Annotated in this window: 47 protein-coding genes and 6 pseudogenes (1 of these 53 only partly in view); 34 read left to right on the plus strand and 19 right to left on the minus strand. The window is 73.5% G+C overall.

What is annotated here, in order from left to right; all coding sequences use genetic code 11:
* Positions 1-57 precede the first annotated feature (57 nt).
* The 10 genes from ACZ4VF_RS22045 (at position 58) to ACZ4VF_RS22090 (ending at position 11291) form a co-directional block, all read left to right on the plus strand.
* A complete protein-coding gene (locus tag ACZ4VF_RS22045) occupies positions 58-1794 on the plus strand; it encodes a non-ribosomal peptide synthetase (RefSeq protein WP_467928002.1) in 1737 nt (578 codons plus the stop codon).
* Entirely contained in the window at positions 1794-2546 is a 753-nt protein-coding gene (locus tag ACZ4VF_RS22050; protein ID WP_467927917.1) for a thioesterase II family protein, read from the plus strand. Before ACZ4VF_RS22045 ends, ACZ4VF_RS22050 begins: the two co-directional genes overlap by 1 nt.
* Positions 2536-3732, plus strand: a complete 1197-nt coding sequence (locus ACZ4VF_RS22055; protein WP_467927919.1) for a cytochrome P450 — start codon at positions 2536-2538, stop codon at positions 3730-3732. The genes ACZ4VF_RS22050 and ACZ4VF_RS22055 overlap by 11 nt, the downstream gene beginning before the upstream one ends.
* Before the next feature lie 63 nt (positions 3733-3795).
* The gene (locus tag ACZ4VF_RS22060) at positions 3796-4110 is read left to right on the plus strand and encodes a YciI family protein (RefSeq protein ID WP_467927920.1); all 315 of its coding nucleotides are present in this window, start codon (positions 3796-3798) and stop codon (positions 4108-4110) included.
* Positions 4107-5294, plus strand: a complete 1188-nt coding sequence (locus tag ACZ4VF_RS22065; RefSeq protein WP_467927922.1) for an acyl-CoA dehydrogenase family protein — start codon at positions 4107-4109, stop codon at positions 5292-5294. Before ACZ4VF_RS22060 ends, ACZ4VF_RS22065 begins: the two co-directional genes overlap by 4 nt.
* Entirely contained in the window at positions 5287-6087 is an 801-nt protein-coding gene (locus tag ACZ4VF_RS22070) for an SDR family NAD(P)-dependent oxidoreductase (protein ID WP_467927924.1), read from the plus strand. Before ACZ4VF_RS22065 ends, ACZ4VF_RS22070 begins: the two co-directional genes overlap by 8 nt.
* 15 nt (positions 6088-6102) lie before the next feature.
* Positions 6103-7368, plus strand: a complete 1266-nt coding sequence (locus ACZ4VF_RS22075) for an ATP-grasp domain-containing protein (protein ID WP_467927925.1) — start codon at positions 6103-6105, stop codon at positions 7366-7368.
* A complete protein-coding gene (locus ACZ4VF_RS22080; RefSeq protein ID WP_467927926.1) occupies positions 7365-8603 on the plus strand; it encodes an ATP-grasp domain-containing protein in 1239 nt (412 codons plus the stop codon). The genes ACZ4VF_RS22075 and ACZ4VF_RS22080 overlap by 4 nt, the downstream gene beginning before the upstream one ends.
* A gap of 5 nt (positions 8604-8608) precedes the next feature.
* Positions 8609-9967: an MFS transporter gene (locus ACZ4VF_RS22085; protein ID WP_467927928.1), complete on the plus strand. Its 1359-nt coding sequence runs from the start codon at positions 8609-8611 to the stop codon at positions 9965-9967.
* Position 9968: 1 nt separating this feature from the next.
* Entirely contained in the window at positions 9969-11291 is a 1323-nt protein-coding gene (locus ACZ4VF_RS22090; RefSeq protein WP_467927929.1) for a cation:proton antiporter, read from the plus strand.
* Positions 11292-11311: 20 nt separating this feature from the next.
* On the opposite strand, the gene ACZ4VF_RS22095 is transcribed toward ACZ4VF_RS22090, so the two are convergent.
* Positions 11312-12763: a WGR domain-containing protein gene (locus ACZ4VF_RS22095; RefSeq protein WP_467927930.1), complete on the minus strand. Its 1452-nt coding sequence runs from the start codon at positions 12761-12763 to the stop codon at positions 11312-11314.
* Between the two features lie 303 nt (positions 12764-13066).
* The gene (locus ACZ4VF_RS22100; protein ID WP_467927932.1) at positions 13067-13708 is read right to left on the minus strand and encodes a TetR family transcriptional regulator; all 642 of its coding nucleotides are present in this window, start codon (positions 13706-13708) and stop codon (positions 13067-13069) included.
* A 162-nt stretch (positions 13709-13870) separates the two neighbouring features.
* Here ACZ4VF_RS22100 and ACZ4VF_RS22105 point away from each other — a divergent pair, with 162 nt between their 5' ends.
* On the plus strand, positions 13871-14656 hold the full coding sequence (locus tag ACZ4VF_RS22105; RefSeq protein WP_467927933.1) for an SDR family NAD(P)-dependent oxidoreductase: 786 nt from the start codon (positions 13871-13873) through the stop codon (positions 14654-14656).
* A gap of 219 nt (positions 14657-14875) precedes the next feature.
* On the opposite strand, the pseudogene ACZ4VF_RS22110 reads toward ACZ4VF_RS22105, so the two are convergent.
* Positions 14876-16494 (minus strand): annotated as a pseudogene (locus tag ACZ4VF_RS22110) (ABC-F family ATP-binding cassette domain-containing protein).
* Between the two features lie 243 nt (positions 16495-16737).
* Positions 16738-17442 (minus strand): SDR family oxidoreductase, encoded by a 705-nt coding sequence (locus ACZ4VF_RS22115; protein WP_467927935.1) that lies wholly within the window; start codon positions 17440-17442, stop codon positions 16738-16740.
* A gap of 164 nt (positions 17443-17606) precedes the next feature.
* Here ACZ4VF_RS22115 and ACZ4VF_RS22120 point away from each other — a divergent pair, with 164 nt between their 5' ends.
* From ACZ4VF_RS22120 to ACZ4VF_RS22140, 5 genes are all read left to right on the plus strand, one after another.
* Positions 17607-18716: a 4Fe-4S binding protein gene (locus tag ACZ4VF_RS22120; protein WP_467927936.1), complete on the plus strand. Its 1110-nt coding sequence runs from the start codon at positions 17607-17609 to the stop codon at positions 18714-18716.
* A 401-nt stretch (positions 18717-19117) separates the two neighbouring features.
* Complete coding sequence (locus ACZ4VF_RS22125) at positions 19118-19915, plus strand: SAM-dependent methyltransferase (protein WP_467927938.1); 798 nt, start codon at positions 19118-19120, stop codon at positions 19913-19915.
* A gap of 465 nt (positions 19916-20380) precedes the next feature.
* On the plus strand, positions 20381-21001 hold the full coding sequence (locus ACZ4VF_RS22130; protein ID WP_467927939.1) for an L-threonylcarbamoyladenylate synthase: 621 nt from the start codon (positions 20381-20383) through the stop codon (positions 20999-21001).
* Positions 21002-21118: 117 nt separating this feature from the next.
* On the plus strand, positions 21119-21874 hold the full coding sequence (locus tag ACZ4VF_RS22135; RefSeq protein ID WP_467928004.1) for a dienelactone hydrolase family protein: 756 nt from the start codon (positions 21119-21121) through the stop codon (positions 21872-21874).
* A gap of 149 nt (positions 21875-22023) precedes the next feature.
* On the plus strand, positions 22024-23223 hold the full coding sequence (locus ACZ4VF_RS22140; protein WP_467927940.1) for a glycoside hydrolase family 64 protein: 1200 nt from the start codon (positions 22024-22026) through the stop codon (positions 23221-23223).
* Positions 23224-23282: 59 nt separating this feature from the next.
* On the opposite strand, the gene ACZ4VF_RS22145 is transcribed toward ACZ4VF_RS22140, so the two are convergent.
* Together ACZ4VF_RS22145 and ACZ4VF_RS22150 are read right to left on the minus strand one after the other, a co-directional pair.
* Complete coding sequence (locus ACZ4VF_RS22145; RefSeq protein ID WP_467927942.1) at positions 23283-25682, minus strand: M4 family metallopeptidase; 2400 nt, start codon at positions 25680-25682, stop codon at positions 23283-23285.
* Between the two features lie 279 nt (positions 25683-25961).
* Positions 25962-26109, minus strand: a pseudogene (locus tag ACZ4VF_RS22150) (SAM-dependent methyltransferase); the annotation flags it as partial.
* A 162-nt stretch (positions 26110-26271) separates the two neighbouring features.
* On the opposite strand from ACZ4VF_RS22150, the pseudogene ACZ4VF_RS22155 reads away from it, so the two are divergent.
* Positions 26272-26328: pseudogene (locus tag ACZ4VF_RS22155) on the plus strand (hypothetical protein); the annotation flags it as partial.
* A gap of 337 nt (positions 26329-26665) precedes the next feature.
* Here the strand turns inward: ACZ4VF_RS22155 and ACZ4VF_RS22160 are convergent.
* Positions 26666-26824, minus strand: a pseudogene (locus ACZ4VF_RS22160) (cystathionine gamma-lyase); the annotation flags it as partial.
* Positions 26825-26996: 172 nt separating this feature from the next.
* Between ACZ4VF_RS22160 and ACZ4VF_RS22165 the strand changes: the two are divergent.
* A complete protein-coding gene (locus tag ACZ4VF_RS22165) occupies positions 26997-28499 on the plus strand; it encodes a metallophosphoesterase family protein (protein ID WP_467927943.1) in 1503 nt (500 codons plus the stop codon).
* A 66-nt stretch (positions 28500-28565) separates the two neighbouring features.
* Complete coding sequence (locus tag ACZ4VF_RS22170) at positions 28566-29594, plus strand: LLM class flavin-dependent oxidoreductase (RefSeq protein WP_467927945.1); 1029 nt, start codon at positions 28566-28568, stop codon at positions 29592-29594.
* Positions 29595-29640: 46 nt separating this feature from the next.
* Here ACZ4VF_RS22170 and ACZ4VF_RS22175 read toward each other — a convergent pair whose 3' ends face one another.
* Positions 29641-31215: a glycoside hydrolase family 32 protein gene (locus ACZ4VF_RS22175; RefSeq protein WP_467927946.1), complete on the minus strand. Its 1575-nt coding sequence runs from the start codon at positions 31213-31215 to the stop codon at positions 29641-29643.
* 150 nt (positions 31216-31365) lie between these two features.
* Here ACZ4VF_RS22175 and ACZ4VF_RS22180 point away from each other — a divergent pair, with 150 nt between their 5' ends.
* The 4 genes from ACZ4VF_RS22180 to ACZ4VF_RS22195 are packed head-to-tail and all read left to right on the plus strand — an operon-like array spanning position 31366 to position 36003.
* Positions 31366-32775, plus strand: a complete 1410-nt coding sequence (locus tag ACZ4VF_RS22180; RefSeq protein ID WP_467927947.1) for an extracellular solute-binding protein — start codon at positions 31366-31368, stop codon at positions 32773-32775.
* Positions 32772-33728, plus strand: a complete 957-nt coding sequence (locus ACZ4VF_RS22185) for a carbohydrate ABC transporter permease (protein ID WP_467927948.1) — start codon at positions 32772-32774, stop codon at positions 33726-33728. The genes ACZ4VF_RS22180 and ACZ4VF_RS22185 overlap by 4 nt, the downstream gene beginning before the upstream one ends.
* A 14-nt stretch (positions 33729-33742) precedes the next feature.
* Complete coding sequence (locus ACZ4VF_RS22190) at positions 33743-34597, plus strand: carbohydrate ABC transporter permease (protein WP_467927950.1); 855 nt, start codon at positions 33743-33745, stop codon at positions 34595-34597.
* A complete protein-coding gene (locus tag ACZ4VF_RS22195) occupies positions 34594-36003 on the plus strand; it encodes a glycoside hydrolase family 32 protein (RefSeq protein WP_467927951.1) in 1410 nt (469 codons plus the stop codon). Before ACZ4VF_RS22190 ends, ACZ4VF_RS22195 begins: the two co-directional genes overlap by 4 nt.
* Here the strand turns inward: ACZ4VF_RS22195 and ACZ4VF_RS22200 are convergent.
* Positions 35966-37030: a LacI family DNA-binding transcriptional regulator gene (locus tag ACZ4VF_RS22200; RefSeq protein WP_467928005.1), complete on the minus strand. Its 1065-nt coding sequence runs from the start codon at positions 37028-37030 to the stop codon at positions 35966-35968. The two genes, ACZ4VF_RS22195 and ACZ4VF_RS22200, sit on opposite strands and share 38 nt — an antisense overlap.
* Before the next feature lie 181 nt (positions 37031-37211).
* Between ACZ4VF_RS22200 and ACZ4VF_RS22205 the strand changes: the two genes are divergently transcribed.
* Positions 37212-37823 (plus strand): DNA polymerase ligase N-terminal domain-containing protein, encoded by a 612-nt coding sequence (locus tag ACZ4VF_RS22205; RefSeq protein WP_467927952.1) that lies wholly within the window; start codon positions 37212-37214, stop codon positions 37821-37823.
* A 226-nt stretch (positions 37824-38049) separates the two neighbouring features.
* Here the strand turns inward: ACZ4VF_RS22205 and ACZ4VF_RS22210 are convergent, their stop codons facing one another.
* The 5 genes and pseudogenes from ACZ4VF_RS22210 to ACZ4VF_RS22230 form a co-directional block, all read right to left on the minus strand.
* Positions 38050-40110, minus strand: a complete 2061-nt coding sequence (locus ACZ4VF_RS22210) for an ATP-binding SpoIIE family protein phosphatase (RefSeq protein WP_467928006.1) — start codon at positions 40108-40110, stop codon at positions 38050-38052.
* Positions 40111-40461: 351 nt separating this feature from the next.
* Positions 40462-40836: pseudogene (locus ACZ4VF_RS22215) on the minus strand (PAS domain-containing protein); the annotation flags it as partial.
* Positions 40837-40858: 22 nt separating this feature from the next.
* Positions 40859-41326 carry a peroxiredoxin gene (locus ACZ4VF_RS22220; protein WP_467927954.1) on the minus strand — a complete coding sequence of 156 codons (468 nt, stop codon included), beginning with the start codon at positions 41324-41326 and terminating at the stop codon, positions 40859-40861.
* Positions 41323-41703 (minus strand): DoxX family protein, encoded by a 381-nt coding sequence (locus ACZ4VF_RS22225; RefSeq protein WP_467928008.1) that lies wholly within the window; start codon positions 41701-41703, stop codon positions 41323-41325. The genes ACZ4VF_RS22220 and ACZ4VF_RS22225 overlap by 4 nt, the downstream gene beginning before the upstream one ends.
* A 135-nt stretch (positions 41704-41838) precedes the next feature.
* A pseudogene (locus ACZ4VF_RS22230) lies at positions 41839-42057 on the minus strand (GntR family transcriptional regulator); the annotation flags it as partial.
* Positions 42058-42166: 109 nt separating this feature from the next.
* Here ACZ4VF_RS22230 and ACZ4VF_RS22235 point away from each other — a divergent pair.
* A complete protein-coding gene (locus tag ACZ4VF_RS22235) occupies positions 42167-42925 on the plus strand; it encodes an IclR family transcriptional regulator (protein ID WP_467927955.1) in 759 nt (252 codons plus the stop codon).
* A gap of 99 nt (positions 42926-43024) precedes the next feature.
* Complete coding sequence (locus tag ACZ4VF_RS22240) at positions 43025-44263, plus strand: PP2C family protein-serine/threonine phosphatase (protein ID WP_467927956.1); 1239 nt, start codon at positions 43025-43027, stop codon at positions 44261-44263.
* On the opposite strand, the gene ACZ4VF_RS22245 is transcribed toward ACZ4VF_RS22240, so the two are convergent.
* Complete coding sequence (locus ACZ4VF_RS22245) at positions 44203-44628, minus strand: ATP-binding protein (RefSeq protein ID WP_467927957.1); 426 nt, start codon at positions 44626-44628, stop codon at positions 44203-44205. The two genes, ACZ4VF_RS22240 and ACZ4VF_RS22245, sit on opposite strands and share 61 nt — an antisense overlap.
* Before the next feature lie 185 nt (positions 44629-44813).
* On the opposite strand from ACZ4VF_RS22245, the gene ACZ4VF_RS22250 reads away from it, so the two are divergent.
* From ACZ4VF_RS22250 to hemC, 4 genes are all read left to right on the plus strand, one after another.
* Positions 44814-45581, plus strand: a complete 768-nt coding sequence (locus ACZ4VF_RS22250; RefSeq protein ID WP_467927959.1) for an IclR family transcriptional regulator — start codon at positions 44814-44816, stop codon at positions 45579-45581.
* A gap of 43 nt (positions 45582-45624) precedes the next feature.
* A complete protein-coding gene (gene glpK, locus ACZ4VF_RS22255; RefSeq protein ID WP_467927960.1) occupies positions 45625-47139 on the plus strand; it encodes a glycerol kinase GlpK in 1515 nt (504 codons plus the stop codon).
* 855 nt (positions 47140-47994) lie between these two features.
* The gene (locus ACZ4VF_RS22260) at positions 47995-48975 is read left to right on the plus strand and encodes an ATP-dependent DNA ligase (protein WP_467928009.1); all 981 of its coding nucleotides are present in this window, start codon (positions 47995-47997) and stop codon (positions 48973-48975) included.
* A gap of 19 nt (positions 48976-48994) precedes the next feature.
* Complete coding sequence (gene hemC, locus ACZ4VF_RS22265; protein ID WP_467927961.1) at positions 48995-49936, plus strand: hydroxymethylbilane synthase; 942 nt, start codon at positions 48995-48997, stop codon at positions 49934-49936.
* Positions 49937-49951: 15 nt separating this feature from the next.
* Here the strand turns inward: hemC and ACZ4VF_RS22270 are convergent, their stop codons facing one another.
* Positions 49952-50476: a hypothetical protein gene (locus ACZ4VF_RS22270; RefSeq protein WP_467927962.1), complete on the minus strand. Its 525-nt coding sequence runs from the start codon at positions 50474-50476 to the stop codon at positions 49952-49954.
* A 425-nt stretch (positions 50477-50901) separates the two neighbouring features.
* On the opposite strand from ACZ4VF_RS22270, the gene ACZ4VF_RS22275 reads away from it, so the two are divergent.
* A complete protein-coding gene (locus tag ACZ4VF_RS22275; RefSeq protein ID WP_467927964.1) occupies positions 50902-51693 on the plus strand; it encodes an RNA polymerase sigma factor SigF in 792 nt (263 codons plus the stop codon).
* Between the two features lie 25 nt (positions 51694-51718).
* Here the strand turns inward: ACZ4VF_RS22275 and ACZ4VF_RS22280 are convergent, their stop codons facing one another.
* Positions 51719-52033, minus strand: coding sequence for an ANTAR domain-containing protein (locus tag ACZ4VF_RS22280; protein WP_467927965.1), 315 nt, complete (start codon positions 52031-52033; stop codon positions 51719-51721).
* A 126-nt stretch (positions 52034-52159) separates the two neighbouring features.
* Here ACZ4VF_RS22280 and ACZ4VF_RS22285 point away from each other — a divergent pair, with 126 nt between their 5' ends.
* Positions 52160-52969: a VOC family protein gene (locus ACZ4VF_RS22285; RefSeq protein ID WP_467927967.1), complete on the plus strand. Its 810-nt coding sequence runs from the start codon at positions 52160-52162 to the stop codon at positions 52967-52969.
* A 33-nt stretch (positions 52970-53002) separates the two neighbouring features.
* On the opposite strand, the gene glgX is transcribed toward ACZ4VF_RS22285, so the two are convergent.
* Positions 53003-55165, minus strand: coding sequence for a glycogen debranching protein GlgX (glgX, locus tag ACZ4VF_RS22290; protein ID WP_467928010.1), 2163 nt, complete (start codon positions 55163-55165; stop codon positions 53003-53005).
* A gap of 23 nt (positions 55166-55188) precedes the next feature.
* Entirely contained in the window at positions 55189-55701 is a 513-nt protein-coding gene (locus ACZ4VF_RS22295) for a pep a2 (protein WP_467927968.1), read from the minus strand.
* Between the two features lie 303 nt (positions 55702-56004).
* Between ACZ4VF_RS22295 and ACZ4VF_RS22300 the strand changes: the two genes are divergently transcribed.
* Both ACZ4VF_RS22300 and ACZ4VF_RS22305 read left to right on the plus strand, forming a co-directional pair.
* A complete protein-coding gene (locus ACZ4VF_RS22300; protein ID WP_208030277.1) occupies positions 56005-56304 on the plus strand; it encodes a DUF5133 domain-containing protein in 300 nt (99 codons plus the stop codon).
* 106 nt (positions 56305-56410) lie between these two features.
* Positions 56411-57671 carry the 5' portion of an alpha-1,4-glucan--maltose-1-phosphate maltosyltransferase gene (locus tag ACZ4VF_RS22305; RefSeq protein WP_467927970.1) on the plus strand. The gene runs 731 nt beyond the window's last position, so the window shows 1261 of its 1992 coding nt (coding positions 1-1261); it begins with the start codon at positions 56411-56413; the stop codon falls past the right edge of the window.

Below are 57671 nucleotides of genomic sequence, written 5' to 3' on the forward strand. Positions count from 1 at the left end.
GGAGGGAACGTGAATCGAGCGGACCACGGGGGCAGGCCGCTTCCCCTGCTCGAAGCAGTGGAGGCATGGGCTGCGAGAACACCGGAGGCCACGGCGGTGTCCGCACCGGACGGCGATCTCACCTTCCGGCGGCTGAGCGACGAGGTGCGTGCCCTGGCCGCCGCCCTCCGGGACGGCGGCGCCGGCCCCGGCACCGCGGTCGGCGTCAGCCACGGCCGGTCGTACCGGCAGGTCGTCGGCGTGCTGGCGGTGCTGACGGCGGGGGCCGCCCTGGTGCCCCTGGACGACCGCAACCCCGCCGACCGGCTGAGTTACATCCTCAAGGACGCCGACGTCCGGATGCTGCTGGGCGGGCTCCCCGCCGGAGCCTCGGTCCCGCGCCTGCGCCACGTCACGGAGCCGGACACGCCCCCGGACACGGCCGCGTCCGCCGGGGAGGCCCCGCTCCCCGCGGCCGGCCCCGACGACACCGCCTACGTCGTCTACACCTCGGGCACGACGGGATGGCCCAAGGGCGTCGAGGTCACCTACCGGAACCTGGACACCTTCCTCCGGGCGCTCACCGAACTCGCACTGCCCTCCGGCGGAACGGGGATCAACGCCGTCTCCCCGGCCTTCGACGGGTGGCTGTGGTGCGTCCTGCTCCACCTCCTCCACGGACAGGGCACGGCGATCATCGACCTGCACCACGAGGCCGCGGGCGACCTCGCGGAGCAGATCTCCGCGGCACGGCCGCGCACCGTCTGCCTGACCCCCTCTCTGCTCGCCACCTGCACGGACGCGCTGGACGGCGTGGAGACGCTGGTCCTGGCCGGTGAACCGTGCCCGCCCGGCCTGGTCCGGCGGCTGCCCGACGGCCTGCGCGTGCTCAACGTCTACGGCCCCACGGAGACGACGATCGCCGCGACCTGGGCGGACAGCGCCCGGGGGGACGACGTCACCACGATCGGCCGCCCCCTGACCGGCTACCACGTCCACATCCTGGCCGAGGACGGCAGCCCCACACCGCCCGGGGAGGTGGGCGAGCTGTACATCGGCGGGCCCGGCGTGGCCCGCGGCTACCGCAACCGCCCGGACCTCACCGAGCGGTCCTTCGTCGAGGACCCGTGCTCCGGGGCCGGGGGGCGGATGTACCGGACGGGCGACCTGGTGAGCCGGCTGCCGGACGGGCAACTGCGCCACGTGGGCCGGGCCGACGAACAGATCAAGATCCGCGGCTTCCGGGTGGAGCTCCCCGAGGTGGAACGGACGGCGGGCGAGCTGCCCGGGGTGCGCGCCTGCGCCGCCTTCCGCACCGCCACGGGCGACAACCTCGGTCTGGCCGTCCTCGGCGGCCCGGAGACGGCCGCGCCGGACTGGCCGGCACGGGTCGTCGACCACTGCGCCACCCGGCTCCCCGCCGCCGTGGTCCCCACGGTGGTGATCACCGTCGAGGCGCTGCCGACGACGCCGTCCGGCAAGGTGGACCGGGCCGCGCTGGCGCGGGCGGCCGACGAGATCGCCGCCCGCCCCGGCGGACGCGCCGCGCGGACACCGCGCGAACGACAGGTGCAGGCCGCCTGGGAGGACGTACTCGGCCGGTCCGTGCCGGACGTGGACGCGGACTTCTTCGCGCTCGGCGGTCACTCGCTGCTGGCTGCCCGCACCGTGTCCGAGCTGCGGCGCAGCACCGGTCTGCGGATCTCGGTACGTGATCTGCTGGCCTCCCCGACCATCGCCGGACTGGCCGCCGCGCTCGACCGGATCGCGGCGGAGTCCGGCGCCGGCGGCGGGACGACGGCGGTGAACGACTGATGGGCGGGTCGTGGCTGCGCCCGTGGCATCCGGCGCCCCGGCGGGCCCCCGCGCTGCTGTGTCTGGCGCCGGCGGGGGCGGGCTGCGGCCAGTACCGTCCCTGGCAGGAGCTGCTCGGTGACGACGTGTCGGTCATCGGGGTGGCCCTGCCCGGGCGGGAGTCCCGCTGGTCGGATCCGATGCCCGGCACGCTGGACGAGGCGGTGCGGGAGATCACCGCGGAGGCCGACGCGTTGCTCGCGCCCGGCCAGCCCTGCACGGTGTTCGGGCAGAGCTTCGGCGGGCTGCTCGGCTTCGAGGTCGTACGCCGTCTGACGGCGGACCACGGCAGGACCCCCGTGGCCCTCGTGGTGGCGGCCTGCCGGGCACCCCGGCTGTGGGTCGGGGCGGGCAACGGTCTGCTCGCCGCCGACGACGAGCTGGAGAAGCTGCTGGCGGCCCGCGACCTCGACCCCGACCTGCTGGACCCCGGCACCCGGGAACTGATGCTGGAGACCCTGCGCGCCGACGTGGAACTGTCGCTCACCTACCGGGATCCGGGCAGCGTGGTCCTCCCCGTCCCCGTCGAGGCCTGGGGCGGCCGGGACGACACCACCGTCACCGCCGCCCATCTCGCCCCATGGGCCGTCCACACGGACGACTTCCGCCGGCGGGAGTTCCCCGGCGGCCACTACTTCTGCGCCGAACGCACCGACGACGTCACCGCCTTGCTGGGGACGCTCGCCCGAGAAGGGGACCGCCATGCGAGTTGACCTCCTCGACCCCGATCTCTTCGCCGCCAACGCCTTCTGGCCGACGCTGCGGCACCTGCGGCAGCAGGCCCCGGTCCACTGGCACGACCACCCGGACGGCGGCGGCTTCTGGGTGGTGACCCGCTACGACGACATCGTCGCCGTCTACACGGACCACGACTCCTTCAGCTCCCGCTACGGCATGCGGCTGGACAGCAACCCCGAGGCGGTGTCCGCCGTGGCCCAGCGCATGCTGATCGTCTCCGACGCGCCGGACCACACCCGCCTGAAGCGGGTCCTGGCCGGCGCCTTCGCACCCAACGAGATGCCCCGGTTCGAAGCGCTCGTCCGCCAGGTGGTCCGCGAGACCGTCACCGAGGCCCTGGACCGCGTGGCATTCGACTTCATCGACATCGCCAAACAGGTGCCCAACCGGGTGGTCTGCGCGTTCATGGGCGTCCCCCGCGCCGACTGGGAGTGGCTCGGGGACATCGCCACCGAGGCCTTCGAGGGAGCCGACGAACAGACCCGGTCCGGGGCGCACAGCGAGATCTTCCTGTACTTCGCCGAGCTGCTCGACGAACGCCGGAAGTCCCCCGGCGAGGACTTCCTGAGCCGGATCGCGGCGGACGGCGCGCTGTCCGAGGAGACCGGTGGGCAACGGCCCCTCACCGACGAGGAGATCGTCTTCAACTGCAACGGGGTGCTGGCCGGCGCGAACGAGACGACACGCTATTCGGCGGCCGGCGGCGTCCTGGCGTTCGTGGAGAACCCGGGACAGTGGGAGCTCCTGCGCTCCTCGTCGGGACCGGAGGCGATCCCGGCGGCCGTCGAGGAGATCCTGCGCTGGACCGTGCCCGGTGTGCACGCGCTGCGGACCGCGCTGCGTCCCGCCCGTGTCGGCGGCGTCGACATCGCCCCCGGCGACCGGGTCACCGTGTGGAACGCGTCCGCCAACCGCGACGAGTCCGTGTTCGCCGACCCCGACGCCTTCCTCGTCCGGCGCACCCCCAACCGGCACATCACCTTCGGCGCCGGACGGCACCTGTGCCTCGGCGCCCGCCTGGCACGGCTCGAACTCGGCGTTCTCTTCGAGGAGTTGGCGTCCCGGGTCAAGGAGTTCCGGCTCACCGGGGAAGCCCTGTTCAACGCCTCGAACTTCACCTGGGGCGTGCGCAGCCTGCCGGTCGCCGTCACTCCGGCGTGACGCCGTGCCCCGCCGCACCACGGCTTCCGGAGCCTCCTGTCTTCCGCCAACGTAAGGACGGTCATGTCACCCGAGCTCTTCGTGCTCATCGTGCATCACGTCGGGGATCCCGCCGAGGTCGAGAAGCACACCCCCGGGCACATCGCCTACCTGGAGAAACACCACGCAGCGGGCGTCTTCGTGCTGTCCGGCCAGACCCGGCCCGAGGAGTACGGCGGGGTGATCCTCGCCCGCGGCGTCACCCGCGCCGAACTCGACGCCGTCATCGCCGAGGACCCCTTCGTCCGGTCGGGTGTGTCGGAGTACACCGTGTTCACGATGGGTGCCCGGCGCGCCCACCCGGACGTGCTCGCGGTCGTACGGGGAGAGCTCCGGTGACGGGCGCGCCGGACGGGGGCGGTGCGCGGTCGCTGGTGGACGCGGCGCGGCCGGTCGCGCGGCTCGCCGCCGCGCGGGCGGCGGACGCGGACCGGGAGGCGGCGCTCTCCGCGGAGGTGGTCTCCGCGGTCGTCGAGGCGGGCTTCGCCCGGCACTTCGTCCCGCGGGCGCACGGCGGCGCGGAGGGCACGTTCCGCGCGTTCCTGCGGGCCTCGGCGGTGCTGGGCGAGGCGTGCGGCTCCACGGCGTGGTTCGCCTCCCTCGCCGCCACCATGGGACGCGTCACCGCCTGGCTGCCGCGGGAGGGGCGCGAGCGGATCTGGCGGGACGGGCCCGACACCCTCATCGCCGGCTCTCTGCTGCCGCAGGGCACCTTCGAGAAGGTCCGGGGCGGCTGGCGGATCCGGGGCCGGTGGCCCTACGTCAGCTCGTGCACCGCGGCCGGCTGGGCCCTCCTCCTCGCCCGTCCCGACGGGGGCGAGGTCACCGACGCCCGGTTCTTCGCGCTGCCCCGGGAGGCGTACACGGTGGAGGAGACCTGGGCGAGCCTGGGGATGCGCGCCACCGGCAGCCACACCGTGGTGGTGCGGGAGGCCGTCGTCCCGGAGGAACTGTCGTTCCCGCGCGCCGGGTTGAACAACGGGACGGCCGGCCCGCACGGGACCCTCTACTCGGTTCCGCTGCGGGCCGTGACCGGTCTGTCGTTCGCCGCTCCGGCGCTCGGCACGGCCCGGGGCGCGGCGCGCGTGTGGACCGAGCGCATACGCGGCCGGCTCGCCGCGACCGGAGGCGGCACCCCCGCTCTGGAGCGGGCCGGCTACGACCTCGCGCTGTCGCGGTCCGTGGACGACATCGAGATGGCCGCGCTGCTGCTGGAGCGTGTCGCCGGCTCCGCCGACGAGACCGGGGCGCGCTCCGCCGGCGACCTGTGGGCGGCGGCCCAGGCACGCGGCACGGCGAAGGCGGCCGAACTGCTGCTCAGCTCGGTGGACCGGCTCCTGCGGGCGGCCGGCACCGAGTGCCTGGCCGTGGAGGACGAACTGCAACGGCGGTGGCGCGACCTGCGGACGGTGGCCAGCCACGGCACGCTGCGCTACGCCACGAAGGCCGCCGCCTACGCGGCATGCATCTGGTCGTCCGGTCTGCCGGACGACCCCGGAATCCGAAGGAGCAACCATGCCTGACATCGCTCTGGTCACGGGGGCCAGCCGGGGCATCGGCCGCGCCATCGCGGTGCGGCTCGCCAAGTCCGGGTACGACCTCGCGCTCGTCGCACGGTCCGAGGGGCCGCTCCGGGAGACGGCCGCGCTCGTGGAGGGGTTCGGCCGCCGTGCCCTGACGGCCGCGGCGGACATCACCCGGCGCGGTGACGTCGAGGCGGTCCGGGCCACGGTCCTCGACGCGTTCGGGCACGTGGACGTGCTCGTCAACAACGCGGGCTACGCCGGCCGGCCGCAGCCCTTCGCGGAGTGGGACCCCGACGACTGGTGGCGGGTGATCGAGACGAACCTGCGGGGACCCGCGCTGCTGTGCCGGGCCCTACTGCCGGAGATGCTCGCCCGCCGCAGCGGCTACATCGTCAACATCAACTCGCTGCAGGGGTCGAAGGTGTCCGGCGCCGGCTCGGCCTACGGCGTCTCCAAGGCCGGCCTGATGCGTCTCACCGACGCCGTCGCCGACGAGGTCCGCGGCTCCGGGGTGACCCTGTTCGACCTGAGTCCGGGGCTGGTGCGCACCGAGATGACCTCCGGCCGGCCCGACCTCGACGCGCTGCCCGAGAGCGCCTGGTCGCCGCCGGAGGCCGCCGCCGAGAAGGTGGCACAGCTCCTCTCCGGCCGCTACGACGCCCTGCACGGCCGCTTCGTCCACCTCACGGACGATCTCGACGACCTGGTGGGGCGGATCGCGGGCGACGCGCGGCTGCTGCGCATGCGGCCCCCCGCCGACCCGGTCCCCGACGACGACAAGACCGCCTAGGGGCCCGGAACTCCAGTGAGCGCATCGATACTGATCGTGGGACTGCCCTGGAGCCGGGACGAGCTGGCACTCGCCGTGCGGGCGGCGCACGCACTCGGCAGCCGGCCGGTCGTGGCCGACACCGAGCGGGCGCTCGGCGCGGTCCGGCCGCCCGAGGGCTGCACCTTCCTGCCGGTGGAGGAGCTGAGCGTGTCCGCCGTCGTCGCCGCCTGCGGTGACGCCCGGCCCGACCACGTCGTCTCCATCACCGAACTGACCACCGTGCTCGCCGCGCAGGTCCGCGAGGCCCTCGGTCTGCCGGGCACCCCGGCGGAGACGGAGGCCGCCGTCACGGACAAGTTCCGCACCCGTTCGCTCCTGCGGGCCGCCGGACTGACCGCCGTGGACTGCCGCGAGACGTCGCTGCGGGACCTGCCCGGGGTGCTCGCGTCGGCGGACCTCCCGGTCGTGGTGAAGCCCGTGGCCTTCACCGGCAGCCACGGCGTACGGCACATCGCCGCCCCGTCGGACCTGGCCGCCCTGACGGACTCCTACGACCCCGGCGCGGCCGCCGCGTCCGGGCGGGACCGCCTGATCGTGGAGTCGGTGATCCCGGGCGACGAGATCAGCGCCGAGGGGGTCTGTGTGAACGGCGAGGTCCGCCTCCTCGCTCTGACCGACAAGTTCAACACCGGTGTCCCCCACTACTACGAGGTCGGCCATGTCATGCCGAGCCGGCACACCGAGGAATGGCACGGCCGGGTGCTGACCTACCTCCAGGACGTCGTCTCGGTGCTGAAGATCCGGACCTCGGCGCTGCACGCGGAGCTGAAGCTGCACGACGGCCGGGTGGAACTGGTCGAACTGCACACCCGGTTCGGCGGCGGAAGCATCGTGCACCTGCTGGCCGAGGCGTACGGGATCCGCGCCTACGACATCTGGTTCGCGGCCCTGCTGCGCGGCGAGACGCCCGACGTCCCGCGGGCCCGGGGCACCGCCGGGGTGGCGTTCTTCGGCGGCTGGGCGGGGGCCCCGTTCCGCTGGAACTCGTACGACTTCCCCCATGCCGGCGCCGTCATGGAGCTGACTCTCGACGCACGGGCCCGGCCGAAGGTACGGCAGCACGAGGGCATCCGCCTCGGTTACTGGCGCACGGGCCGGGCCGTCTTCCACGCGACCGGCGCGGACGGCCACGCGCGGGTGGCGGAGAACGTGGCCTTCGTGCGCGACCAGTTCCTGAGCCTCGACCCGGCCGTCCGCCCGCACGGCGGTCCGACGCACCACGAAGGGACCCACCGGTGACGCACGTTCTCATGGTCGGCTTCGGCTCCGTCTTCCTGGACGCGGTGGAAGGGGCCGTCCCCGACGACAGCATCGTGGTGCTGGAGGAGCCCGACAACATCCGGCACCGCGGCCTGGCCGGGGAGGCGGAGCGCCGGGCCTGCCTGCGCGACGTGGTCCCGGCCGCCTACCAGCAGGGCGGCGACTGCCTCGACATCGCGACGGAACTGCACCGGAACCGGCCGTTCGAGGCGGTGGTGCCGGCCCTGGAGTACGCCGTGCCCGCCGCCGCGGCGATCGCGGAGAAGCTGGGCCTGCCGGGCGCGACGTCCCGGGCGGCCGGCATCCTCCGCGACAAGCTGCTGCTGCGGGACGTCACCGGCAGGGCCGGGATGCCGGCGCCCCGCTGGCGGGAGATCCACGGACCGCGCGACATCGTCGAGTTCGCCGAGGGCGGCCCCGTGGTGGTCAAGCCCGCCGACCGCCAGGCGAGCGTCGGTGTCCAGCTGCTCGACCACTGCGACCTTTCCGAGGCCGAACGGGCCTGGCGGACGCTGCTGGAGGCCGCCGAGCCCGGCCATGCGCCGGACCGTCCGACGGACCGGCGCTTCCTCGCCGAGGAACGGGTGTACGGCACCGAGTACAGCGTCGAGGTCCTGGTGCGCGAGGGGCACATCGAGTTCTTCAACGTGACCGAGAAGTCGGTGATCGGCGGCCGGCATCCGGTGGAGTCCGGCCATGTCCTGCCGGCCCCGGTCGGTGCCGGGACGGAGCGGGACATGCGCACCGCGATGCGCCGGCTCATCGACGCGACCGGGTTCGGGTCCGGGATCCTGCACGCGGAATGGATCATGACGGGGAGCGAGCTGGTTTTGGTCGAGTGCGCCGGCAGGTGCCCCGGCGACCGCCTGACCGATCTGCTCGACCTGGCCTACGCGACCGGGATCCGGCCGGCCCTGATCGAGATCCTGGCGGGCCGGCGCCCGCGCCTTCCGCAGCGGGCGGCGGGAGCGGCCGCCATCCGGTTCATGTCCGCGCCGCCCGGCGAGGTGGTGTCCGTGGAGGGTGTGGCGGAGGCCCGCCGGCGTCCGGGTGTGCACAGTCTCCAGGTGACGGTCGGCGAGGGCGACCGGATACGTCCGTGGTCGTCCTCCTGGGACCGGTACGGCTACGCGCTGGCCACCGGCCGGACCCCGGAGGAGGCGAACAGCCGGGCCGTCGCCGCCGCCGCCTCGGTCCGCGTGCGGACCCGGTGACGGCCATGGCGAACGGGAACACCTCGGCCGAGCAGACCGGAGCGGGGGACGCGGCCGGAGCGGGGAACGGGGCCCGCGTGGCGGACGGCCGGGCCGCGCCGGCGCCGTGGACGCGGCTCGGGCGGCGGCTGACGGCCCTGTGGCCCTCCGGCCGCGCCGAACGCGGCCTCGTCGCGATGGCCCTCGCCGACGCCACCGGGACCGGAGCGTTCCTTTCCGTCTCCGTGGTCTTCCTCACCCGCGCCGTCGGGCTGTCCGCCTCCCAGGTCGCCGCCGGCCTCAGCCTGGCGGCCGGTGTGGGGCTGGTGACGACCGTGCCTGTGGCGATGGTCGCCGACCGCTTCGGGCCCAGACGTCTGCTGGTGCTGGTCACCCTGTGGCGGGCGGCGTGCTTCCTCGTCTACCCCTTCGTCCCCGGCTTCACGTCCTTCGCGGTGCTCATGGTGCTCATGGGCCTGGTCGACAAGGCGGCCGCGCCGCTCGGGCAGGTGCTGGTCGGCATGGCCGTGCCCGAGGACGCCCGGGTGCGCACCATGGCGGTCATGGGAGCCGTCCGCAACTGCGGGTACGCGGGCGGCGCCCTGCTGGGCAGCCTCGCGCTCCTCGCGGACCACTGGTCGGCCTACGCCACGGTCATCCTCGCCAACGCCGCGTCGTTCGTGGGCCTGGCCGTCATCGCCGGGCGGCTGCCACTGCGGCCGGGTGCGACGGCGGACGCCTCCCGGCTGCGCCGGACGCTGTCCTTCGACGTCTTCCGGGACCGCCCGTACGTCGTGCTCGCGCTCCTGAACGGCGCGCTGACGATGCACATCACCCTGCTGAGCGTCGGCATACCGATGTGGGTGACCCAGGCGTCGCACGCACCCCGGTCGACGGTCTCCGCCGTGGTGGTCCTCAACGCCGTCCTGGCCGTCCTCTTCCAGGTGCGGGCGAGCCGGGGGGCCGAGGAACCGGCCACCGCGGCCCGGCTGATGCGGACGGCCGGGCTCGCCCTCGCGGTGTGCTGCGCCCTGCTCGCCTTTGTGCCCCGCCTGTCGGCCGTGCCCGCCGTCGCGGTCCTCCTCACCTCGGCCGTCGCCCTGACGGCGGGCGAGCTGTTCCAGTCCGCGGGCGGCTGGGGCGTTTCCTACGGTCTGGCCCGCAGCGGCCAGGAATCCGCCTACGTCTCCCTCTTCTGGCTCGGCGTGGGCCTGCAACAGATCATCGCTCCCCTGGTCGTCGCCCTGGTGATCAGCCGTGGCGCGCTCGCCTGGCTGCTGGTCGGCGCCCTCCTGGCGGCGGCGGGTGCGGTGGCGCCCCGGAGTGTCGGGTGGGCCGTGCGCGACCGGGAGCACCCACGGCACCGGCACACCGAGGAGAACTGAGATGTCCTTCTTCAACACGCCGACGGACAGGAACATGAGCCTGCTGCTGGACGTCGTGCCCGCCGTCCTCGTGGTGCTGGTGGCGTCCGGGGTGTGCGGCCGGCTGGCCGTGGCGCTGAGACAACCACGGGTGCTCGGCGAGATGGTCGCCGGTGTCCTCCTGGGCCCGACCGTGCTGGGCAAGCTCTGGCCGCACAGCCAGACGTCGTTCTTCTCGGCGGACGTCAAATCGGTCCTCTACGTGTGGAGCACGGTGGGCCTCACTCTCTTCATGTTCCTCGTGGGGTCGGGCTTCAGCCACAAGGCCGCCGACGCCCGGGACGGTGGCCGGGCCGCCGTGCTGGCCCTGTCGGGCATCGGGGTACCGCTGGTCCTGGGGATGGCGGTGGGCGCCGCGCTGCACGGGGAGATGTCGCTGCCCGGCGTGGGCATGGGCGAGTTCAGCCTCTTCCTGGGCGGGGCCCTGTCGATCACGGCCTTCCCGATGCTCGCCCGCATCCTGTACGAGCGGAACCTGCAGCACTCCCGCCTGGGGCGCCTCTCCCTCCTCGGGGCCTCCCTGGACGACGCCGCGGCCTGGTGCTTCCTCGCCGTCCTGACGGCGCTGCACGGGAACCACGGGCTGGGCAAGGCGCTGGGGACCATCGGCCTCGCCGCTCTCTTCTCCCTCGTGATGCTGGTGTTCGTCGCCCGCGCCCTGAAACCGCTGGGCGAGCGGGTGGAGCGGACCGGCCGGCTCGGCTTCGACCACCTCTACATCGTCCTCGCCGTCGTCCTGGCCGCCGGCTGGTTCACCGACCTGATCGGCGTCTACTCGGTCTTCGGCGGATTCATCGCCGGGCTGTCCATGCCGAAGAACCCGGCGTTCGTCGCGGCGCTGCACCAGCGCATGATGGACATGGTCTGCGTGCTCATGCTCCCGGCCTTCTTCACCTTCTCCGGGCTCAACACCCAGCTCGACGGCATCGGGGGATGGTCGATGCTGATCGCCTTCCTGCTGATGCTGGCGGCGGCGGTCACCGGGAAGTACACCGGCTGCGCCCTGGCGATGCGGAGCATCGGTTTCGGCTGGCGGGAGTCATGGGCCGTCGGCGGTCTGATGAACGCCCGCGGACTGATGATCCTGATCTTCATCAACATCGGCCTGGCCGAGCACATCATCTCGCGGGACGTCTTCTCCGTGCTGGTGCTGGTCGCCGTGGTGACGACCGGCATGGCGCTGCCCCTCTTCCGGTGGGCGATGCCCGCGACCCGGGAGAAGCAGCTCATCGCCGCCGCCTCCGGTGCGTCCGACGCGTCCGTTGCGGCCTCCGCCCGCGGCTGAGTCCCTCCGTGGACGAGGGGTCAGAGCAGGCGGCGGATGTCACCGCGGACGCGGTAGAAGCCGCCCGCGGCCGGGTGCAGGGCGTCCACGACGTACCGGGCGCCGGGCTCGCGTATCGCGCGCGGGAACTGGACGTTCCAGGAGGAGTCGTAACCGTCGGAGAGCACGTGCACCCGGAGCCGGCCGCCCTGCTGGACGCACTCCACCACCACGGCCCCGACGGGCGCCCGGTCGACCGTGGCCACCGCGGCCGCCGCCGTGGCCGGGGCGTACGTCGGCAGGGCGGCGGCGAGCTTGACGTCCCGCACCACCGGAACCGTGCCCTGCTGGGCCGCCGAGACCGCCGCCTCGCTCGCGTCGACGCACACCAGCGAGCCGTCGGTGGTGACCAGGTACAGCCGCTCGTCGCGGTACTGCATCGACAGCGCCGAACCGCCGCCCGTGCCGAGCTTCCACAGCCGCCTGCCGTCCCGGTCGAAGCAGTAGACGGAGGAGGCCGCGTCCCCCGCGAAGACGAACCGGCCGCCGGGTGAGGTGGCGCACGAGTACACCGGGCTGTCGCACGCGTACGTCGCCTCGACGGCGCCGGTGTCCTTCGACAGCCGCTGGACCACCCGGTGCGCGGTGCCCGCGTACACCGCGTCCTGCTCCTGCCAGCCGAAGAGCACGGCGCCGTGGGTGGGGGTGTGCCACAGTTCGCCGCCGCCGTCGGGTGCGTAGGCGGTGACGCCCCGCTGGTGGCCGTGGTAGACGGCGCGGTCGTCGGCGCGGACCATCCAGGCGTGCTCTCCGTGGCTGCGGCGGGACCACTGGTGTTCGTCCTCGTGGTCGATGACGGTGAGCCGGCCCTCGCGGTCCGAGACGTCGAGGACGCCCTCGTGGATGTCGAGCCAGAAGATGTCGACGTCGGAGGCGATGTCGTAGGCGGCGAAGGGGAGTTTGGAGGAGAGGTCGTACACCTTCCCGTCATCGCAGCCCGCGTAGATCCAGAAGTCGTCGGCGACCAGGCACTTCACCCCGTCCGGCAGGCTGAAGCGGGCGAGCACGGCGCCCTCGTGGTCCAGGGTGTAGACGTCACCGGCCTGGTTGCCGACCCAGCAGCGCTCGTCGTCCACGTGGATGCCGAACGCGGCGGAGCCGGTGCGGAACCGCCACAGCACCGGCGCCACGGACCGCGCGGTGGACGGGGCGGAGCTGACCTGACGCCGGGTCACCGCGCGCGGGGCGCGCCCGCCCCGGACGGCCGGGGCGTATCCCTTGCGGACCTTCTCCCCCACCTTCTTCGCGGCGGCGGCCCGTGCCTTCTCGGCGGTGGGGAACGACGTCGTCTGCACCTGCCCGGCGGCGCCGATCCGGCCGTACCGCACGGTCACGACCTGTCCGTCGACCGTCACCTCGTAGAACTTGTGGGCGCCGCCGCCTTCCTGCGACAGCTCCAGGTACGTGGTCGACACCGAGGACGCCGTGGACATGGCACACCCCCTCCCCCAGGCGGACCCGCGGCCGTTCCAGCAGGTCCTCAACTGCTTCTCACCGTAGGGGCACCCACTGACAGTCGGCCCCGCCCCGGACTGTGCGCCGGCCGGGCGCCCCGGAGCGTGCCGTGCTCGTCACGTCCGTCCAGGAGGGGACCCGGCTGCCGCGCGCGGTTCGCCACCGGGTCGGAAGGGCACGGCCGGACCGGCCTCGCGCGGCCTGACCAGGCGAGCGGTCCCGCACCCTCGTGCCCGTACCCTGCGCAGTGCCCTGCGGGACTCCGACACGGCCTGGCCCCTTCAGTCCCCCTCCGGCAGCAACGCCTCCGTTCCGCCCAGGAGTTGGCGCAGGCACCGGAGGGCCAGGGCGGCCGGGGAGTCCTCGCCCGTGACGTCGGCCTCCGTGACGGCCCAGGCCTCCAGGGCGATGCGGATCGCGTCCGTGGCGGCCGCCGCGACCAGGCGGGCCTGCAGTGCTCCGAGGCGGCCGTCGGCGAGCCGGGCGACGACGGGTACGAGCCTTTCCTCGGACTCCTGGTTCACGCGGTACCACACCGCGCGCAGTGCGGGATCGTCCTCGGCCGCGCGCAGCAGCCCCCGGGTCCGCAGCAGCGCCCCGGCGGCCTCCTCGTCCGGTGCCGCCAGCGACTGTTCCACCGCCGACTCCAGCGCCCGGAACAGGCCCTCACCCGGCTCGGCCGCCTCCAGCAGCGCCCGCCACCGGTCGGCGCCGTCCGCGAGCAGCGGGCTCACCGCGTCCTGCTTGGAGCGGAAGTAGCGGTAGAAGGTCCGCAACGCCACGCCCGCCTGACGGGCGATGTCCTCGGCGGTGGTCGCGTGCGGCCCCCGCGCGGCGAACAACTGGGCTGCCGCGTGCGCGATGTCCAGCTGGGTCGCGGCCTTGCGGCGCTCGGTCAGGGAGGAGGACGGCTTGGTGCTCACTCCAGAAGGGTACGGCCCCGCACCCGTCGCTGGCACGTGATGCCGTTATGACAAAACGTGCCACTACGGCGTAACGTGAAGGCCATCGGGACGTCGGACGGCAGGAGAACCGGCGTCGCACAGATCCCGTCGGGTACCGGCGGGCCGGGCAGGAGACACACCATGAACCGCTACGAAGGCCGCCGTGTACTGATCACCGGGGGCGGGTCCGGCATCGGTCAGGCCACCGTGCTGCGCATCCTCGCCGAGGGCGGCAGCGTGGTGGCCGCCGACATCAGCGAGCGGGGTCTGCGGGACACCTGGGAGAAGGCCGCCGGCCACACGGACCGCCTGACGACCCTGGTCGTCGACATCGCCGACGAGTCCTCCGTGCGCGCCACGGTCGCCACCGCGACCGCCTCGCTCGGCGGCCTCGACGTGCTGGTCAACGCGGCCGGGATCCTGCGCTCGTCCCACACCCACCTGACGCCCCTGGAGGACTTCACCCGCGTCCTCCAGGTGAACCTCGTCGGCACCTTCCTGGTGATCCGGGAGGCGATACCGGCCCTGCTGGCCGGCCGGGACGCGGCGGTCGTCAACTTCAGCTCCACCTCGGCCGCGTTCGCGCACCCCTACATGTCCGCGTACGCGGCGAGCAAGGGCGGCGTCCAGTCGATGACGCACGCCCTCGCCGCCGAGTACGCGGGCCGGGGCATCCGCTTCACCGCCGTCCAGCCCGGTTCCATCGCCAGCGGAATGACCGACGGCAGCGGTGTCAGCGGGCAGAGCCAGGGGCCCGGGCTGCCCGCCGACGCCGACATGAGCCTGTTCGCGAAGCTCTCCCCCGCCCTCGGCCGGGGATTCGCCGGCCCCGAGACGGTGGCGTCCGTGGTCGCGATGCTCGGCTCGCGGGACGGCGGGTTCATCACCGGCACCGAGATCCGCGTCGACGGCGGCACCCACTTCTGACCCGCGCGTCCACGGCGGCACCGACCCGCGCGTCCACGGCGACACCCACCTCCGGCCCCCGCGTCCACGGCGGCACCCACCTCCGACCCGCGCGTCGACGGCGACACCCACTCCGGCCCGCGCGTCCACGGCGACGCCCACCTCCGACCCGCGCGTCCACGGCGGTGGCCCCGCTTCCGGCCTCCACGTCGACGGCGGCGAACCTTTCCGGCCTCGGCGTCAGGCCGGCGCGATCAGGTCCCGGTGGTCCTCGTTCCACAGGTCCTCGTCCGCGTCCGGCAGGAGCAGGACCCGGTCCGGCCGCAGGGCGTCGACGGCGTCCTCGTCGTGGGTCACCATCACGATCGCGCCGGGGTACGAGCCGACCGCGCCCAGCACCTCGTCCCGGGAGGCCGGGTCGAGGTTGTTGGTGGGCTCGTCCAGCAGCAGCACGTTCGCCCCGGAGTGCACCAGGCCGGCCAGCGCCAGCCGGGTCTTCTCCCCGCCGGAGAGCACACCGGCGGGCTTGTCGGCGTCGTCGCCCGAGAACAGGAAGGCGCCCAGCACGCGCCGCGCCTCACCCGGGCTCAGGTGCGGGGCGGCGAGCGCGAGGTTCTCCAGCACCGTGCGGCCGGGGTCGAGCGTGTCGTGCTCCTGGGCGAAGTAGCCGAGGCGCAGCCCGTGCCCGTGCACCACCCGTCCCGCGTCGGGCCGTTCCGCGCCGGCCAGGACGCGCAGCAGGGTGGTCTTTCCGGCGCCGTTGATGCCGAGCACGACCAGCCGGCCGCCCCGGTCCACCGCCAGGTCCACCCCGTCGAGGACGCGGTGGCCGCCGTACGCCTTGGCGAGGCTGATCGCGCCGAGCGGGGTCCGTCCGCAGGGGGCGGGTTCGGGCAGCCGGATCCGGGCGGTCTTCTCGGTGCGCCGGGCCGGCTCCAGTCCGGCCAGCATCCGGTCGGTCCGCCGGGCCATGCTCCGGGCCGTGGTGGCGGTGGCGGAGCGGGACTTCATCCGGTCGGCCTGCGCGTGCAGGGCGGCGGCCTTGCGTTCGGCACTCGCCCGCTCCCGGGTGCGGCGCCGCTCCTCCGCGTCCCGCCGGCTCAGGTAGGTCCGCCAGCCGGTGTTGTGGATGTCGAGGACGGCCCGGGTGGCGTCCAGGTGGAAGACGCGGTTGACGACGTCGGCGAGCAGCGCCGTGTCGTGGCTGATCAGGACCAGACCGCCCTGGTGGGCCCGGAGGAACGTGCGCAGCCAGGCGAGCGAGTCGGCGTCGAGGTGGTTCGTCGGCTCGTCCAGCAGCAGGGTGCGGTCGGTGCCGGCGAACAGGATGCGAGCCAGTTCCACCCGGCGCTTCTGCCCGCCGGAGAGGGCGCCGACCGGTTCGGCCAACAGCCGTTCGGGCAGGCCCAGTCCGGCCGCGACGCGGGACGCCTCGGCCTCGGCGGCGTAGCCCCCGCCGGCCTGGAAGGCGGCCTCGGCACGTGCGTAGGCGTGCATCGCCCGGTCCAGCGCCGCCGCGTCGGCGGTACCGGCGGCCGCCGCCCCGGTCATCGCCGCCTCGGCCTCGCGGAGGGCGCGCAGTGCGCTGTCGAGTCCCCGGGCGGACAGGATCCGGCCGGCGACGGTTTCGGCGGGTCGGCGGCGCGCGAGTCCTGGGCCAGGAAGCCGACCGGCCCGGTGCGGGTGACGGCACCGGCGGCGGGCCGGGTCCGCCCGGCGAGGGTGTTCAGCAGGGTGGTCTTGCCGGCGCCGTTGCGGCCCACGAGGCCGATCCGGTCCCCGGGGGAGACGGTGAAGGACACGCCGGAGAGCAGGAGGCGGGCGCCGGCACGCAGCTCGGCGTCACGAACGGTGATCATCGGTAAACGCTCCGAAAAAGCGAAAGGACACACTTCTGGCGCGGAAGCGGGTCCTCGGCTAGGAGATTCGGGGCGTCGACATGCCGGCACGGTACCGCGGGCGCCCGTGCCGGCGCATGCCGTTTTCTCCGGCTCCGTGACGGCCGTGACGGCTCTGCTCTCCCTGGCGGCTCCTCCGTGACGGCTCTCCGTAACGGCTCCTCCGTGACGGCCCCATGAGGGCGCGCCCCGGGCAGCCGCGGGCTAGCCGGCCAGCTGCGGGTACAGCGCCGCCAGGTCGCCCGACAGCCCGGCCTTGACCTGCCGGCTGAGGTCGTCGGCCAGGACCTCGTACGCCCCGGCCTCGACACCGTCGAGCGCGAGCGCGGCGACGGCCTCGGGCGTCGACTTGGGGGCGTCCACGTCCGCGACCATGTCCGTGTCGATGTAGCCGACATGCAGTCCGGTGACACCGATGCCCCGGGGGACCAGCTCCAGGCGGAGCGAGTTGGTCTGGGACCACAGGGCCGCCTTGGTGGCGCTGTAGGAGCCGGCGACGCCGACCCAGGAGAGCACGGAGTGGACGTTGAGCAGATGTCCGCCGCCGTTGCGCTCGACGATCGGCACGAAGGCCCGGGTGACGAGCAGGGGCCCGTAGAAGTTGGTCTCGAACTCCCGGCGTACGTCGTCCACGGCCGCGTCCAGGAAGGAGCGGGCGCCGAGCGAGATGCCGGCGTTGTTGACCAGGACCGTGACGTCCTGGGCCTGTGCCGCGGCGGCCGCGACGGACGCCGGGTCGGTGACCTCCAGCGCGAGGGGTACGGCGTCGGGGTGCGTGACGCTGCGCGGGTCGCGGGCCGTGGCGTACACCTTGGCGGCGCCGCGCGCGTACAGCTCCTCCACCACGGCCTTGCCCAGGCCGCGGCTGCCGCCGGTGACCAGGACGACTGAGTTCTTGATCGAGGTCATGCGGGTGCCTCCAGGCGGGAAACCGATCGGTTTCCACCACCGTAAACCGATCGGTTTCCCACAGCAACCCCGAGCCGCCCCTCGGGGCCGGGAACCCCTTGCCCGAACCCCCGGCCACCCTCCATAGTGAGTTTGAAATTCCAACTCAGCAGGGAGAGGCCAGTATGAGCGAGCAGGACACCACCGAGCGCGCGGGGCCCCGGAAGCTGCCCGCCACACTCGCCGCCCACCCCTCCGTGCGGGCGGTACTGGCACAGCGGGCGGAGCGGGCGGCAGCTCCCGCGCGGCCCCCGGTGATCGACGCCGGCTGGCTGCGCGCCCTGTGCCGTGAGGCCGGCGCGGACGACGCCGCCGCCGTGAGCCTCGACCACCCGGACCTCGCCGGGGAGCGCGAGCACGTCCTCGCCGCACTGCCCGGAACCCGCACCCTGGTCTCCCTCGTGGTCCGGATGAACCGGGACAGCACCCGCTCCCCCGCCCGCAGCGTGGCGAACCAGGAGTTCCACCAGACCGACGAACAGGTCAACGCGGCCGCCCGCGCCGTGACCCGGGCCCTGCAGGACGCCGGCCACCGCGCGCTCAACCCGTCGGCGGGCTTCCCCCAGGAGATGGAGCGCTTCCCGGGCCGGATCTGGGTGGTGGCCCACAAGACCGTGGCCGTGGCCGCCGGACTGGGCGTGATGGGTCTGCACCGCAATGTCATCCACCCCCGGTTCGGCAGCTTCGTCCTGCTGGCCACGGTCCTGGTGGACGCCCCGGTGAGCGCGTACGGGCAGCCGCTGGACTACAACCCGTGCGTGGACTGCAAGTTGTGCGTCGCCGCGTGCCCGATCGGCGCGATCGGCAAGGACGGCGCGTTCGACGCCCTGGCCTGCACGACCCACAACTACCGGGAGTTCATGAGCGGTTTCACCGACTGGGCGCAGACGGTGGCCGACAGCGCGGACGCCGCCGACTTCCGGGAGCGGGTGACCGACCCGGAGAACGCCTCGATGTGGCAGAGCCTCGCCTTCAAGCCCAGCTACAAGTCCGGCTACTGCCTGGCCGTCTGCCCCGCCGGCGAGGACGTGCTCGGTCCCTACCTCGACGACCGCAAGCAGTACCTGGACACGGTGCTGCGCCCCTTGCAGGACAAGACGGAGACGCTCTACGTCCTGCCGGGCTCCGCGGCACAGCGGTACGCCGAGCGCCGTTACCCGCACAAGCCGACCAAGGAGGTCAGCGGCGGCTGGCGCCCGCCGGGGCGGCAGCGGCAGGACCCCGGTCCGGCGTGACCGGCCGGTGTCCGACGGGGCGGGGAACGGCCCGAGCGCATGGATTGACCGTTCCCCGACCCTGCCGGTCGGCCCGCCGCCGCTGGTGCGGCCCGGGCGGCGTGCCGGTCCGTGGGCCCAGGCCCCGGCGGTCGTACCCGCACCGCGGGCCCTGCGCGAAGACCCGCCGGGCGTCCTGTTCCGACCCTCCGGCGCCACGCCCGTGCGCGCCAGCCGGAACGTCCGGGCGGGTGAGGCCGCGGGAGCGGCACTCCGCCGGCCGTGCAGGCGGTCCGCCCGGGGCGGACCGTCGCGACCTGCGGCAACTCCCGACACGGCCGGGGAAGTTGACCGGCGGTGTGGGAAGCTGTGCCCGGCCGGGTACGGACCGGGGCCGTACCGGCCGTGGAGAGGAGCTACGCGTGACACAGGACGGCTTCGAGGCCGTGGCCATCGACACCAGCAGACCGCATCCCGCGCGGATCTACGACTACCTCCTGGGCGGCAAGGACAACTACGAGGTGGACCAGCGGGCGGGCGAGGAACTCGCCGCCGCGGCGCCCGAGGCCCGGATCGGCGTACGGGCGAACCGCGCGTTCCTCCAGCGCGCCGTCCGGTACGTCGTCGGCAGCGGGATCCGTCAGATCCTGGACGTCGGCACCGGCCTGCCCACGTCGCCGAACGTGCACGAGGTCGCCCAGTCGGTGGCGCCGGACGTCCGCGTGGCCTACGTCGACAACGACCCCATCGTGGCCGCGCACGGCAACGCCCTGCTCAGCCGGTCCGGTACGACCCGCATCGTCCTCGGCGACCTGCGGGACCCCCGGTCCCTCCTGGACCACCCCGACGTCCGCCAGCTGATCGACTTCGACCGGCCCGTCGCCCTGCTCCTCGTCGCCGTCCTGCACTTCCTCGCCGACGCGGACCGGCCCGGGGAGATCGCCGCCACGCTGCGCGACGCGCTGCCCGCCGGCAGCTTCCTGGTGCTGACGCACGCCACGGGCGACTTCGCCGACCGCAGCGCCGCCCAGGCCGTCTACACCAAGGCGACCGCCTCCCTGAATCTGCGCACGCGCGCCGGGGTGGAGCGGTTCTTCGAGGGCTTCGAGCTGGTCGAGCCCGGCCTGGCCCAGGTGCCGTACTGGCGCCCGGACACCCCGCCGCCGCCCCGCTCCGAGGAGATCGGCTTCTACGGCGGCGTGGCCCGCAAGACCGTCTGACCTGCCGGGACGCCGGCCGGGCCCGGTCGGCCGGCGGTACCGCGCCCTCCGGCACGAGCGCGTCGATCCGGCCCGCGGCGACCCGCCGCCCCAGCCCGGACCGCCTGCGCCGCCGGACACGGCTGGGAACCGGTGAGGGCACGGCGGTGCCCCGCGAAGAGGCCCGTGTCCGGGTCGGCGCGGCGGACCGGGCGGCCGTGGCCCACGCCGTCGTGCGGCGTCCAGGTGCGGTTGTCGCCGTGCGGCGTCCGGCTCGGCCCGTGTGCCGGGCAGGCCCGGTGGCGGTCGGTGCCGGCCCGGCCGGTGAGGTCCGGGCCGCCGTGCGGGCTGTCGGTGCGGTCGACGGTCCGAAGAGGTGCGGGACGGCTCCGGGCAGGTCCGGCCCTCTGGTCGACAGACGGGGCGCAGGTCCCCGGGCAGGCCCGGCTGCACGCCCCCGGCCCGGTGACCGCATAAGCTCGGCGGATGGCGAAGTACTTCGACGTGCACCCCGACAACCCGCAGCCCCGCAGCATCGGCCAGGTCGCCGACGCGGTCCGCTCGGGTGCGCTCATCGCATATCCGACCGACTCCTGCTACGCGCTCGGCTGCCGGCTGGGCAGCCGGGACGGCATGGACCGGATCCGCTCGATCCGCCGGCTGGACGACCGGCACCACTTCACGCTCATGTGCCGGGACTTCGCGCAGCTCGGCCAGTTCGTCCGGGTGGACAACGACGTCTTCCGGGCCGTGAAGGCGTCGACGCCGGGCAGCTACACCTTCATCCTGCCAGCCACCCGCGAGGTGCCGCGCATGCTGCAGCACCCGAAGAAGAAGACCGTGGGCGTGCGCATCCCCGACCACGTGGTCACCCAGGCTCTGCTGGCGGAGCTGGGCGAGCCGCTGGTGTCCAGCACGCTGCTGCTGCCGGACGAGGAGGAGCCGCTGACCCAGGGCTGGGAGATCAAGGACCGGCTCGACCACGTGGTGGACGCCGTGGTCGACTCCGGTGACTGCGGCACCGAGCCGACGACGGTCGTCGACTTCTCGGGCGGGGAGGCGGAGATCGTCCGGCGGGGTGCCGGGGACACGAGCCGCTTCGAGTGACCCCGCGGGTCACCCGGTGCGGCGGCGCGAACGGGCCGTGACAGCATGGCCGTAGCCGCGGCGCCGGGCGGGCGTTCCGCCGCCCGCCGCCTGTTCCCGAGGGAGGGCCTGCTCACCATGACCGATGTCCGGGCGACCACCGTCGACATCCCCACCGAGGACGGCGTCGCCGACGCCTACCTCGTCCATCCGGCCGACGGCCGTCCCCGTCCGGCCGTCCTGTTCTACCAGGACGCCTACGGCCTGCGCCCGCACCTGCGCGCGATGGCCGACCGGCTCGCGGGCGCCGGTTACACGGTGCTCGTGCCGAACGTGTTCCACCGCCTGGGCCGGACGCCGGTCGTGGACCTGCCCGGGTTCATCGACCCGGGTGCCGACCCCACCATCTGGGAGCGGCTCGGCCCGATCCTGTCCGCCCTGACGCCGGACCTGGTCAGGCGGGACGCGGACGCCTTCCTGCGGTGGCTGGCCGACAGCCCGTTCGCCGCGGCCGGCCCGGTGGCGGTCACGGGCTACTGCATGGGTGCCCGGCTCGCGCTGTGGACGGCGGGCGCCCACCCGGACCGGGTCGCGGCGGTGGCCGGCTTCCACGGCGGCGCCCTCGCCACCGACGACCCGGACAGTCCGCACCTCCAGGCCCCGAACATCACGGCGGAGCTGTACTTCGGGCACGCGGACGAGGACCCGTCGCTGCCCCCGGAGCAGGTGGCGCGCTTCGCGGAGGCCCTGACGGCCGCGGGCGTACGGCACACCTGCGAGGTGTACACCGGCGCCCGGCACGGCTACACCCAGGCGGACACACCCGCCTACGACCGGGAGGCCGACGAGCGGCACTGGGCCGCGCTGCTCGACCTTCTCAAGCGCACGTTCTGAGGTCCGGCCCGGCACCCGCCGACCGGCGGGCGCCGGGACCGATCCCGTCCATGTCATTGACATGAACGCATCCCGCGACGAATCTGAGAGCGCTCTCAAGCCGGTACGGACCAATTCCGTACCACCCCGACCCCACACGGAGGTGGAGAGTGCCCCACAGGCTCACCCGGCGCGCGCTGCCCCTGGCCGCCGCCACGGCGCTGCTCGGCGGACTGGTCGCCCTCGGCACACCCGACCGCGCGGAAGCCGCCGTCCCCGACACCATCCCCTTGAAGATCACGAACAACTCGGGCCGTTCCGAGCCCGTCTACCTCTACGACCTCGGCACCCAGCTGTCCTCCGGCCGACAGGGCTGGGCCGACTCGAGCGGTGCCTTCCACGCCTGGCCGGCCGGCGGCAACCCGCCGACTCCCGCACCGGACGCGGCGATACCCGGCCCGGCCGCCGGCCAGTCGACCACGATCCGCGTGCCGAAGTTCTCCGGCCGGATCTACTTCTCCTACGGCCGGAAGCTGGACTTCCGTCTGACCACCGGCGGACTGGTGCAGCCTGCCGTGCAGAACCCCTCCGACCCCAACCGGGACATCCTCTTCAACTGGTCGGAGTACACGCTCAACGACTCCGGGCTGTGGCTCAACAGCACCCAGGTCGACATGTTCTCGGCACCGTACGCGGTCGGGGTGCAGCGGGCCGACGGCAGTGTGAGCAGCACCGGGCACCTCAAACCCGGCGGCTGGAGCGGCTTCTTCAACGCGCTGCGCGGCCAGCCGGGCGGCTGGGCGAACCTGGTCCAGACCCGCTCCGACGGCACCGTGCTGCGCGCGCTGTCCCCCCTGTACGGCGTGGAGACCGGCGCGCTGCCGGCGAACGTGATGGACGACTACGCCAACCGGGTCTGGCAGAAGTACACGGCCTCGACCCTGACCGTCACGCCGTTCGCGGACCAGCCGAACACCAAGTACTACGGACGTGTCTCCGGCAACGTCATGAACTTCACCAACTCCTCGGGCGCGGTCGTCACCAGCTTCCAGAAGCCCGACGCGGCCAGCATCTTCGGCTGCCACAAGCTGCTGGACGCGCCCAACGACAACGTCCGCGGGCCCATCTCCCGTACGCTGTGCGCCGGTTTCAACCGGTCGACGCTGCTGGTGAACCCCAACCAGCCGGACACCACCACGGCCGGCTTCTACCAGGACACCGTGACCAACCACTACGCGCGCAAGATCCACGCGCAGATGGCCGACGGCAAGGCGTACGCGTTCGCCTTCGACGACGTCGGCAACCAGGAGTCGCTGGTGCACGACGGCAGCCCGCGGCAGGCGTACCTGACGCTCGATCCGCTGAGCTGACACGCGGGCGGTCCCGCACCCGGACGGCCGGGTGCGGGACCGCTGTCGTCAGTGCCGGCTCAGCCGGTCGTCAGGGCGGTGTCGTCCACGACGAAGCTGGTCTGGAGGGAGGAGTCCTCCACGCCGTTGAACTTCAGGGTGACCGTGGAGCCCGCCAGCGAGGACAGGTCGAAGGTCTTCTGGGTGTAGCCGGAGGCCGCGTTGACGTTCGAGTAGGTCGCGAGGGTCTTCGAACCGGCGGTCACCGTCAGCTTGTCGTAGGCGGTGCTGCCGGACTCGGCCGTGTCGATGTGCAGGTAGAAGGTCAGGGTCGCCTTGCAGCCCGCGGGGATCGTCACCGACTGGGAGACGCTGTCGGTGTGCGAGGAGCCGTACCCGTCCAGCCAGGCCTTGTAGGAGCCGCCGTGGGCCGCCTCACCGCTGTCGGTGGTGATGACGCCGCTGGTCGCGGTCCAGCCGGTGCTGCCGGACTCGAAGCCGGGGTTGCTCAGCAGCTGCGTCGAGGTGCAGCCGCCGCCGGTCGTGCTGACCGTCCAGCTGAAGGTGGCGGTGCCGGTCGCGCCGGTGGAGTCCTTCACCGTGACGGTGGTGCTGGACGTGCCGGCGGTGGTGGGCGTACCCGAGATCAGACCGGTCGAGCTGTTGATCGACAGGCCGGCGGGCAGGCCGGAGGCGCTGTACGTCAGGGCGCCGCTGTTGGTGCTGCTCGCCTGGATCTGCAGGTTCACCGCGGTGCCGACGGTGGAGGACTGGCTGCCCGGGTTGGTGACCGTCACCCCGCTGCTCGGCGGGTTGATGTGGCTGCCGACGTTGATGCCGGCGAAGGCGTTGCCCACCCCGGCGTACTGCGCGGAGTTGGTGCCGTACAGCGCGGCGGCGGCGTTGAGGGCGGCGGTGCGGGCGCCGGCGTAGTTGGTGCTGGACGTCATGTACGTCGTCAGCGCCTTGTACCAGATCTTCAGGGCGGCGTCGCGGCCTATGCCGGTGACGGCCACCCCGTCGGAGGTCGGGCTGTTGTAGGTCACGCCGTTGATGACCTTGGTGCCGCTGCCCTCGGACAGCAGGTAGAACATGTGGTTCGCGGGGCCCGAGGAGTAGTGCACGTCCAGGTTGCCGACGCCGGAGTACCAGCTGTCCGCCGAACCGCCGTCCTTGCTCGGCTTGTCCATGTAGCGCAGCGGGGTGCCGTTGCCGTTGATGTCGATCTTCTCGCCGATGAGGTAGTCACCGACGTCGCTGGAGTTGTTGGCGTAGAACTCCACGCCCGTGCCGAAGATGTCTGAGGTGGCCTCGTTCAGGCCGCCCGACTCTCCGCTGTACTCCAGGCCGGCGGTGTTCGAGGTGACGCCGTGGCTCATCTCGTGGCCGGCCACGTCCAGCGAGGTGAGCGGGTCGTTGTTGCCCGACCCGTCGCCGTAGGTCATGCAGAAGCAGGTGTCGTCCCAGAAGGCGTTCACGTAGGCGTTGCCGTAGTGGACGCGGGAGTAGGCGGCGACGCCGTCGTTGCGGATGCCGCTGCGACCGAAGGTGTTCTTGTAGAAGTCCCAGGTCATCGCGGCGCCGTAGTGCGCGTCGGCGCCGGCGGTGGCGGCGTTGGAGTTGGTGCCGTCGCCCCAGGTGTCGTTGGTCTGCGAGAACAGCGTGCCGGTGCCGGAGGTGCCGTGGTTCAGGTTGTACGTCTTGTGACCACCGCGGGCCCCGTCGTTCAGCGTGTAGGTCGAGCCCGACTGGGTCGTCGTCAGCGTGACCTGGCCGCTGTACCGGGTGTTGCCGATGCCGGTGTCGACCGCCTGGAACCGGTGCAGTTCCTTGCCGGTGGTGGCGTCGGTGATGACGTGCAGCTTGCTGGGGGTGCCGTCGTCCTGGAAGCCACCGATCACCGTCTCCCAGGCGAGCTTCGGGGTTCCGGTTCCGGCCCAGATCACCTTGCGGGCGCTGTCGGTGGTGGCCTTCTCGGCCTTCAGGGCCTTCGCGGTCTTCAGGGCCTTGGTCGCGGCGGCGGCCTTGCCGACGGTCGCGGTGGTGGAACGCACCGTGATCGTGCGCTTGTTGTTGAAGGTGGTGCTCACCGTCCCCTTGGCCAGCGAGGCGGGCGGAGTGTGCACGACGAGGTCGCCGCCGAGGACCGGCAGGCCGGCGTAGGTGCGCTCGTAACGGGTGTGCAGGGTGCCGTCGTTGTCCTTGACGACGTCCCGGACGACCAGCTTCTCCTGCTTGCCGAGGCCGAGGGTGCGGGCGGTCGTGGCGGTGTGCTGCCGGGCGCTCTTGATCAGCGCCTGGTGCTGGGCCGGGCTGAGCTTGGCCTCCAGGCCGCCGGTGCGCAGCGGGCTGGGGTGGGGGGCGGCCGGTGCGGCGGTCGCCGGAACCGCCTGGAGCCCGACGGCGAGGAAGGCCGCGGTGGAGACCAGGGCGGCGCCGACGGTGGCTCGCTTGTGGGGAAGGGGTCTGTGGGGTCTCACTCGTACTCCTCCGGCTGCGGCCGCAGATGGGCGGCCGGTGACAGACGGGCAGAGGGGGTCTGCTGCCCGGGTGAGCTGCGCTGTGCGGGGCCGTGATCCGTGGAACGGTGGGGTGGATCAGCGTGCGCAGGGAGAATGACAGAATTGACCGAGTCATGTCACCGCATGGCGGGTCATTCGAGGGTTTTCCCTACCCGCTCGTGGCCAGGAACCGGGAGGTGGGGGGCGGCCGTTCGTCGTAGGTCGCGGCCTCCCCGCCTTGGCTGGAAAAAGGCACACGAAGACGGCGGTGTACGCGTCGCCCCCCTGCCCGCACCGCGTCGTCCTTGCCGTCGAGCCGGTGGTTCCAGATGCGGACCGCGTGCGGCACCGAGGTGTCGGTCCGCTGGTGCGCGGCCGCCTCGGGTGTCGTGGCCGGACCGGCCATGGGGCTGCCGCCGGCGATGGGTGGCTACACGGGGGCCCAGCGGCTCGCGCCCGAGGCGCGGATCGTCTCCGCCCCTGTCGTGGACGGGGGTGTCGGCGCGCAGCGCGGAGCGGAAGCGCCGCTCCAGCGCCGCGCGGACGCGCAGCAGCTGACAGCGATCCGATGGTGCTCGCCCCCGCCCGGGCGCTGCTCCACTCCTCCGCCGGGGGCGCGGCCGCCTGCGTCGACGCCGACGCGAACGACCCGGAGCTCCTCCTCGCCGTCGCCGCCGGCACCCTCGCCCTCGGCGGCCCACCGCGGCCACGAGCCGGGCGACGAGGGAGCGGGCCTGGTCGTGGCCGGCGACATGGCCGAGGACGTTGCCGCTGCCGTCGGGAGGCCACCCGGTCCTCGACGACGGCTCGCGCCGACCCGGTCGTCGAGCAGGCACGGGCGGCCTGCGACGACAGCGGCGCGCTCCCGTACGACCTGCGCACCGTAGAGGAGATCACCGCGTGCTCCGCCGGCCCGGAACCGGTCGAGCCCGGCGTCGTGCCGGTCACCCGGTGCCGCCCGAGCCCGTGGCCTCGCCGGGCAGGTGGAAGTGTGCCGCGAAGACCGGTCCGGGCAGGGTCGGCTCCCGGCTCACCCGCCCCGGAGACCGTCGCGGAGCACGGAGGCCTGGCACGGAGGCTGGCGCGGAGGCCGTGACGGCCGCCCGGACGGCGACGGCCACCGCCGCTTGACGACCCGGCCGGCGCAGGCGGGTTCCCGCGGTCCGTTCCGTCCGGCAGCAGGGCGCCCCGGGCGCGGTCGGCGCACCGCACGCGAACGGGCCGAGCCGCGCCAGGTGTTGGGCGAGACCCCGGCAGACGGGGTCCGACCGGCGCGTTGTTACCGTGCACCGCGTGTCTGACTCCTCACGCGATACCGCACAGGGCGCCGGCTGGGGCGCGGCCGAACCCGGCTCCTACAAGCGGCTGATGCCGGACCACGTCGAGAAGCTGTCGTGGCTGAACCCCCGGATCCTGTGGGCCGCCCGCAACGGCGTGCTGGCGTCCTGGTTCGGGGACCCCACCGGCCGCACCCGCAGCCGCTGGGTGGCCCGGCGCGCGGCCGAGGGGGCGCCCGCCGACAAGGTGATCCGGCGGGACGTACCGGAGCGGTTCTCCTTCATGGTCATCGGGGACACCGGTGAGGGCGACGACTCGCAGTACGCCGTCGTACCCGGCTTCCTGAAAGTGGGTCAGGGCACCGAGTTCGCCGTGATCGCCAGCGACGTCGTCTACCCCGTCGGCAGCGCCGACGACTACGGCGACAAGTTCTTCCGCCCCTACCAGGACTACCCCGCGCCGATCTACGCGGTGCCGGGCAACCACGACTGGTACGAGGACCTCGGCGCGTTCATGCGCGTCTTCGGCGCCGGCACCCCGCCCCTCGGCCCCGAGCCCCGGCCCCGCCCGCTCACCCGCGCCTGGTGGCGCTCCCTGCTGTGGCACCGGCCGCGCACCACCGACGGTGAACGGCTCGCGGAGACACGGAAGTTGCGGTCGGCGCCCGGGCAGCAGGCCGAGCAGCCGGGCCCGTACTGGGCGATCGACGCCGGCCCGGTGCGGATCGTCGGCATCGACACCGGCCTGCTGGGCACGGTCGACGCCGAACAGGGCGCCTGGCTGCGCGAGATCTCCCGGGGACCCCGGCCGAAGATCCTCGTCACCGGTTCCCCGCTGTACGTCGACGGCGAGCACCACCCCTGCCCCGTCGAGGGCGGCGGCACGGTGGACGACATCGTCCGGGACCCCGACCACCACTACGTGGCCGCGATCGGCGGTGACATCCACAACTACCAGCGCTACCCCGTCGACGTGGACGGCCGGACGATCCAGTACGTCGTCGCGGGCGGCGGCGGGGCGTTCATGCACGCCACGCACACCATCCCGCGGGTGTCGGTCGCAGACGTCACCGAGCGGGAGTTCCGCTGCTACCCGCTGCGCGGCGACTCGCTCGCCTTCTACAGCCGGCTCTACGGCCGACGGCTGCGCCTGCGCCGCTTCTTCACCCTCAGCGAGTCCGAGGCGACGGCCGTCGTCGCCGAACGGCTGGGCATCGAGCCGACCCGCGCACCCGGCCCGGACACGCGGGTCACCCGGCGCGCCCGCCTCGTCGCGAGCCTGCTGGGGACCGGCGGCCGCCCCGATCGCGCGTCACGCTTCCGGCTTCCGGTGCGCAAGCTGTACACCCAGCTGTTCTCGCCGTCGTCCGCCACCTACAGTCCGCCGTTCTTCAAGTGCTTCCTGCGGCTGGACGTCACCCCTGAGCAGATACGGCTGCGCTGCCACGCCGCGACCGGCAACCGTGCCCAGGAGCTGGAACCGCCGGTCGAGGACGAGGTCGTCATCCCGCTGAAGTGATCACACGGTTGTCACACTCGCCTGCGAGAATCGGGGCGAGCCGACGCGGAACCGTTGGAGGAGCCCATGCCGTCCCCTGCCCGCCCGCTGCGCAAGCTGGGCTTCCTCACCATCGGCCTGTTCGACCCGGCGGACCCGGGCCGGGGCCACGAGTCCACACTGGAGATCATCGAGCTGGGCGAGCGGCTCGGCTTCGACAGCGCCTGGGTCCGCCACCGCCACCTCCAGTACGGCATCTCGTCCCCGGTCGCGGTGCTGGCGGCGGCCTCCCAGCGCACCCACCGCATCGGCCTGGGCACCGCGGTGATCCCGCTGGGCTGGGAGAACCCGTTGCGGCTCGCCGAGGACCTGGCGACCGTGGACATCCTGTCCGGCGGCCGTCTGAACCCGGGCGTCAGCGTGGGCCCGCCGACCCACTACGAGCAGGTCGGCAAGGCCCTCTACCCGGACACGGCGGACGCCGAGGAGTTCGGGTACGAGCGGGTGCGGCGGCTGCTGGACTTCGTGCGCGGGGAGCCCGCCACCGGCTTCAGCGGGGTGGAGGGCTTCGAGGCCTACTCGAACGTGGTGCAGCCGCAGTCCCCCGGGCTCGGCGGGCGGATGTGGTACGGCGGCGGCAGCCTCGCCTCGGCGCGCTGGGCCGGTGAGCACGGCATGAACTTCCTGACCAGCAGCGTCGTCAAGGCCGGAGACGGCGACGGGCCGCCGGACTTCGCCGGGATCCAGCTGTCCCACATCCGGGAGTTCCGGGCCCACCACCCCGACGGCGAGGCGGCCCGCGTCTCCCAGGGCCTGGTGGTGATCCCCACCGACTCCGCGAGCCCCGCACAGCGCGCCAGGTACGAGAGGTACGCGGCCGAGCGGCTCCCCAGGACCGCCTCTCCGCAGGGCCCGGCGCGGCTGCTGTTCGCGCCGGACCTGGTCGGCACCTCGGCGGAGATCGCCGAACGGCTGCACGCGCACGCCGCGTTCCGTGAGGTGGACGAGGTGGCCTTCGCGCTGCCGTTCAGCTTCGAGCACGAGGACTACGTACAGATCCTGACGGACATGGCGTCCGTGCTGGGCCCGGCGCTGGGCTGGCGGCCCGCCTCCTGACCACCGGCGGCCCGCCTCCTGACCGCCGGCAGCCCACTGCCTGCCGTCAGCGGGACGTTCCCCGCCGGGGGACGGTGAACTCCCGTATCACCGTGTTCCGGAACACGGCCGGGCCGCCGATGGTGAACAGCGCCAGGCGGTCGTCGACCAGGTACGGGAACACCTCGGCGGAGTGCACGTACCGGCCGTCGTCCACGAACACCTCGACGGACGTCCGGTCCACGAGGACGCGCAGCCGGACCCGGCCCGCCGACGCGTCGAACGGCGTGCGGCTCTCCTGCCGGGTGCCGCCGGTGTCGGGGTTGACGGTGCCACGCCGGTTGAGGAAGGCGTAGTCGCCGTAGACCCCGGCGTCGATGTGGCGTCCGCCGTCCGGGGAGCGGCGCACCTGGACGCCCGCTCCGGTGAGCCGGGACCAGGTGATCTCCGTGCTCAGCTCGTAGGAGACGCCGGTGTGGTCCAGCAGGCGGGTGCCGTCCACGGTCAGGTCGCCGAGGCGCAGGGTGCGCGAGACGTACCCGTCGAGCGCGGCGACCGGGCGGGAGGCCAGGTAACAGCCGTCGGAGGAGGACTTCTTCAGGGTGATCTCGCGGACGATCGAGTCCGTGCCGTTGAAACCGTCGCTGTCGATCGTGGGGGTGGTGTGCGCGTAGGCCCAGTTGTTGAGCCAGCCCACGGCGTAGCGCCCCGCGGGGTCCGGTGAGCCGTCCGCATGCCGCTTCTCGAAGGTGACCGCCGCGTACCAGTCCCAGCCGTGGTCGAGCCACTGCGGATCCGCGGAGTCGGCCGTGAACGCACCGCCGTCGAACGAACCCGTCCAGTACGCGTAGGTGGGGGGCCGGCCGGAGCCGGTGCCGTCCGCGGCGGCGCCCAGCACCCACTTCGCCGTGCCGTCGTCGGCGGTGATGCGGAACAGGTCGGGGCATTCGAGCACGCCGAGGCCGTCCTTGACGAAGCCGCCCGCGTACGTCCACGACCTGAGGTCGAACGAGTGGTAGAAGCCGATCTTGTTGCGTTCGGCGAGGGCCATCACCCAGCGGTCGTGGTCGTCGTCCCGGATCACCTTCGGGTCACGGAAGTCGGCCACACCGGGGTTGGCGAGGACCGGGTCGGTGCCGTGGGGGGTGAACGTGCGGCCGCCGTCGGTCGAGTAGTACAGGAACTGCTCCTGGTGGTCGGTGCCGCCGCCGGGTGACATCGTCACGACGGCGACGACCGCGCCCGCGCCGAAGCCGGCCGTGCCGCCGGTGTCGACCACCGCCGAGCCCGACCACACGTCCCCGTTGACGGTCGTGTCCTTGGGCACGGCGATGCCCCGGTCGGTGAAGGAGACGAGGTCGGTGCTGGTCGCCAGCCGCCACGCGGTGCCCTCGACGCCGTCGAGGTAGTCGGCGTTGTAGAGGTAGTAGCAGTGGTACTCGCCGTCGATCCAGACCGGGCGCTGCGGGTCGTTCTTCCACTGGTCGGGGACGGTGAAGTGGTAGTCGGCGCGGTAGCGCGCGCATCCGGCCGCCGGTCCGGTCCCGGGCCTCGCCCGGGCGGGCACCGCGGGCAGCAGCGCCGCGCCGGCTCCGGCGGCGGTCGAGGCGAACAGGGCTCTTCTGCTCGGGCCGTGCGTCATGGATCGTCCCCTCCTGACGGGTCGTCGGCTCCCAGGACTGTAGACCTAACTCGTTAAAGGTCAAGCGCTCCCGCACCTTGACACGACTCCGGCCCGCTTCTCATGATCTGGGGCATCACTCCTCGACTAACACGAGTTAGGCACGTTCGGATGACCGACTCGCTCCTCTCCCGCCGCGCCCTGCTGCGGTACGGCGCCTACGGCGCGGGGGCCGCCGCGCTCGCCGGTACCGCCGCGAGCTGGGACCGGCTCACCGGGGCCGACATCCCGGGCCGCGACGACGGCTCGCTGGTCGTCGCGACCCTGGGGTCCGCGTTCGCCCCGGCCGGGGTCCGCGCCCTGGTCGACGGCTTCCGCCGGCTGCACCCCGACATCAAGGTCCGGATCAACGCGGTGCAGGCCGTGGACTGGTCGGACTTCTTCGCCAAGATCCTCACGCAGATCGCCGCGGGCACCGCGCCCGACCTGGTCTACGTGGCCACCGAGGGGGTGCAGTTGTTCGCCCGGCACCTGGGCGTCCCGCTGGACCGCTGGGTGCGCAGGGACGCGGCCGAACTGAAGGAGTACTTCGCCGACGTCCACCCCTCGCTGGTGGAGTCGATGATGTACGAGGGCAGCCTGTACCAGCTCCCGATCGAGTTCAACGCCGCCGACATGTACCTCAACACCGGGGTGCTGCGGCGCGCCGGCGCCGACTTCCCCGCCGCCGACTGGACGCGGGACGACTTCACCGCCCTGCTGCGCCGGATGAAGAAGGCGAGCGACTCCCACTTCACGCCGTACTTCTGGACCAACCGGCTGTGGGGCGGGGTGGTCCCCTGGCTGTTCGCGAACGGCACCAACCTGCTCGCGGAGTCCAAGGCACCGGGCGGCTCCTGGCTGTGGGACTCCTTCTACCCGGCGGACCGGCGCCGGGGCCGCGGCGGCGGCTTCCGCTGGACGACCCCGCAGGCCACGGACGACCTGGTGGTGGAGGCGTACGACTACCTCGCCGCCCTGGTCCACGACGGGCTGTGCACCCGGCCGGAGGGCGGCAACGGCCAGAACCTCATCGGGGTGTTCTCCACCGGCCGGGTCGGGGTCACCCCGGCCGGCGGTTTCTGGGCGGGCGGCCTCCATCTGGCCGGGATGCGCGCCGACGGCTTCGACGTGCAGTACTTCCCGCGCCGGCACACCCAGCGGCACCAGTTCGGCGCGGCCGGCTACGCACTGCTGCGCACCTCGAAGCAGCAGGACGCCGCCTGGGAGTTCATCAAGTACTCCGCGCGGCGGGAGACGCTGAGCGAGCTGTTCACCACCAACCAGACGACCCCGGCCCGCCGTTCGATGCTGACCGCGGACCGCTACCGGGAGACCGGTCCGGCGCGCTGGCGGGTCTTCTACGACACCCTCGACAGGTTTCCCGACACCGGGCCCGTCCCGGCGCCGCCGCAGGTCGCGGAGGTGACGCAGGTGCTGCTCAAGCACACCGGGACGGCACTGGCGAGCCCGGGCTCGGTGGGGCCCGCGCTGCGCCGGATGCAGGGGGATCTGGAGAAGGCGATGGAGCGTGACGCATGACGGACACCGGCACCCGGATTCCCGCCCTCCGGGCGCGGGCAGCGAGCCCCGGCGCCGCCGCGGTGCGGCCCTCGGCACGGGAACGGGGGACGAGGCTGCTCGCGGCCCTGTTCCTGGCGCCGACCGTGGTCGGGATCGTGGTCTTCACGGTCGTACCGATCGTCGGCTCGGTCGTGCTGAGCCTCTTCCACTGGAACGTGATCGACGCGCCCGCGTTCGCCGGAACGGCCAACTACCGGGAGGTCTTCGGCGATGCGACCGTTCTGGTCTCCCTCCGCAACACGCTCGTCTTCATGGTCTTCGCGGTCGCCGCGCAGCTCCTGATCGCGCTCACGCTCGCCCTGACGCTGAACGGCCGGATGCCGGCGTGGCTGCGGTCCGTCTTCCGGTCGGCGTTCTTCTTTCCGCTGGTGCTGTCCGCCGCGTCCATCTCGGTCGTGATGAAGTATCTGTTCAACCAGGACTTCGGCGTGGTCAACTGGCTGATCGGGCTGTTCGGTGTCGCTCCCGTGCCCTGGCTGACCTCCGAGCACGGCGCGATGGCCACGGTGGTCGTCGTGTACGTGTGGCAGCAGTTCGGGTTCTCGTTCCTGCTGTTCGTGGGCGGGCTGAACAACATCCCGAAGGAGATCCACGAGGCGGCCGCCCTCGACGGCGCGACCGGCCTGCGCAAGCACCTGACCGTCACCCTCCCGCTGCTCTCGCCCACCCTGCTGGTGGCGTCGGTGGTCGGCATCATCAACGCGCTCCAGGTGTTCGAGCAGCCGTACGTCCTCACCGACGGCGGGCCCGGCGACTCCACCCGCACCGTCGTGATGGTCATCTACGAGAGGGCGTTCGAGCAGCTGCGCTTCGGCGAGGCGTCCGCCGTGGGCGTGCTGCTCTTCGTGCTGATCATGGCGGTGACCGCCCTCCAGTTCCGGCTCGGCCGGCGTTTCGTCCACTACCAGTGAGCCGGGTGAGTCCCATGAGCCAACCGACCCTGTCCCTCGGCCGCGCCCGGCACACCCTCGGTCCGTGGGCGCGGATCGCCGGACTGACCGTCTGCGCGCTGCTGACCCTCGGCCCGGTCGTCTGGACCGTGTCCACCTCGCTGCGCACCCCCGCGGAGTCGTTCGACCTGCCGCCGCGGATCATCCCCGTGCATCCCGGCACCGCCGCCTATCACGGGGTCTTCGAACAGATCGACGTATGGCTCCTCGCGCTCAACTCCACCCTGGTGACCGCGTTGATCGCCCTCGGCCAGATGATCACCGCGGGACTCGCCGGGTACGCGTTCGCCCGGCTCGACTTCCGCCTCAAGAAGCCGCTGTTCGGTCTGGTCCTGGCGACCATGATGGTCCCCCTGCAGGTCACGATCGTTCCGGTGTTCCTGGTGCTGAAGTCGACGGGACTGACCGACACGCTGCTCGGTCTGATCGTTCCGGCGTTCCCGACCGCGTTCGGCACCTTCCTGATGCGCCAGTACTTCCTCGGTATGCCGAAGGACCTCGGCGAGGCGGCGATGCTGGACGGCGCCGGGCCCTGGCGCATCTTCCGGTCCGTGTACGCCCCGCTGGCCCGGCCGGGCCTGGCCATCGTCGGCGTGCTCGCCTTCAACTACCACTGGAACGAGTTCTTCCGCCCGCTGATCCTGGAGACCTCCGGCCAGAACTACACCCTGCCGCTGGGTCTGGTCTCCCTCCAGGGCAACCTCGGCACCGGTTCCGTCTCGGTGGTCCTCGCCGGTGTCGTCCTCTCCATGATCCCCGCCGTCGCCGTGTTCGTCGTCGGTCAGCGCCCTCTGCGCGAGGGCATCACCTCCGCAGGAGTCAACCGTTGAGCGCCACCGCTCCCGCCCCGGACCCGGCCGCCCCCCGCTTCCGGGTCCGCCCGCCCGCCAACTGGATCAACGACCCCAACGGCCCCTTCCTCTGGCGTGGCCGCCACCACCTCTTCTACCAGCACAACCCGGCCGCGCCGGTGCACGCCGACGTTCACTGGGGCCATGCCTCCAGCGCCGACCTCGTGCACTGGGAGCACCACCCCGTCGCCCTCACCCCCACACCCGGCGGCCCCGACGAGGCGGGCTGCTGGTCGGGCTGTGTGGTGGACGACGGCGGGGTGCCCACGGCGGTGTACACCGGGGTCGACCACGCCCACACCGGGCTCGGTACCGTCTGCCTGGCCCGTGCCGCCGACCCGGCCGACGACCGGCTTCTCTCCTGGCGGCCGCTGCCCGCCCCGGTGGTCGCGGGACCGCCGCCGGGACTCGGCGTGGTCATGTTCCGCGACCCGTTCGTCTTCCGGCACGCCGGCCGGCGCCTGGCTCTCGTCGGAGCCGGCCACGCCGACGGCACCCCGTCGGTCCTGCTCTACGACTGCGAGGAGCTGACCGACTGGCGGTTCGCGGGCGTTCTGCTCGACGGCCGTGATCCGGTCGCAGCCGGCGCGTTCGACGACGGGGCGGCCGGCTGGGAGTGCCCGCAGCTGTTCGCCACGTCCACCGGCGAACACGTCCTGGTGGTGTCCCTGTGGGACGGCGAGCCCCGCGGCACCGGATACCTCACGGGCCGGCTGGAAGCGGACCCGCGAGGAGGCTTGGGCTTCCTTCCCCGCACCGGCGGCCGGCTCGACCACGGCCGGGACTTCTACGCTCCCGCCGTCCGCCAGGAGCCCGGCCGGGCCCTGATGTGGGGCTGGTCGTGGGAGGCGCGGGACGAGGCGGCGGTGCTGGCGGCGGGCTGGGCGGGCACGCTCACCGCGCCCCGGGTCGTCGACGTCCACGCCGACGGCGCCCTGCGGCTCGTACCCGCCCCCGAGCTGCAACTCCTGCGCGCCGCCGAGCCGTTCGCGACCTCGCCGGGGCGGGCGGTGCCGCTTCCGCCGTCGTACGACCTGACCGTGACGGCGCGCGGCGGCGCCATGGTCACCCTGCTGCGGGCGGCGGACCGGGGCCGGACGCTGACGGTCCGGCTGAGCCCGGACACGGGCACCGTCGTCCTGGACCGCTCCGGCTGGCCCCGTGAGGGCGCCGGGGGCGCGGCTCCGGTCACGGTGAGCGTGCCGCCGGGCCCGTGCCTGTCCGTCCGGCTCCTGGTCGACGGCTCCCTGCTCGAACTGTTCGCGGCGGACCGCGCGACGGTGACCGAGCGGGTCTACCGTCGGCCGGACGACGTGGCGGAGCTGGTGGTCGAGGGGGACGCCGAGGTCAGCGCGTGGGAGCAGGTCCCACCGAGGCGCGGCTGACCACGGGGCAGGCCAGCCGTCGTACCGTGGCGGGCGGGGTGCGGCCGGTGTCGATGGCGTCGAGCAGCAGCCGGGCCGCGGCCTCGCCCATCGCCCGGTGCGGCAGTGCGACGGTGGTGAGGGCGGGAGTGAGGAAGGCGGCCATGTGTTCCTGGTCGTCGTAGCCGACCACCGACAGCTCGCCGGGTACGGCGATCCCGAGCCGGGTCGCGGCGTGCAGGACGCCTGCCGCGACCCGGTCGTTGTAGCAGAAGACGCCGGTGGGCCGCTGGTGCGGGGCGGTGCCGTCGAACAGCCGGACGGCTCCCTCGTGGCCGCCGGTGATCTCGCCGCCGGTGCGGACGACCCACTCCCTGGGCACGGTGACGCCCTCGGCGCGCAGCGCGTCCCGGAAGCCGCGCAGCCGCTCCACCGAGGCGATGTCGTCCTGCCCGCCGACCACGGCCAGCCTGCGGTGCCCGGCCTCCAGCAGCAGCCGCGCCGCGGTACGGCCGCCGGCCCGCTCGGCGGGGACGACGGCGGGCAGCGAGCCGTCCTCGGGCAGGCAGTTGGCGAGCACGGAGTGGGTGCGGTGCAGGCCCTCGGGGACACGGACCCGGCGCAGGGACATCGTCGCGTAGACGATGCCGTCCACGCGCCGGTCGAGGAGCTCGGCGACGGCCGCGTCCTCCTTGGCCGCGTCCCCGCCGGAGTCCACGGTGAGGACGAGGTGGTCGCGGTCCCAGGCGGTCTCCATGGCGCCGCGCAGCAGCCGTCCGGCGAACGGGGAGGAGGCGATCTCGTCGGTGACCAGCCCGATCACGGCCGTACGGCGGCGGCGCAGACCGCGGGCGACGGGGTCGGGCCGGTAGCCGAGCCGGGTGGCGGCCTGCCGGATGCGTTCCTGGGTGGCGGGCGAGAGGTTGCCCTCGGCGCGGCCGTTGAAGACGAAGGAGACGGCGGTGTGCGAGACCCCGGCGAGCCGGGCGACGTCCCGTGAGGTGGGCCGCCCGCCGCCCACCGCGTTGCCGTCCGCGCCGCCGCCCATGCCGTCCGCCGCCCTCTTCCCCTGCCCGTGCACGTTGATCGCCGCTCACCCTATCCGGGCCGGCACGGCCGGGGCCGGGGCGGTGGGCCACTGCTCCACCGGGGACGGGCAGGTGGCTGAACGGCCCGCCGCGCGGGTACCCGGGGCGCCTGGGACGGCGTACGGAGGGAAGGAGCCGGAGGTGGCGGCGGAGGACCGGCTGCGGACGTACCGCGGCAAGCGTGACTTCGAACGGACCCGTGAGCCGTCGGGGCGTGCGGCCCGGGCCGGGGACGGCGCGCCCCGGTTCGTGGTCCAGATCCACGACGCGCGAAGGATGCACTTCGACTTCCGGCTCCAGGTGGACGACGTCCTCAAGTCCTGGTCCGTGCCGAAGGGCCCGTCCGGCGACCCCGGGGACAAGCGGCTGGCGGTGCCGACCGAGGACCATCCGCTGGAGTACGAGGACTTCGAGGGTGTCATCCCCAAGGGCGAGTACGGCGGCGGCACCGTGATCGTGTGGGACCGCGGGACGTACGAGCCGCTCAGCCACGACCGCCGGGGGCGTCCGGTGGACTTCGCGGAGTCCCTGGAGCGCGGCCACGCCACCTTCCGGCTCCATGGCAGCAAGCTGCACGGCGAGTACGCCCTCACCCGCTTCCGGAGCGGCGCGGACGGGGAGGAGGCCTGGCTGCTGGTGCGCAAGGGGCCCGCCCGGGCGGAGGGGCACGGCACCCCGGATCCCCGCCGGGCCCGTTCGGTGCGGACCGGACGCACCCTGGCGCAGGTCGCCGCGGACGCCGGCGGGAGGTGACGCCCCTGGCGCGGGGCCGCGGCGCTCGCGGGTTCCCGGATCGCCGGATCCCGCCCCCGGGTCACGCCCGATGTGGACGTGATCCGGCCCGGCCGGCTGCCGGGTGCCGAACCCACGCCCCGCCCGCCGGCCGCTCCGCCCGCCCGGGGGCGACGTACGTGCCGCCGCACGGCGCGCCCTTCGCGAAGGACGCGCCGGACCCGGGCCGGGGTGCGCCTGCGCGTGATCAGCCCTCGGGCAGGGGCTGCTCGGCCCAGATGGTCTTGCCGCGGGCGGTCTGCCGGCTCCCCCATCGCTGGGTGAGCTGGGCGACGAGCAGCAGCCCGCGGCCGCCCTCGTCGTAGGCGTGCGCACGGCGCAGGTGCGGGGAGGTGGAGCTGGCGTCGGAGACCTCGCAGATGAGCGCGCGGTCGCGGATCAGGCGCAGCTGGATGGGCGGTGCGCCGTAGCGGATGGCGTTGGTGACGAGTTCGCTGACGACGAGTTCGGTGACGAAGGCGGTCTCCGCCAGTCCCCAGGCGGTCAGTCGCTCCGCGGCCGCCTGCCGGAGGACGGCGACCTGGGCGGGGTCGGGCGGGACGTCCCAGGTGGCGACCCGGTCGGCGCCGAGGGTCCGGGTGCGGGCGAGGAGCAGGGCGACGTCGTCGCCGGGCTGGTCGGGCAGGACGGCTTTCAGGACGTCGTCGGCGAGGGCGTCGAGGGAGGCGGCGGGTGCGGTGAGGGCGCGGCACAGGTCCTCGGTGGCGCCGTCGAGGTCCAGGTCGCGGTCCTCGATCAGGCCGTCGGTGTAGAGCGCGACGACCGAGCCCTCGGGCAGTTCGCGTTCCGTCGCCTCGAAGGGCAGGCCGCCGACGCCGAGGGGCGGGCCGGCGACCAGGGGGACGAGCTCGGCGGACGCTCCGGGCAGGACGACGGCCGGGGCGGGGTGACCGGCGGAGGCCGCGCACAGTCGGCGGGTGACCGGGTCGTAGACGGCGTACAGGCAGGTCGCTCCGAGTTCGGCGACCTCTTCGCCGCTGCCGTCGGCGGCGAGGTGGATGACCAGGTCGTCCAGGTGGGTGAGGAGTTCGTCGGGGGGCAGGTCGACGTCGGCGAGCGTGCGGACGGCCGTGCGCAGCCGGCCCATGGTGGCGGAGGACCGGATGCCGTGGCCCACCACGTCGCCGACGACCAGGGCGACCCGGCCGCCGGAGAGCGGGATGACGTCGAACCAGTCGCCGCCGATGCCGGCCAGCGATCCGCACGGCAGGTAGCGGTGGGCCACCTCGACCGCGGCCTGTGCGGGCAGGCCGCGCGGAAGCAGGCTGTGCTGGAGGGCGAGGGCGGTGGAGCGTTCGCGGCTGAAGCGGCGGGCGTTGTCGACGCAGACGGCGGCGCGACTGGCGAGTTCCTCGGCGAAGACGGCGTCGTCAGGGCCGTAGCCCTCCGGGTGGGCCATGCGGACGCAGACCGCGACGCCGAGGGTGGTGCCGCGGGCCCGGAGCGGCACCGCGATCACGGAGTGGGCGTCCCGCCGGAAGGGGCGGCCCTGCGGGGAACGCGCGTTGCGTTCTTCCAGCCACTCGACGAAGTCGGGTTCGCCGGCCTGGCCGAGTACCGCGTGGCCCTCGCGCAGGGCGCGGGCGGGCGGTGAGGCCGGCTGGTAGTAGTCGGTCTGGCCGAGGCGGACGGCCGCTCCCGGGTTGCCGGGGCGGGTGGAGCCGTGGGCGACCCGGCGCAGCGTGACTCCGCCCTTCGGGATCATCGGCGGCTCGTCGGCTCCCAGCACCCAGTCGAGCAGGTCGACGCTCGCGAAGTCGGCGTACTGCGGGACCAGGACGCCGATCAGTTCCTCGGCGGTGCGCACGACGTCCAGGGTGGTGCCGATGCGGGTCGCCGCCTCGTTGACCAGGGCGAGCCGGCGGCGGGCCCAGTACTGCTCGCCGCCGTCGAACGCGGCGACGGCGACGGCGACGGCGGTGGTGTCGCCGGAGTCGTCGCGCAGCGGCCACATCTCGATGCTCCGGGCGGGGTCCCGGTGGCCGGCGGGAGCGCCGGTGAGGCTCTCGTAGCGGACCGGGCGGCCGGTCTCGGCGACCATGCGCAGGTGCGCGAGGAATCCGCGGCTGTGCTCGGCGTCCTCGACGGTGTCGGGGTAGAACCGGCCGAGCAGCGCCTCCTCGGGGACGCCCATGACGCGGCAGGCGGCGTCGTTGACGCGCAGGTAGCGCTGCCGGAGGTCGAAGACGGACATGGAGACGGACGCCTGCTGGAAGGCCTGGTCTGTCAGGACGGCGCCGTAGGACACGGGGGGTGCGGTGAAGCCGGCGGAGGCGGCGGGTGCGGCGAGACCGGTGGAGGCGGCGGGTGTGACGGGTTCGTCGGAAAAGGCAGGTCCGGGAGGTGTGACGGGTTCGTCGGAAAAGGCAGGTCCGGGAGGTGTGACGGGTTCGTCGGATACGGCGGGTCCGGCGGTTACGACGGGTCCGGCAGGCGCGACCGGTACGGACGGTTCGGCGGATCCGCCAGGCCCCACCGGTACGGACGCGGCCGGCACGACAGGTTCGGCGGATCCGCCAGGCACCACGGGTACGGACGCGGCCGGTACGACAGGTTCGGCGGATCCGGCAGACGCCACGGGTCCGGCCGTGACGACGCAACCGGCGGGCCGGCCGTCGGCGCCGGTGAGCGGGCAGACGGTGAGGGGCAGCTCGACACGGTGACCGTCGCGGTGGCGCACGGCGACCGTACGCCCCCCGCCCAGCGGGCCGACCGGACCGTCCGGGCCGACCGGCTCAACCGGTGGAACCGGTTCTGCTGATCGGACCGGTCCGCTTCGGATGGCGAGGAGGTCGTCGGGGGCGTCCTCGGCGAGCAGGTCGCTCGCGTACCGGCCGACCACCTCGCCCGCCGGGTGGCCGGTGAGCAGCCGCGCGCCCTCGCTCCACCCGGTCACCCTGCCCTGCGCGTCGATGACCGCTGTGGCCGCGACTCTCGTCATATGTTCAAGGATGTTCCGATTGTCCCGGTGCATCAAGCGGCGGCGCGCTCCGTTTTCAGCCCCGGTGGGCACGCAGGGCGGCGAGGGCCCGGTCGGCGTGGGTGTTCATGCGCAGTTCGCTGCGGACGATCTCCAGGACGGTGCGGTCCTGGGCGATCACGAAGGTGACGCGCTTGGTCGGGGCGAGGGTGAAGCCGCGCCTGACACCGAACCGCTCGCGGACCGTGCCGTCGGGGTCGGAGAGCAGCGGCATGCCGAGCCGGTGCCGGTCGGCGAACTCCTGCTGCTTGCCGACGGTGTCCCCGCTGATCCCGACGGGTCGCGCGCCCACGGCGGCGAACTCGGCGGCGAGGTCGCGGAAGTGGCAGGCCTCGGCGGTACAGCCGGGGGTGAGGGCGGCGGGGTAGAAGAAGAGGACGACCGGGCCGTCGGCCAGCAGCTCGCCGAGCCGGCGGGTGGCGCCGGTCTCGTCGGGCAGGGCGAAGTCCTCGACGGTGTCGCCGACGGCGAGGGGCTCGGTCACGACCGCTCCTCCCCGTTCCGGGCCACTCCCCGCGCCCACAGCACCAGGGGCACCTGGAGGGGCAGCCGGGCCAGGGCGGCGGCCCTCAGCGGCGCCGGCCGTTCCCGCCAGTCCACGGCCATCTGGACGTTCGCCGGGAACACACCGACGAAGAAGGCGGCCGCCGCCTTCGCGGCCACGGCCCGGGTCCGGGGCGCCGCGATCCCGGCCGCGAGGGCCAGCTCGACGACCCCGCTGCCGTACGTCCAGGCCCTGGGCGAGCCCGGCAGCGCTCGGGGAATGATCGCGTCGAACTGCCGCGGGGCGGCGAAGTGGGCGACCCCCGCGGCTGCCAGCAGGCCGGCGAGCAGCAGGGGTGAGCGTTCGGACCGGGGCACGGTTCCTCCTCTGGATGGCCTGCCGCCGGATATTACTGGACGGTAGGCGCGGGGTGGCCGTGCGCGCCGGACCGGCACGGGACCCGGCGGGTGCGCACCGGTGACGCACCGCCGCGGGACCCGCCGAGCGGGCGGTTCGGCGGGCTGGCCGCCGATCGCCGCGACGGCCGCCTCGGCCGCGCACAGCCCTTGCAGGACCATGCGGCACTCCGTGAGGGGGTCCGCTTCCTCCACGGTCACCACCCGCCCCCGCGAACCGCGGTCGCGGATCCGTTCGACCAGCCCCCGCATCCCCGGAGCGATCAGCGCCGCCCGGGTGCCGGCCCGCGCCGCACCGACTTGCTCGGCGCGTTCGAAATGGGGGTGCTCCGGGGCGGACCCAGCGGCCGGAGCACGAGGGAGGCCCGCCCCCCGGGGCGGTCCCGGCCTTGCCCTCGCCTGGTGCCGAGGGCAACCTGGGGCTATGGGTGCTCCGGACGGGCCCACCCTCATCACCTCCGTTCAGCGGGCGTTCCGGTTGCTGGAGGCGGTGAGCGAGCACGAGAACGGCGCGCCGGCGAAACAGCTGGCGCGGGAGACGGGGCTGCCCCTGGCCACCGCCTACCACCTGCTGCGCACCCTGGTGCACGACGGCTACGTGCGGAAACTGGACGACGGCGGCTTCGTCCTGGGCGACCGGCTGAAGTCCCTGCACACCGCGGGCGGCATCCAGACGCTGCTCAGCCGGGTGCGTCCGACGCTGAACGCCCTGCGCGACGAGCTGTCCAGTGCCGCGTATCTCACGTTCTACGAGGACGGCGAGATCAGGGTCGCCGAGATCGTCGACGGCCCGCGCACCCCGCGGGTGGACCTCTGGGTGGGGTTCGAGGACGCCGGACACGCGACCGCGCTGGGCAAGACCGTGCTGCGGGAGCTGGCGGAGGACGCCCGCCGGGAGTACCTCTCCCGGCACCACCTCGCCGATCTCACCCCCCGGACGATCACCAGCGTCCCGGAGCTGCTCCGCAGGATCGATGCGCCCCCGCTGGCTCCGGCCGTCACGGATCTGGAGGAGTACGCGCTCGGCACCGTCTGCGTTGCGGTGCCCGTCTACCGCGGGGGCATCGTCGGCTCCCTGGGCGTCTCCCTGCCCGTAGAGCGCCGGGACCGCCTCCAGGAGATCCGGGCCCGTCTGCTGCCTGTCGCCGGCCGCGTCACCCGCAGCCTCTCGCTCACTATCTGAAAACCCGCTCCTTGTGGGGGTCCGCTCCCGGCCCGTTTCCTTGATGAAACGGACATTCCGGGTGTGCACCCCCTATACGCGAGGACTGCGGACGAGATCATGAGCGAGGCCCGACACGTTGGTGGCGACCCCGCGCCCACACGACTGCGCGGAATCCGTGTGACCGACCTCCGCGGCCCGGTCCGCCGGCGGCTGGGCGGGCAGTTGGCCGCGGGCACGCACGTCCTGCCGGTGCTGGTCGTCGCGGTGGTGGTCCTGGTCGACCTGACGGGCGGTGCGGGGATGGTCTGGCTTCCGCTGCTGGCGACCGCCCCCGCGCTGGCGGCCACCACCAACGGTCCGCTCGGTGTGCTCGGCGCCGGTCTCCTCGCCGCGGCGACGGGCGCGATGCTGGGTGTCGCGCACGGCGTCGCCGCCCACGACCTGACCGCCGTCCTGTCCGCCCTGCTGGCGGTCACCGCGGCGAGCGGCCTGGCCAGCGCGCTGCGCGGCCGCCGGGAGCGGGTCCTCGCGGCCGTCCGCTCGGTCGCCGAGGCCGCCCAGCAGGCCCTGCTCCAGCCCGTCCCGGAGACCGTAGGCCCGTTCCAGGTGGCCGTCCGCTACAGCGCCGCGGAGGCCGAGGCCCGCATCGGCGGCGATCTCTACGCCCTGGTCCCCACCCCGTACGGAGTCCGGCTGATCGTCGGCGACGTACGAGGAAAGGGGCTGCCCGCCGTCGGGACCGCCGCGCTGGTGCTCGGGGTGTTCCGCGAGGCCGCCCACGACGAGCCCGACCTGCTGGCGGTCGTCGGCCGGATCGAGCGGAGCCTGGCCCGCAACCTGGGCCCGGACGACTTCGTCACCGCCGTGGTCGCCGGCTGTCCCCGGTCGGGGCACCTGGAGATGGTCAACTGCGGACACGCGCCGCCGCTGCTGATATCGGCGTCCGGCGAGGTCGGGGCGGTGGAGACCGCCCGTCCCGCGCCGCCCCTCGGCCTGCGCGCCCTGTCGGGCCAGGCCCCGCGCCTGCAGCGCCTGCCCTTCGGGGCGGGCGACCAGCTGCTGCTGTACACCGACGGGGTCACCGAGGCCCGTAACGCCGCCCGGGAGTTCTATCCGCTGGCCGACGGGGTGGCCCGGCACGTGTGCGAGGAACCCGCCCGCACGCTCACCGCGCTCCACGACGAGCTGCTGGCGCATGTGGGCGGCCGGCTGCACGACGACGCCGCGCTGCTCCTGCTCCGGCGGAAGGCCGCGGAGGAGGCCGTCCTCGCGCCGCCGGGTGCCGGGAGCGCGTGTCACACCGCGGCCAGCTCCGCCCAGCGGGTGACCCCGCCGGAATGGAGCCGTATGCCGTGACGGGCCGCCAGGGCGTGGACGATCGACTCGCCCCGGCCGTGCTCGTCCGGATCGATACCACCGAGCGGCTGGCCCGCCGGACGCGCGGCCCCCGCGTCGGTCACCTCCACCCGAAGGACCCCGTCGCCCTCACCGCCGGTCCACGACACCCGCAGCTCGGCCGGCGGCCGAGCGTGGATGATCGCGTTGGTGGCCAGTTCCGACACCACGAGCAGCGCGTCCTCGACGACCGCCGGACACACCCTCCAGTCCGCGAGGACGGCCGCCACCCGTCGCCGTACGGCCGAGACCGCGCCGGCGGCGGGCGGCACCGGACACACGTGGTCGCGTGCCGCCCGGATCAGCGTGTTGAGCTGTGCCGCCATGTTCTCTCCCGATGGTCTGTGCTGCCCGGCGGTGGCGCTCGCGCGCCTTTTCCGGGCTCTCATGCACGCTATGGAGGCAAATCGGTCTGGTCAATGAACGGCGGTCGGCATTACCGAACGTCCGGGTGCGCAGGCGTCGTCCCGTCCGCGCGGCGAAGCGCCCGCCGCGGTAATAGGCTCGCCTCATGGCCGGTCCGGTCCAGTCGATCGAGCGGGCGGCGGCGATTCTCCGCCTGCTCGCCGGTGGGCCCCGCCGACTCGGGCTCGGCGAGGTCGCGGCGTCGCTGGGCCTGGCGAAGGGCACCGCCCACGGCATCCTGCGCACCTTGCAGCACGTGGACTTCGTGGAGCAGGACGCGGCGACCGGCAAGTACCAGCTCGGCGCCGCCCTGCTGCACCTGGGCACCAGCTACCTGGACGTCAACGAACTCCGCTCGCGCTCCCTCAACTGGGCCGACGCCCTGGCCGCCCGGAGCGGCGAGGCGGTGCGCCTGGGCACCCCGCTGGAGGGCAGGGTGCTCATCGTCCACCACGTGTTCCGGCCGGACGACACCTTCCAGACGCTGGACGTGGGCTCCCTGCTGCCGCTGCACGCCTCCTCGCTGGGCAAGGTCCTGCTGGCCTTCGGGACCGCGACGGCCGAGCCGGACCCGGTGACAGGGCTGGAGGCGTACACCCGGCACACCCTGGCCGACCCCGAGCGGCTCGCCCGGGCGCTCACCGAGGTCAGGGAGGTCGGCTGGGCCGCGGAGGTCCAGGAGATGAGCATGGGCGAGGCCGGGCTGGCCGCGCCGATCCGGGGGCACGGCGGTCTCGTCGTCGGCGCCATCGGGCTGTCCGGGCCGGTCGAGCGGATCTGCGACGGCCAGGGCCGCCCCCGCCCCCAACTGATCAGTCTGATCCGGGAAGCCGCGCGGGCGATCTCCCGAGACCTGGGAGCCGCCCGCTGGTAGTCAGGACAGCCGCCCCTCGACCCGTCGGAAGGCGGACCCGATCATGGTGGAACGGTATGTGATGTCCATCGATCAGGGCACCAACTCGACCCGCTGCATCCTGTTCGACCACCGGGGGCGGCTGGTCTCGGTCGCGCAGAAGGAGCACCAGCAGCACTTCCCGCGGCCGGGCTGGGTCGAGCACGACGCCGTCGAGATCTGGCAGAACCTCCGGCGCGTCGTGCCCGACGCGCTGTCCGACGCCGGTGCCGGCGAGGGGCAGATCGCCGCGATCGGGCTGGCCAACCAGCGGGAGACGACGGTGCTGTGGGACCGGCGGACCGGGGTCCCGCTGGGGCGGGCGATCGTCTGGCAGGACACCCGCACGGCACCGCTCGTGGAGGAGCTGCGCGAGCGTCCCGGGGAGGCGTTCTTCCTGGACCGGTGCGCCCTGCCGCCCTCGACCTACTTCTCGGCGCTGCGGATCCGGTGGCTGTTCGACCACGTCAAGGGCGTCGAGCAGCGCGCGAAGGACGGCGAGGTGCTGTTCGGGACGATGGAGAGCTGGCTGATCTGGAACCTCACCGGCGGCGCCGACGGCGGCCTGCACATCACCGACGCGACCAACGCCAGCCGTACGATGCTGATGAACATCCGCACGCTCACCTGGGACGACGAGCTGCTGGACTTCTTCGGGGTGCCGCGCTCGATGCTGCCGGAGATCAGATCGTCCGCCGAGACCTACGGCGAGGCCCGCACGCTGCTGCCCGGCGTCTCCATCACGGCCGCGCTCGGCGACCAGCAGGCCGCGCTGTTCGGGCAGACCTGCTTCTCCCCCGGCGAGGCCAAGTGCACGTACGGCACGGGCAGCTTCCTGCTGCTCAACACCGGCGGCGACCTCGTACGGTCCCGGCACGGGCTGCTCACGACGGTCGCGTACCAGATCGGGGACCAGCCGCCGGTCTACGCCCTGGAGGGGTCGATCGCCGTCACCGGGGCCCTCGTCCAGTGGTTCCGCGACCGTCTGGGCCTGATCAGCAGCGCCCCGGAGATCGAGACCCTGGCGCGCACGGTGGAGGACAACGGCGGGTGCTACATCGTGCCCGCCTTCTCCGGGCTGTTCGCCCCGCGCTGGCGCAGCGACGCGCGCGGAGTGATCGTCGGTCTCACCTCGTACATCACCAAGGGGCACCTGGCGCGTGCCGTCCTGGAGGCCACCGGCTGGCAGACCCGGGAGGTCGTCGACGCCATGAACGCCGACTCGTCCGTGCCCCTCCAGCAGCTCAAGGTGGACGGCGGCATGACCGCGGACAACCTCCTGATGCAGTTCGTGGCCGACGTCCTCGACGTGCCCGTGGTGCGCCCCATGGTCGCCGAGACGGTCTCCCTCGGCGCGGCCTACGCGGCCGGTCTCGCCGCCGGCTACTGGCCCGGGCTGGAGGTCCTCCGCCGCAACTGGCACCGAGCGGCCCAGTGGCTCCCCGCGATGGACGCCGAACGCCGGGAGACGGAGTACGAGAACTGGCGACGGGCCGTGGAACGCTCCCTGGGCTGGATCAGGCCCCCGCGCACCCCCTGACGGCGGTCGCCGGCTCGGGCGCCTCGGGGCGGTGACCCGCAGCGCCGGCCGGGCGACGCGACGGCCGCCGGCCGACCGGCACGCGCCGGACCGGCACCCCCCTGACCAGCCGCTCACCAGCAGGCGGGGACGCCCCGGGCCATCCGGCCGGCACCCGTCCGGCGACGCCGGCCGGTCATTCCCGGTCCGCCGGACGGGGCCGTCGGGCGGGACGGCGGGCACGGCCGGTTCAGCCGCTCACCCCCCGCTTCAGCCGCCCACCGCCCGGTGGGCCGCGCCGACCGGAGCCGGCCACAGGCAAGCGCAGCTGTGAAGGATCAGGACGACGTCTGGCACCCGGTCCTCGTCTCCTGCATCGTCGGCGCGGGCACCGGCTTCGCCCACCGCGCCCCGTCGGCACTGATCACGGGCGCGGTTCCGCCGTCGGAGACGGCCGCGGCGAACAGCCTCGACACAAGCCCGCGACCGCGCCCTCCACCGAGGTGCCGAGGGACCGCGCCCACGTGGCCACGCGCTGCCCCCTGGGAACGGCCGGAAGGCGGTCATCGCCCCCGGCGCGGGCGCGGCAGCCCTCGCCTGCGTCCTCACCTCCTTCCTCCCCGTCACCGCCCGGACGGCCCGTCCACCGCGCCGTCGGTCCCCGGGCCGTCGGCCGAACCGGGTCGGCCGAGCGGATTCCTGGCGTGCCCCCGCCGTCCTCGCGGCAGGGCGCTCCCCTCCCCCGGCGTCCCCGCGCCAGGCCGCGACGGTGTGCCGTCCCGGGCTTCCCGGGGACGGCGGGCCCGTTCAGGGGAACCCGCGCCGAAAGGCGCGTGAGGGTGCCGGGCCCGGTCGAGACCTTCTGCCGTGACCGCCGTGACCCTGCCGCTCATCCCGCCGATGCTCGCCACGCCCGGCGCCCTGCCGCCGGCCGCCCAGGACACGCGGTGGGCCTACGAGACCAAGCAGGACGGTCAGCGGGTGATGGTGTACCTGCCCGGCGACGGCAGCGTGCTGCTGCGCGCCCGCTCGGGCGACGACATCACCGCGGCCTATCCCGAACTCCGGCCGCTCGGCGGGGCGCTGGGCACCACGCCCGCCGTGCTGGACGGCGAGGTGATGGCCCTGGACGAGCAGGGGCGCGCCGACTTCCAGCTGCTGCAGAGCCGGATGGGCCTGGCCCACGCCCCCGCGCGGGCGGCGCGCCGGGCCGCCCGGGTGCCGGTGCACCTGGCCTTGTTCGACGTGCCGTACCTGGGCGAACCGCTGCTGCGGCTGCCGTACGTCCGCCGGCGGGCGCGGCTGGAGGAGCTGGGGCTCGCCGGACCGTACTGGTCGACGCCGGCCGCCGTGACCGGGCACGGCGCCGAGGCGCTGCGCGCCACCCGGGAGCACGGCCTGGAGGGCCTGGTGTGCAAGCGGCTGGACTCGGTGTACGAGCCGGGTGTGCGCTCCCGCGCCTGGATCAAGATCCGCAACATGCGGGCCGAGGACGTGGTCGTCGGCGGCTGGCTGCCCGGCAAGGGGCGGCTGACCGGACTGCCCGGCGCGGTCCTGGCCGGCCAGCATGACCCTCAGGGCCGGCTGCGGTACGTCGGCGGGGTGGGCACCGGCTGGAGCGAGGCCGAGCGCACCCGGCTGGCGGAGCTGCTGCGGGACGCGGCGAGCGACCGGTGCCCCTTCGACCCCGTGCCGCGCGTCCCCGGAGCCCGCTGGGTGCTGCCCCGGCTGGTGGGCGAGGTCAGCTACAGCACCCGTACCCGCGACGGCATGCTGCGCCAGCCCTCCTGGCTGCGGCTGCGCCCCGATCTCGGCCCGGAGGAGTCGGCGGCGGACCTGCCCGAGGGCTACGGGTGACGGCCCGGGGGTCTATCGTGTGCGCATGCCGGTTCCCGAACTGATCCGAATCGTCTCCCGCGACTCGCCCATGGCCCTGGCCCAGGTCGAGCGGGTCCGCGCCGAGCTGGCGGTGCTGCATCCGGGCGTACGCACCGAGGTCGTCCCCGTGAAGACCACCGGCGACAAGTGGCTCGGCGATCTCTCCCAGGTCGAGGGCAAGGGGGCGTTCACCAAGGAGGTGGACGCGGCCCTGCTGGCCGGGGAGGCGGATCTCGCGGTGCACTGCGTCAAGGACGTGCCCGCCGACCGGCCGCTGCCGGCCGGGACCGTGTTCGCCGCGTTCCTGAAGCGGGACGACATCCGGGACGCGCTGGTGCACCCGGGCGGGCTCACCCTGGACGAGCTGCCGGCCGGCACCCGGATCGGCACCTCCTCGGTGCGCCGGATCGCCCAACTGGCCGCCACCCACCCGCACCTGGAGTGCGTGCCGTTCCGCGGCAACGCCAACCGCCGGCTGGAGAAGCTGGCCGCCGGCGAGGCGGACGCGCTGCTGCTGGCGGTGTCCGGTCTGGAGCGCATCGGCCGTACCGACGTCATCAGCGAGGTGCTGTCGCCGGAGACGATGATGCCGCCGATCGGCGCGGGCATCCTCGCCCTGCAGTGCCGGGAGGACGACACGGATCTGATCGACGCGGTCAGCGGGCTGGGCGACCCGGCCACCCACCGGGAGGCGGCGGCCGAGCGGATGTTCCTGCACGTCCTGCAGGGCCACTGCAACAGCCCCATCGCCGGGTACGCGCGCGTGGACCTCAGCGGTGAACTCTCCCTGCGGGCCTGTGTCTTCACCCCGGACGGCAAGACCCGGCTGAACGCCCACGAGTGGGCGGGCCGGCTCGATCCGGCCACGCTCGGCACCTCGGTCGCGGTGGCGCTGCTCCGGCAGGGCGCGCGCGAGATCATCGACGGCATCCCGCACTGAGCCCGCCGGGCACGCTCAGGCGGAGCCGGGCTCCGTCTGGTCCCTCAGGAAGGCGCTGACCTGGTGGGCCAGACTGCCCTGCCCGGTGGCCGTGGGGGCGGTCGCCGGCGCCGGCTCCAGGACACCGATGCCGCCCGTCCACAGCCGGCGTCCGGTCCACTCGTCGTCCACCCGCAGCTGCACCTGTACGTCCACGTGGGCGAGGGCGGCCTCGGGTGCGGCGGCGTACAGGACGGCGGTGGCCCGGCGCAGCGGGTAGACGTCGAAGCCCTCGATGAACTGGGAGTTGCGCCAGTCGATGAAGGCGCCCTCGCCGTCCGGGCCGACCCGGACGTCGATCTGGCCGTCCTCCAGGTGGATGCCGTAGTGCCGCGCGCCGCGGTTCTCCACGGTCGCCCGGACACTGAAGTACGTCAGCCCGGCGGCGGCGTCGTCCCGGCCGCGCGGCGGCTCGGCCGGCTCCAGACGGTGGACGCGGACCCGCAGACCGGCATGCTCCTCGTACTCGTGCCAGTCCCCGACCACGTTCGGCTCGTACACAGTGCCCCTCTCGACCTTCGAGAGCTGCTGTCTATCTGTGGGCCGATCGCACTGTCAAATGAGCGGAATGCGCCGTGGCCAGGGTGTTCACCCCGTTTGATCGGTGATCAAGCGCTGCCCAGGAAGAACTCCTCCCCCACGCCTCCCGGCCGTCCGCGCGCGCGTGTGGCACATCACGTCCGCGACACGGTCGGCGGAGCCCGCCGGCCCGTCGGCCGTGCCCCTCCCCCGCCCCCGCCCGATCAGGGCTGTTTACCCCTTTTGTTTGAATATGCCCGTCAGCGGGAATGGGCAGAGCAGTGCTTCGGACAGGAGGCACGTCCGTGGGAGCCGGCTCCGCCGGACGCCCCGGTGTCCTATCCATGGTCCGAGCGCACCTCCCACGGTGTCTGTCCATCCAGCACCTGCTGAGAGAGGTGCGCGCAATGCGTGTCACTGGCAGCACGAAACCCCATCCCCATGACGACGCCCCCGACACCGCGGAATCCTTCGAGCGGCTCGCGCGGCTCCCCGAGGGTCCCGGGCGGCAGGCGCTCAGGGATGAGCTGATCCAGTTGTGGCTGCCCATGGCCGAGCGGATCGCCGTGCGGTTCCGCGGCCGGGGCGAGGCCCTGGAGGACCTGTACCAGGTGGCCGCACTCGGCCTGGTCAAGGCGGTCGACCACTACGATCCCGACCGCGGCCGCGCCTTCGAGGCGTACGCGGTGCCCACCATCACCGGCGAGATCAAGCGCCACTTCCGGGACCATATGTGGACCCTGCACGTGCCGCGCCGGGTGCAGGACCTGCGCAACCGGGTCCGCGCCGCCGTGAAGGAGCTGGCGCAGACGACACCGGGCCGGGCACCCACCGTCGCCGAGATCGCCGCGCACACCCGGCTCAGCGAGGACGAGGTGCGCGCCGGGATGGAGGCGCTGGAGTGCTTCTCCGCGCTGTCCCTGGACGCCGAGGTGGCCGGCACGGACGGCTACGCCCTCGGTGACTCCCTGGGCGGCCCGGACCCGGGCTACGACCTCGTCGTGGACCGCGCCGCGGTCAAGCCCTGCCTCGCGGCCCTGCCCGAACGCGAACGCACCATCCTCTACCTGCGCTTCTTCGGCGGTATGACCCAGAGCCGGATCGCCCAGCAGCTCGGCATATCCCAGATGCACGTCTCCCGGCTGCTCAGCGGCTGCTTCGACCGGCTGCGCGAGGAACTGCTGGCGGAGGCCCGCTGAACGCCGCCGCCGCCCGGTCCTCGGCTCACCTCTCCTCGGCCCCGGGGACCTGCGTGGGGCCGTACCGGTCCAGGGCGTCCTCCAGCGCGGCGCGGACCTCGGCGGGAATGTCGCCGCGCCGCCCCCAGATGAGGATCAGCTCAGCGATGTGGCGCAGCTTGATGTTGGTGTGCTGGGAGACGTCCCTCAGCACCTGCCACCCCTCGTCCGGGGTGAGCCGGCCGAGGGCGACCACCATCCCGATCGCCTGGTCGATCACCGCGTGGGAGGCCATGGCCTCCTTCATCTGGTCGACCTCGGCCTGCAGCGCGGCGATCCGCTCCGGCTCACTCTCTCCCATCCCTCCATGGTGGCAGGGGCCTGGACCCCCGCCACCCGGGGTATTCGGGAGGCAGCCCACCCCGCCCCGGCCGGACACTGGTACAGACCGGTGGCCGCCGGGCCCCGAGACCAGGACGCGACTGCCATGAACCACGACACCTCCTCCGACGGCGTACCGCGACGCAAGGAAGTCGTCTCGACCCGCTCCGTGTTCGGCGCGCCGTGCTGGGTGAGCCTGACCAGCCGCGACCTCCAGGCCACCCAGGACTTCTACGCGGCCGTGCTCGGCTGGCGCTGGCGCGGTGTGCAGCTCGGCGAGCACTTCCGGATCGCCCTGGCGAACGGGGTACCGGTGGCCGGGATCGCCGCGGTCGCCTCGATGTGGCAGATGGCGGTGGCCTGGACCCCGTACTTCGCCGTGCCGGACGCGGACGTGGCCGTGAGCCGGGTACGGGAGCGCGGCGGCACGGCGGCGGTCGGGCCGCTGTCCTTCCCGCCGGGACGGGCGGCACTCCTCGCCGACCGGGACGGGGCGACGTTCGGGATCTGGCAGGGCGAACTGGTCACCAACTGGGAGGCCTGGCGGCAGGCGGCGCCGACCTTCGTCCGGCTGCACACGCGGGACGCCTTCGACGCCGCGCTGTTCTACGGCGAGGTCCTGGACTGGGCGAGCGGGCTGCCGGGCTGCTGCGAGGTGGAGTACGAGGGCGGCGAGGTGGTGCTGCGCAGCCGGGGTGACGTGGTGGCGCGCATCGACTCGGGAGCGGTGGAGGCGGCCCCGGACCCCTCGGTCCGGCCGCACTGGCAGATCCACTTCACGGTGGCCGACGTGGCCGACTGCGCCCGCGCGGCGGAGAAGCACGGCGGCAGCGTGCTGCGCGAGGACGAGACCGAGGCGATCCTGCGGGACGCCGACGGCGCGCAGTTCACGGTGACGGCACGCCAGAGCCCCTGACGCGGATCCTTCGAGAGTGCGGACCCGCCGTCCTCACCGGCGGGTCCGTCGAGGCCGGTCGCGCCGTTCCCCGCTCCCCCGGGGCGTCGTCCGCGACGGGCGTGACAGGAGGACCAGGCTGCGGGCCTCCCCGCGGACCCGCGTGCCCGCCTTGTGCTCGCGTTCGTCGGGGATGCCGTCGGGGTCGGCGGTGTCGACCAGGGCGGTCCAGCGTTCACCGAAGGACGTGTCCGGCAGGCGGAAGTCGACCGGCTCCCAGTAGCCGTTGACGAGCAGCAGGAAGGAGTCGTCCACCATGCGGCGGCCGTAGGGGTCGCGTTCGGCGATGGCGTCGCCGTTGAGGAACACGGCGACCGAGTGCGCGTCGCCGCGCTGCCAGTCCCGGGCGGTCATCTCGCGGGCGTCGGGCCGCAGCCACATCAGGTCGGGCAGCGGCTGTCCGGCGCGGGTCGGGGTCTCGCCGCGGAAGAAGCGGCGCCGGCGCAGCACGGGGTGCGCGGCGCGCAGCGCGATGAGGTGCCGGGTGAAGTCGGCCAGGGAGCGCTGCTCGTCGGTGAGGTCCCAGTCCACCCAGGAGATCTCGTTGTCCTGGCAGTAGGCGTTGTTGTTGCCGCGCTGGGTGCGCCCGAGCTCGTCGCCGTGGCAGAGCATCGGGATGCCCTGCGAGAGCAGCAGCGTCGCCAGCAGGTTGCGCTGCTGGCGGGCCCGTAGTTCGAGGACGGCGGGGTCGTCGGTGTCGCCCTCCACCCCGCAGTTCCAGGACCGGTTGTGGCTCTCGCCGTCCCGGTTGTCCTCGCCGTTCGCCTCGTTGTGCTTGTCGTTGTACGACACGAGGTCGCGCAGGGTGAAACCGTCGTGCGCGGTGACGAAGTTGACGCTCGCCCGCGGCCGGCGCCTGCTGTGCTGGTACAGGTCGGAGGAGCCGGTGAGCCGGGAGGCGAACTCGCCGAGCGAATCGGGCTCGGCGCGCCAGAAGTCCCGTACCGCGTCCCGGTACTTGCCGTTCCACTCCGACCACAGCGGCGGGAAGTTGCCCACCTGGTAGCCGCCCTCGCCCACGTCCCACGGCTCGGCGATGAGCTTGACGCGGCTGATCACCGGGTCCTGCTGGATGAGGTCGAAGAACGCCGAGAGCCGGTCCACCTCGTGGAACTGCCGCGCGAGGGTGGCCGCCAGGTCGAAGCGGAAGCCGTCGACGTGCATCTCGGTCACCCAGTACCGCAGCGAGTCCATGATCAGCTGGAGGACGTAGGGGTGCCGCATCAGCAGGCTGTTGCCGGTGCCGGTGGTGTCGTAGTAGTGCGCCCAGTCGCCGTCGACCAGGCGGTAGTAGGAGGCGTTGTCGATGCCGCGGAAGGACAGCGTGGGGCCCCGCTCGTTGCCCTCGGCGGTGTGGTTGTAGACGACGTCGAGGATGACTTCGAGGCCGGCCGCGTGCAGCGCCTTCACCATGGCCTTGAACTCGTTGACCTGCTGTCCGCGGGTGCCGAAGGCGGCGTAGGCGTTGTGCGGGGCGAAGAAGCCGATGGTGTTGTAGCCCCAGTAGTTGGACAGGCCGCGGTCCTGGAGCACGCCGTCCTGGACGAACTGGTGCACCGGCATGAGTTCCACGGCGGTCACGCCGAGCGAGGTGAGGTGCTCGATCACGGCGGGGTGCGCGAGGCCGGCGTAGGTGCCGCGCAGCCCTTCGGGGACGTCCGGGTGGCTCATGGTCAGGCCGCGGACGTGGGCCTCGTAGATCACCGAGTCCGCGTACGGCGTCCGGGGCGGGCGGTCGTCGCCCCAGTCGAAGAAGGGGTCGGTGACCACGCCCAGCATGGAGTGGCCGGCGCTGTCCGCCGGGGCGGGACCGTCCGGAGCCCGCTCGTACAGCGAGGCGTGGTTGTCGATCTGGCCGTCGACGGCGCGGGCGTACGGGTCGAGCAGCAGCTTGGCCGGGTTGCAGCGGTGGCCGAACGACGGCTGCCAGGGGCCGTGCACCCGGTAGCCGTAGCGCTGTCCGGGACCGACACCGGGCAGGTAGGCGTGCCAGACGAAGCCGTCGACCTCCTGCAACGGAACGGGGACCGCGGTGCCCCCGTCGTCCACCAGGATCAGCTCGACGCGCTCGGCGACCTCGCTGAACAGGGCGAAGTTGGTGCCCTGGCCGTCGAAGGCGGCGCCCAACGGGTAGGGGTGCCCGCTCCACACAGGCACCCCCTTGCGGGTCTTGCGGGGGCTCACCGGCGGCCCTCCAGGGCGTCGTCGCCGGCGGGCGCCGGCGCGGCCAGGACGGCCACGGGTTCCTCGCGGGGCACCTTCAGACCCATGCGCAGCGTGGGGGCGGGGGCGACGGGCACCAGCGGGACGCGCTGGCCGGCGCGGGCGCGCTGCGAGAACCAGATGATCTTGCTGCCGGTGTCCGAGGCGCAGCAGCCCCAGCCGTCGCTCATGGCGGCGATGTCCGCGAGGCAGGACCGCAGGTCCTGGTCCGGGCGCAGATCCGGGTCGTCGTCGCCGAAGGCGGTGATGAGGTGCTGGCCGTTCCACCACATCTCGATCGAGGTGTGCTTGTCCTTCGCGTGCGCGTCGATCGCCCGCAGCAGCAGTTCGGCGCCGCGGCAGACGGGGTCCACGAGGTTCTCGAGGTCCCAGTAGCGGAGATGGGCGGCCAGGATGCGGCTGATTTGTCCCACCCGTTCCGGGCTGACTTCCACGTCGAGGTGGTAGTAGCAGGGCACTGCGGTCTTCATCGTCGCTTGCTCCTCACCGGCGAAGCTCTCGCTCCCCTCGCCCGTCCGGGAGGGATCCCGGACACCCAGCGTGAGCGGTGATCGCTTCTGAGTCACCTCCACGGTGCGTGCACTACGCCATTCGTGCAACACGAGCGGACGACACCCCCGCTGGTTGAACCTCCAACAAGACGCTGGGTCGCCGCGCGTGCACCATAAGTGAAAGCCTCGATCGCCGTAACGGTGCCGTGCCCTCCCCTGCGCGGACACCACCCGACCGTCGGGAACGCGCCCAGTCGAGAGCGTGGAAGGTGAATGAGGGCCATGCTGCTACCCGCCAAGGCCGAAGTGGCCCGGCAGTTGCGGCGTTACCGGGCGTGGGAGCGCGTCATGCTCGCCTCGCCCTACGACCGCACGGTCCGGGCCACCTTCGAGGACTCGGGGTACACGCTGTGCGTGCTGATGGGCAAACGCTGCGCCCGCGAGGCCGCGGACGCCGCCGAGCGCTATCTGCGCACGAACCTGGTCACCTACCTGCGCGAGCAGGACGGACGGCCGCAGCCGCGCCGGGCGGCCAGAAGAGCGCCGCCTCCGGAGCGGCGTTCCACGGCGCCAAGCCCCTGACCTGGCACCGTACAAGGCGTTCCTCTCGGACCGGCACTCGCCGGCCCGACTCTTGGATCGCGAAGCCGGGCCGGGTGCCCGGCTTCGCGCACGGCGGAGGTGAGATATGCGCAGGACCCCGGCCATCGGCCGTGTACCGGTACGCGACGTCCGGCCGGCCGTGGAGTGCGGCAGGCGCCCGGCGAAAGCGGTGGCCGGGGAGACCTTCGAGGTCACCGCCACCGTGTTCCGCGAAGGGCACGACGCCGTGGGCGCCAACGTGGTCCTGCGCGATCCGAAGGGCCGTCGCGGCCCCTGGACACCGATGCGGGAACTGTCCCCGGGCAGCGACCGGTGGGGCGCCGAGATCACCCCGGACGCGACGGGCCGCTGGACGTTCCGGGTGGAGGCCTGGAGCCATCCGCTGGCGACCTGGCGGCACACCGCGTCCGTGAAGGTGCCGGCCGGGATCGACACGGGTCTGGTGCTGGAGGAGGGCGCCGAGCTGTACCAGCGGGCCGCCGCCGGAGTACCGAAGGGCCCCGAGCGCGATCTGGTCCTGGCCGCCGCGCACGCCCTGGGCGACGACCGCCTGTCCGTGCACGACCGGTTGAAGGCGGCGCTGGACCCCGAGGTGGAGGCGTTGCTGGCCCGTCATCCGTTGCGGGAGCTGGTGACCGCGTCGGATCCGATGCCGTTGCTGGTGGAGCGCGAGCGTGCCCTGTACGGCTCGTGGTACGAGTTCTTCCCGCGGTCGGAGGGGACGGCCGAGCGGCCGCACGGCACGTTCCGTACGGCCGCCCGCCGGCTGGAGGCGATCGCGGGGATGGGCTTCGACGTCGTCTACCTGCCGCCCGTCCACCCCATCGGCACGACGTTCCGCAAGGGCCCCAACAACACGCTCACCGCCGGTCCGGACGACGTGGGCGTGCCCTGGGCGATCGGTTCCCCGGAGGGCGGCCACGACGCCGTCCACCCGGACCTGGGCACGATCGAGGACTTCGACTTCTTCGTCGCCGAGGCGGGGCGGCTGGGGCTGGAGGTCGCCCTGGACTTCGCCCTGCAGTGCTCCCCCGACCACCCCTGGGTGCACAAGCACCCCGAGTGGTTCCGCCACCGCCCGGACGGGAGCATCGCCTACGCCGAGAACCCGCCCAAGAAGTACCAGGACATCTACCCCGTCGCCTTCGACGCCGACATGGACGGCCTGGTCGCGGAGACCGTCCGGATCCTGCGGCACTGGATGGCGCACGGGGTGCGGATCTTCCGGGTCGACAACCCCCACACCAAGCCGGTGGTGTTCTGGGAGCGGGTCATCGGGGAGGTCAACCGCAGGGACCCGGACGTGATCTTCCTGGCCGAGGCGTTCACCCGGCCCGCGATGATGC

The sequence above is a fragment of the Streptomyces sp. NPDC029151 genome, assembly GCF_055564315.1.

Coding starts and splice junctions, on each gene's coding strand:
- ACZ4VF_RS22085 (WP_467927928.1), top strand. CDS start 8,609: ATGGCGAACGGGAACACCTCGGCCGAGCAGACCGGAGCGGGGGACGCG.
- ACZ4VF_RS22180 (WP_467927947.1), top strand. CDS start 31,366: ATGACCGACTCGCTCCTCTCCCGCCGCGCCCTGCTGCGGTACGGCGCC.
- ACZ4VF_RS22135 (WP_467928004.1), top strand. CDS start 21,119: ATGACCGATGTCCGGGCGACCACCGTCGACATCCCCACCGAGGACGGC.
- ACZ4VF_RS22285 (WP_467927967.1), top strand. CDS start 52,160: ATGAACCACGACACCTCCTCCGACGGCGTACCGCGACGCAAGGAAGTC.
- ACZ4VF_RS22120 (WP_467927936.1), top strand. CDS start 17,607: ATGAGCGAGCAGGACACCACCGAGCGCGCGGGGCCCCGGAAGCTGCCC.
- ACZ4VF_RS22280 (WP_467927965.1), bottom strand. CDS start 52,033: ATGGGAGAGAGTGAGCCGGAGCGGATCGCCGCGCTGCAGGCCGAGGTC.
- ACZ4VF_RS22245 (WP_467927957.1), bottom strand. CDS start 44,628: ATGGCGGCACAGCTCAACACGCTGATCCGGGCGGCACGCGACCACGTG.
- ACZ4VF_RS22095 (WP_467927930.1), bottom strand. CDS start 12,763: ATGTCCACGGCGTCCTCGGTGTCGACCACGTACCTGGAGCTGTCGCAG.
- ACZ4VF_RS22240 (WP_467927956.1), top strand. CDS start 43,025: ATGAGCGAGGCCCGACACGTTGGTGGCGACCCCGCGCCCACACGACTG.
- ACZ4VF_RS22250 (WP_467927959.1), top strand. CDS start 44,814: ATGGCCGGTCCGGTCCAGTCGATCGAGCGGGCGGCGGCGATTCTCCGC.
- ACZ4VF_RS22090 (WP_467927929.1), top strand. CDS start 9,969: ATGTCCTTCTTCAACACGCCGACGGACAGGAACATGAGCCTGCTGCTG.
- ACZ4VF_RS22130 (WP_467927939.1), top strand. CDS start 20,381: ATGGCGAAGTACTTCGACGTGCACCCCGACAACCCGCAGCCCCGCAGC.
- ACZ4VF_RS22200 (WP_467928005.1), bottom strand. CDS start 37,030: ATGGGCGGCGGCGCGGACGGCAACGCGGTGGGCGGCGGGCGGCCCACC.
- ACZ4VF_RS22190 (WP_467927950.1), top strand. CDS start 33,743: ATGAGCCAACCGACCCTGTCCCTCGGCCGCGCCCGGCACACCCTCGGT.
- ACZ4VF_RS22115 (WP_467927935.1), bottom strand. CDS start 17,442: ATGACCTCGATCAAGAACTCAGTCGTCCTGGTCACCGGCGGCAGCCGC.
- glpK (WP_467927960.1), top strand. CDS start 45,625: ATGGTGGAACGGTATGTGATGTCCATCGATCAGGGCACCAACTCGACC.
- ACZ4VF_RS22070 (WP_467927924.1), top strand. CDS start 5,287: ATGCCTGACATCGCTCTGGTCACGGGGGCCAGCCGGGGCATCGGCCGC.
- ACZ4VF_RS22185 (WP_467927948.1), top strand. CDS start 32,772: ATGACGGACACCGGCACCCGGATTCCCGCCCTCCGGGCGCGGGCAGCG.
- ACZ4VF_RS22235 (WP_467927955.1), top strand. CDS start 42,167: ATGGGTGCTCCGGACGGGCCCACCCTCATCACCTCCGTTCAGCGGGCG.
- ACZ4VF_RS22175 (WP_467927946.1), bottom strand. CDS start 31,215: ATGACGCACGGCCCGAGCAGAAGAGCCCTGTTCGCCTCGACCGCCGCC.
- ACZ4VF_RS22050 (WP_467927917.1), top strand. CDS start 1,794: ATGGGCGGGTCGTGGCTGCGCCCGTGGCATCCGGCGCCCCGGCGGGCC.
- ACZ4VF_RS22060 (WP_467927920.1), top strand. CDS start 3,796: ATGTCACCCGAGCTCTTCGTGCTCATCGTGCATCACGTCGGGGATCCC.
- ACZ4VF_RS22170 (WP_467927945.1), top strand. CDS start 28,566: ATGCCGTCCCCTGCCCGCCCGCTGCGCAAGCTGGGCTTCCTCACCATC.
- ACZ4VF_RS22055 (WP_467927919.1), top strand. CDS start 2,536: ATGCGAGTTGACCTCCTCGACCCCGATCTCTTCGCCGCCAACGCCTTC.
- ACZ4VF_RS22300 (WP_208030277.1), top strand. CDS start 56,005: ATGCTGCTACCCGCCAAGGCCGAAGTGGCCCGGCAGTTGCGGCGTTAC.
- ACZ4VF_RS22105 (WP_467927933.1), top strand. CDS start 13,871: ATGAACCGCTACGAAGGCCGCCGTGTACTGATCACCGGGGGCGGGTCC.
- ACZ4VF_RS22275 (WP_467927964.1), top strand. CDS start 50,902: ATGCGTGTCACTGGCAGCACGAAACCCCATCCCCATGACGACGCCCCC.
- ACZ4VF_RS22295 (WP_467927968.1), bottom strand. CDS start 55,701: ATGAAGACCGCAGTGCCCTGCTACTACCACCTCGACGTGGAAGTCAGC.